Origin of the sequence: Acinetobacter sp. YH12201 (assembly GCF_013418145.1) — a bacterium.
Classification (GTDB): Bacteria; Pseudomonadota; Gammaproteobacteria; order Pseudomonadales; family Moraxellaceae; genus Acinetobacter.
The window spans coordinates 1-47286 of sequence record NZ_VPCP01000015.1; the positions used below are offsets into that span (position 1 = coordinate 1).

At 42.6% G+C, this 47286-nt stretch carries 42 protein-coding genes, 1 other RNA gene and 6 pseudogenes; 15 read left to right on the plus strand and 34 right to left on the minus strand.

Going from position 1 to position 47286, the window contains the following annotated elements:
• Window positions 1-124: 124 nt before the first annotated feature.
• A pseudogene (locus FTU91_RS04895) lies at window positions 125-478 on the plus strand (DUF2062 domain-containing protein); the annotation flags it as partial.
• 183 nt (window positions 479-661) lie between these two features.
• Here the strand turns inward: FTU91_RS04895 and apbC are convergent.
• On the minus strand, window positions 662-1939 hold the full coding sequence (apbC, locus tag FTU91_RS04900; RefSeq protein ID WP_180081218.1) for an iron-sulfur cluster carrier protein ApbC: 1278 nt from the start codon (window positions 1937-1939) through the stop codon (window positions 662-664).
• Window positions 1940-2310: 371 nt separating this feature from the next.
• Between apbC and FTU91_RS04905 the strand changes: the two genes are divergently transcribed.
• Window positions 2311-2610 carry a hypothetical protein gene (locus tag FTU91_RS04905; protein WP_180042440.1) on the plus strand — a complete coding sequence of 100 codons (300 nt, stop codon included), beginning with the start codon at window positions 2311-2313 and terminating at the stop codon, window positions 2608-2610.
• Between the two features lie 314 nt (window positions 2611-2924).
• On the opposite strand, the gene FTU91_RS04910 is transcribed toward FTU91_RS04905, so the two are convergent.
• The gene (locus FTU91_RS04910) at window positions 2925-3503 is read right to left on the minus strand and encodes a hypothetical protein (RefSeq protein ID WP_180081220.1); all 579 of its coding nucleotides are present in this window, start codon (window positions 3501-3503) and stop codon (window positions 2925-2927) included.
• 604 nt (window positions 3504-4107) lie between these two features.
• Window positions 4108-4590 (minus strand): VOC family protein, encoded by a 483-nt coding sequence (locus FTU91_RS04915; RefSeq protein ID WP_200223048.1) that lies wholly within the window; start codon window positions 4588-4590, stop codon window positions 4108-4110.
• A gap of 1537 nt (window positions 4591-6127) precedes the next feature.
• On the opposite strand from FTU91_RS04915, the gene hcaE reads away from it, so the two are divergent.
• The 4 genes and pseudogenes from hcaE to FTU91_RS16780 all read left to right on the plus strand — a co-directional run.
• A complete protein-coding gene (hcaE, locus tag FTU91_RS04920) occupies window positions 6128-7495 on the plus strand; it encodes a 3-phenylpropionate/cinnamic acid dioxygenase subunit alpha (RefSeq protein ID WP_166167679.1) in 1368 nt (455 codons plus the stop codon).
• Window positions 7492-8010, plus strand: coding sequence for a 3-phenylpropionate/cinnamic acid dioxygenase subunit beta (gene hcaF / locus FTU91_RS04925; RefSeq protein WP_180042443.1), 519 nt, complete (start codon window positions 7492-7494; stop codon window positions 8008-8010). The genes hcaE and hcaF overlap by 4 nt, the downstream gene beginning before the upstream one ends.
• 153 nt (window positions 8011-8163) lie before the next feature.
• The gene (locus FTU91_RS04930; RefSeq protein ID WP_180042444.1) at window positions 8164-9129 is read left to right on the plus strand and encodes a 3-carboxyethylcatechol 2,3-dioxygenase; all 966 of its coding nucleotides are present in this window, start codon (window positions 8164-8166) and stop codon (window positions 9127-9129) included.
• Window positions 9122-9362, plus strand: a pseudogene (locus FTU91_RS16780) (FAD-dependent oxidoreductase); the annotation flags it as partial. The gene FTU91_RS04930 and the pseudogene FTU91_RS16780, both read left to right, overlap by 8 nt.
• A gap of 506 nt (window positions 9363-9868) precedes the next feature.
• Here the strand turns inward: FTU91_RS16780 and FTU91_RS04940 are convergent.
• From FTU91_RS04940 to FTU91_RS04955, 4 genes are all read right to left on the minus strand, one after another.
• A complete protein-coding gene (locus tag FTU91_RS04940; RefSeq protein ID WP_180042446.1) occupies window positions 9869-11317 on the minus strand; it encodes an NAD-dependent succinate-semialdehyde dehydrogenase in 1449 nt (482 codons plus the stop codon).
• Window positions 11318-11336: 19 nt separating this feature from the next.
• The gene (gene gabT, locus FTU91_RS04945) at window positions 11337-12596 is read right to left on the minus strand and encodes a 4-aminobutyrate--2-oxoglutarate transaminase (protein WP_166167689.1); all 1260 of its coding nucleotides are present in this window, start codon (window positions 12594-12596) and stop codon (window positions 11337-11339) included.
• A 280-nt stretch (window positions 12597-12876) separates the two neighbouring features.
• Window positions 12877-14058 carry a hypothetical protein gene (locus FTU91_RS04950; RefSeq protein WP_180081222.1) on the minus strand — a complete coding sequence of 394 codons (1182 nt, stop codon included), beginning with the start codon at window positions 14056-14058 and terminating at the stop codon, window positions 12877-12879.
• Between the two features lie 145 nt (window positions 14059-14203).
• Window positions 14204-15487 carry a Glu/Leu/Phe/Val dehydrogenase gene (locus FTU91_RS04955; RefSeq protein ID WP_200223050.1) on the minus strand — a complete coding sequence of 428 codons (1284 nt, stop codon included), beginning with the start codon at window positions 15485-15487 and terminating at the stop codon, window positions 14204-14206.
• A 307-nt stretch (window positions 15488-15794) separates the two neighbouring features.
• On the opposite strand from FTU91_RS04955, the pseudogene FTU91_RS04960 reads away from it, so the two are divergent.
• Together FTU91_RS04960 and FTU91_RS04965 are read left to right on the plus strand one after the other, a co-directional pair.
• Window positions 15795-17298 (plus strand): annotated as a pseudogene (locus FTU91_RS04960) (PLP-dependent aminotransferase family protein).
• Window positions 17299-17715: 417 nt separating this feature from the next.
• Window positions 17716-19161, plus strand: coding sequence for an amino acid permease (locus tag FTU91_RS04965; protein WP_180081224.1), 1446 nt, complete (start codon window positions 17716-17718; stop codon window positions 19159-19161).
• 242 nt (window positions 19162-19403) lie between these two features.
• Here the strand turns inward: FTU91_RS04965 and FTU91_RS16550 are convergent.
• Window positions 19404-19493, minus strand: a pseudogene (locus tag FTU91_RS16550) (DUF4102 domain-containing protein); the annotation flags it as partial.
• 1023 nt (window positions 19494-20516) lie between these two features.
• Here FTU91_RS16550 and FTU91_RS04970 point away from each other — a divergent pair.
• A complete protein-coding gene (locus FTU91_RS04970; RefSeq protein WP_180081226.1) occupies window positions 20517-22553 on the plus strand; it encodes a hypothetical protein in 2037 nt (678 codons plus the stop codon).
• A 79-nt stretch (window positions 22554-22632) separates the two neighbouring features.
• The gene (locus FTU91_RS04975; RefSeq protein WP_180081228.1) at window positions 22633-23022 is read left to right on the plus strand and encodes a DNA-packaging protein; all 390 of its coding nucleotides are present in this window, start codon (window positions 22633-22635) and stop codon (window positions 23020-23022) included.
• A gap of 639 nt (window positions 23023-23661) precedes the next feature.
• Here FTU91_RS04975 and FTU91_RS16460 read toward each other — a convergent pair.
• The 16 genes and pseudogenes from FTU91_RS16460 to ssrA all read right to left on the minus strand — a co-directional run bounded on the left by FTU91_RS16460 (window position 23662) and on the right by ssrA (window position 34064).
• A complete protein-coding gene (locus tag FTU91_RS16460) occupies window positions 23662-23874 on the minus strand; it encodes a hypothetical protein (RefSeq protein WP_218944729.1) in 213 nt (70 codons plus the stop codon).
• 113 nt (window positions 23875-23987) lie between these two features.
• On the minus strand, window positions 23988-24620 hold the full coding sequence (locus FTU91_RS04980) for a surface-adhesin E family protein (protein ID WP_180081230.1): 633 nt from the start codon (window positions 24618-24620) through the stop codon (window positions 23988-23990).
• Window positions 24621-24732: 112 nt separating this feature from the next.
• A complete protein-coding gene (locus FTU91_RS04985) occupies window positions 24733-25353 on the minus strand; it encodes a hypothetical protein (RefSeq protein ID WP_180081232.1) in 621 nt (206 codons plus the stop codon).
• A gap of 57 nt (window positions 25354-25410) precedes the next feature.
• The gene (locus FTU91_RS04990; RefSeq protein WP_180081234.1) at window positions 25411-25890 is read right to left on the minus strand and encodes an ImmA/IrrE family metallo-endopeptidase; all 480 of its coding nucleotides are present in this window, start codon (window positions 25888-25890) and stop codon (window positions 25411-25413) included.
• 179 nt (window positions 25891-26069) lie between these two features.
• Window positions 26070-26396, minus strand: coding sequence for a single-stranded DNA-binding protein (gene ssb, locus FTU91_RS04995; protein ID WP_180081235.1), 327 nt, complete (start codon window positions 26394-26396; stop codon window positions 26070-26072).
• 253 nt (window positions 26397-26649) lie between these two features.
• Window positions 26650-29076 carry a DUF927 domain-containing protein gene (locus FTU91_RS05000; RefSeq protein ID WP_180081237.1) on the minus strand — a complete coding sequence of 809 codons (2427 nt, stop codon included), beginning with the start codon at window positions 29074-29076 and terminating at the stop codon, window positions 26650-26652.
• Entirely contained in the window at window positions 29069-29383 is a 315-nt protein-coding gene (locus FTU91_RS05005; protein WP_180081239.1) for a hypothetical protein, read from the minus strand. The genes FTU91_RS05000 and FTU91_RS05005 overlap by 8 nt, the downstream gene beginning before the upstream one ends.
• Complete coding sequence (locus FTU91_RS16555) at window positions 29376-29690, minus strand: hypothetical protein (protein WP_257221655.1); 315 nt, start codon at window positions 29688-29690, stop codon at window positions 29376-29378. Before FTU91_RS16555 ends, FTU91_RS05005 begins: the two co-directional genes overlap by 8 nt.
• Entirely contained in the window at window positions 29687-29929 is a 243-nt protein-coding gene (locus FTU91_RS05010) for a hypothetical protein (protein ID WP_120367651.1), read from the minus strand. Before FTU91_RS05010 ends, FTU91_RS16555 begins: the two co-directional genes overlap by 4 nt.
• A 9-nt stretch (window positions 29930-29938) precedes the next feature.
• Window positions 29939-30307: a hypothetical protein gene (locus FTU91_RS05015; RefSeq protein WP_180081241.1), complete on the minus strand. Its 369-nt coding sequence runs from the start codon at window positions 30305-30307 to the stop codon at window positions 29939-29941.
• A pseudogene (locus tag FTU91_RS05020) lies at window positions 30300-30805 on the minus strand (Bro-N domain-containing protein). The gene FTU91_RS05015 and the pseudogene FTU91_RS05020 overlap by 8 nt, the downstream one beginning before the upstream one ends.
• 2 nt (window positions 30806-30807) lie before the next feature.
• Entirely contained in the window at window positions 30808-31026 is a 219-nt protein-coding gene (locus tag FTU91_RS05025; protein ID WP_180081243.1) for a helix-turn-helix domain-containing protein, read from the minus strand.
• Between the two features lie 4 nt (window positions 31027-31030).
• Window positions 31031-31246 (minus strand): transcriptional regulator, encoded by a 216-nt coding sequence (locus tag FTU91_RS05030; protein WP_180081245.1) that lies wholly within the window; start codon window positions 31244-31246, stop codon window positions 31031-31033.
• Window positions 31247-31406: 160 nt separating this feature from the next.
• Complete coding sequence (locus FTU91_RS05035) at window positions 31407-32141, minus strand: hypothetical protein (protein ID WP_180081247.1); 735 nt, start codon at window positions 32139-32141, stop codon at window positions 31407-31409.
• A gap of 154 nt (window positions 32142-32295) precedes the next feature.
• The gene (locus FTU91_RS05040) at window positions 32296-33525 is read right to left on the minus strand and encodes a tyrosine-type recombinase/integrase (protein WP_180081256.1); all 1230 of its coding nucleotides are present in this window, start codon (window positions 33523-33525) and stop codon (window positions 32296-32298) included.
• Between the two features lie 179 nt (window positions 33526-33704).
• Window positions 33705-34064: a transfer-messenger RNA gene (gene ssrA / locus FTU91_RS05045) on the minus strand.
• Between the two features lie 131 nt (window positions 34065-34195).
• Between ssrA and glpK the strand changes: the two genes are divergently transcribed.
• Window positions 34196-35680, plus strand: a complete 1485-nt coding sequence (gene glpK / locus FTU91_RS05050) for a glycerol kinase GlpK (protein WP_180081258.1) — start codon at window positions 34196-34198, stop codon at window positions 35678-35680.
• A gap of 50 nt (window positions 35681-35730) precedes the next feature.
• On the opposite strand, the gene FTU91_RS05055 is transcribed toward glpK, so the two are convergent.
• The 3 genes from FTU91_RS05055 to FTU91_RS05065 all read right to left on the minus strand — a co-directional run bounded on the left by FTU91_RS05055 (window position 35731) and on the right by FTU91_RS05065 (window position 39175).
• Window positions 35731-37260 (minus strand): DHA2 family efflux MFS transporter permease subunit, encoded by a 1530-nt coding sequence (locus FTU91_RS05055; RefSeq protein WP_180081260.1) that lies wholly within the window; start codon window positions 37258-37260, stop codon window positions 35731-35733.
• A gap of 6 nt (window positions 37261-37266) precedes the next feature.
• Complete coding sequence (locus FTU91_RS05060; protein ID WP_180081262.1) at window positions 37267-38418, minus strand: HlyD family efflux transporter periplasmic adaptor subunit; 1152 nt, start codon at window positions 38416-38418, stop codon at window positions 37267-37269.
• Window positions 38419-38674: 256 nt separating this feature from the next.
• A complete protein-coding gene (locus tag FTU91_RS05065; protein WP_180042464.1) occupies window positions 38675-39175 on the minus strand; it encodes a thioesterase family protein in 501 nt (166 codons plus the stop codon).
• 102 nt (window positions 39176-39277) lie between these two features.
• Between FTU91_RS05065 and hemB the strand changes: the two genes are divergently transcribed.
• Entirely contained in the window at window positions 39278-40291 is a 1014-nt protein-coding gene (hemB, locus tag FTU91_RS05070; protein ID WP_166167738.1) for a porphobilinogen synthase, read from the plus strand.
• A gap of 18 nt (window positions 40292-40309) precedes the next feature.
• Entirely contained in the window at window positions 40310-41440 is a 1131-nt protein-coding gene (gene thiO, locus FTU91_RS05075) for a glycine oxidase ThiO (protein ID WP_180081264.1), read from the plus strand.
• On the opposite strand, the gene FTU91_RS05080 is transcribed toward thiO, so the two are convergent.
• The 5 genes from FTU91_RS05080 to FTU91_RS05095 all read right to left on the minus strand — a co-directional run bounded on the left by FTU91_RS05080 (window position 41426) and on the right by FTU91_RS05095 (window position 44494).
• On the minus strand, window positions 41426-42334 hold the full coding sequence (locus tag FTU91_RS05080; protein WP_180042479.1) for a TIGR01777 family oxidoreductase: 909 nt from the start codon (window positions 42332-42334) through the stop codon (window positions 41426-41428). The genes thiO and FTU91_RS05080 overlap by 15 nt on opposite strands.
• Before the next feature lie 71 nt (window positions 42335-42405).
• Window positions 42406-42852: an ABZJ_00895 family protein gene (locus tag FTU91_RS05085; RefSeq protein ID WP_180042480.1), complete on the minus strand. Its 447-nt coding sequence runs from the start codon at window positions 42850-42852 to the stop codon at window positions 42406-42408.
• A 117-nt stretch (window positions 42853-42969) separates the two neighbouring features.
• Complete coding sequence (locus FTU91_RS16560; protein ID WP_257221656.1) at window positions 42970-43101, minus strand: hypothetical protein; 132 nt, start codon at window positions 43099-43101, stop codon at window positions 42970-42972.
• A gap of 151 nt (window positions 43102-43252) precedes the next feature.
• Window positions 43253-43876, minus strand: a complete 624-nt coding sequence (locus FTU91_RS05090; protein WP_180081266.1) for a LysE family translocator — start codon at window positions 43874-43876, stop codon at window positions 43253-43255.
• A gap of 426 nt (window positions 43877-44302) precedes the next feature.
• The gene (locus tag FTU91_RS05095; RefSeq protein WP_180081268.1) at window positions 44303-44494 is read right to left on the minus strand and encodes an NF038215 family lipoprotein; all 192 of its coding nucleotides are present in this window, start codon (window positions 44492-44494) and stop codon (window positions 44303-44305) included.
• Window positions 44495-44767: 273 nt separating this feature from the next.
• On the opposite strand from FTU91_RS05095, the gene FTU91_RS05100 reads away from it, so the two are divergent.
• Together FTU91_RS05100 and FTU91_RS05105 are read left to right on the plus strand one after the other, a co-directional pair.
• Window positions 44768-45649: a 1-aminocyclopropane-1-carboxylate deaminase/D-cysteine desulfhydrase gene (locus FTU91_RS05100; RefSeq protein ID WP_180081270.1), complete on the plus strand. Its 882-nt coding sequence runs from the start codon at window positions 44768-44770 to the stop codon at window positions 45647-45649.
• Window positions 45650-45703: 54 nt separating this feature from the next.
• Entirely contained in the window at window positions 45704-46903 is a 1200-nt protein-coding gene (locus FTU91_RS05105) for an NAD(P)/FAD-dependent oxidoreductase (protein WP_180081272.1), read from the plus strand.
• A gap of 12 nt (window positions 46904-46915) precedes the next feature.
• On the opposite strand, the gene FTU91_RS16565 is transcribed toward FTU91_RS05105, so the two are convergent.
• Window positions 46916-47047 carry a hypothetical protein gene (locus FTU91_RS16565; protein WP_257221657.1) on the minus strand — a complete coding sequence of 44 codons (132 nt, stop codon included), beginning with the start codon at window positions 47045-47047 and terminating at the stop codon, window positions 46916-46918.
• 42 nt (window positions 47048-47089) lie between these two features.
• Window positions 47090-47286: pseudogene (locus FTU91_RS05110) on the minus strand (IS701 family transposase); the annotation flags it as partial.

Here is a 47286-nt window from a genome sequence, read left to right on the forward strand (position 1 = left end):
GTCATGAGAAAGCCCATATAAATGGGTAATGTACAAGTTGCTGTAGAAGCATGTTTAATTCGTCTGATCACAGATACTTTATAAAGTATTTTAATACTTTTTTGAATCCGTCAATGCGTAAGTCCTAGTATTGACGGTATTGCTATTTGAAGTCAATTTACCTGTGAGCTTATGTCTTGCCTGGCTGACCAATCCTTTTACCCTGGTTCCAATTCTGTATCTGGGGTTCTGGTTAGGCAGCAAAATTTTCCAGGTCAATATGATTGATCAGGATATGATGCTGGGGGGGTTGCATCAGATCAGCCACGCTATCACCCACTTTGGGCATGGACACATCGACTTGAGTCTGGCGAAAATTTTATTATTCGGGTTGGTACTAGAGGCTTTCATCTTTGCAATTATATTCTTCGTGATTACCCGATTATTGTGGCGATGGAATATTATTCAGCACCATAAACGGCGCCGATATTTTCAATAATCATTGCATCTTTTAACTATATTTCACTATTTAGCCTATTCATATTCGCTTTAACAATAAAATAAACTTCTGTCTAATTGTTGATCCCCCGATTTATTTCCTCCCATCAAGAGAAAATTAAAGGAATTAAAGCCCAAACAACATTGGGCTTTTCGAAAATATTGCTTTAATCAGACAGTAAATTTAAAAAATTCTATTGTGTGGTTTTTCTACTTTCGGCAATTGATCGGCAATTTTTTGCGCAATCGCCATATAACTTTCAGCTGCATCATCCCCCACGAGTACAGAAGGTTTACCAGCATCGGCATTTTCACGGATTTGCACATTGAGCGGTAAACGCCCGAGTAAAGGAATATGGTATTGTTCAGCCAATTTGTCACCTCCACCTGTACCAAAAATCTGTTCCTCATAACCACAATTAGAGCAGATATGGGTCGACATATTTTCCACTACACCAATTACCGGAATCTGGACCTTATTAAACAGTTCAATGCCTTTGGTTGCATCCAGTAAGGCAACATTTTGCGGGGTGGTGACAATCACTGCCCCGGTCACCGGAATACGCTGCGCCAAAGTTAATTGAATATCCCCTGTCCCTGGTGGCATATCAATCATCAATACATCCAGGTCTGGCCACAAAGTCTGATTAAATAATTGCATTAAAGCGCCAGTCGCTTTGGGACCACGCCAGGCAACCGGGGTATTGTTATCTCCGGTTAGATGTCCAATCGAGAGTACTGCCATACCGTAGGCATCCAGCGGAACAAAGTTTTCTGCTTCAATCATGGGCGTACGTCCGGCATTGCCCAGCATGGTTGGAATACTCGGCCCATAGATATCTGCATCCAGAACACCGACTTTTAAGCCAAGTTTCTGTAAAGCCAATGCAAGATTGACGGTGGTGGTCGATTTGCCCACTCCCCCTTTACCTGATGAAACCAGGATCACATTTTGAATGCGTGGATGCTTGGGCACATCTCTTTGCTGCGGTGCCGGTTTCTGGATTGGTGGGTTATTCGGATCTTCTGCAGCTTTGCTTTCAGCAGGAGCAGTTTGTCCGGCAGCATCTACCACAGGGGGAAGTTTTTGCGCTGAAGCTGCCGTTGAAGCCTGTGCATCACTTGCACAGCTATGCCCCTGTTTGCCATGCTCAGGATTAGAACAGCTTTCATCCTGTTTATGCTTTTGTTGAATAACATGCATATTCAGTTCCCGGATGCCGCATTTTTCCAGTGCATCGGCCAAATCATCATGAATTTGTTGTAAATGATCAGCTTCTTCAAGATAAGTATGAAGAGTGATTTGTAATACCTGACCTTCTACATTGACCTGAGTAATCCGGTCTTTCAGGGCATGCTTGGAATTGGGCAAGATATAGCCCTGTAACACATTCTGGATTTCTTCCTCCTTCACCTCTTGCGCGGGTGAAAACACAGATTTAAGCGAAGAAAGCCACGACATAAGTTTACTCCAAGTACGGACATACAGCTGAATAGTATAGTTTAGCTTTAAATGCCTCGAAGGTTAAGCATAGTTCTCTATAGCTTGATGAATGTATGAATAAATCCAAATAAATCGATAGCTTGGACTATTTCATATTGTATTTTTATTTATGTCTTCAAAACCCTTGTTTAAGTCGTTTACCTAGTAAGCATATAGGGCGGTAAAACAGCTTCAGGTCAGATTAATTTATCCAGCATCCAGCCTTATTTCTGTTAATAATTCTGCTACAGACATGCTGCTATTTTGTTCTTTATATTGATAAATTGTTTTGATTGTCATTTTATTTTGGGGATAACATGTTACTTAAATATATAATTCCAGTGATTTTTTTGTCAGTAGTGTCATTTAATCACGCAGCGAATGAGACATCATCCATCCACACGCCTTCTGGTCAGTCCATCAGTTTGGGAGATTCTTATTCCGACATGCAAAACCGTATGTCTTTATCCCCCAACTCCATGAGCACACATGAAATCAAAGAAGGAAAAAACCATTATCTAGCCATGGACTATACCTATACAGTTGAAAATATGCTTTACACCATTACCATCGTGAACGATCGGGTGAAAAAAATTGAATGGCTGAATACCGATCAGGATATTAATAAAGATCAAATTACAAAAGAATGATGCAAAATCATTCATAGAAATGGCGACACTGGATAGTCCTTAGCGGTAAAATAACTTTAAAAACAAGCAAATCCAAGTCGCATCATTTTTTAATTTGTACAGGTCTTGGTGGCTATATTCTTTAGCTCTTCCAATTGACTACAGGTATAGGTGTTAAGTTCATCACATCTAATCGCAGCGGCATGTTGCAGTCCTGAACGGGATTTAAATTGCAGCGGCATACTCAGCAAACCGCTGCAATACAAGATAAAGTGTTTATCTCCAAAGATAATCTGCGTTTAAAGAATCATGACCACGACAGCGCACGATGACCTTTATTTAACCGGAATCATCAAGTGCTGATAAGGCGTTCCGGGCCACATGACATAAGGTACGGCAGTATCTGGCTGGGCATTTTGGGGATACATGTTATAAAAACCAGATTCGGCACCGACAATCATGACGTGTGGGCCGGTCTTGATCCAATGGTTACCTTTGGTGGGTTTTTGGGCATATGGGTCGGTATTACTGGCATCGGTTCCACCCGCCAACATATACATAAAGCCGATTTTACCTACATTTGGCGGTTTGTGTCCCATCCAGGCTTCTGCCCATTTCAGCGCATCCTTGTCCATGCACATTGGATCTGGACCGGGGGTAGTCGGATTATCAGGCATACAGGTAAAACCATTATTGCCTTTGCGCAAAGTGCGCATCTTGCCATCTTTGCCTATAACCACAATGGTGGCTGCTGCACTGACTTTTTTCGGTGCTGCGCTCATGGCGCTGGCGATAGCCTTCTGGTCAGCTGCGGAGGTACTGCCCGGTTTGCCACCTGTGGTCTCCGCTGCAAGTATGGCCAGTGTGGATAGAACTATCCATCCGCTCATCATTAATATTTTAGCGATGTTCATGGTCTTTTTCTCCAAATAGGAGGTTATGTTTGGACCCCTCACTCAAGTTATAAGATCCAATATTCGCCTTATAACAAAAATAGCTAAAATGGAGAAAAGCATCATTATTGTTTTATGGATTATTTTTAACCACATTTAATTATTCCATCAATATGATGTACCGCAATGCACAGATTTCATAACAAATGAAATCACTAGGACACAATAATTTACCAATATAGAAACCATGCCACTCACGGTATCCTGAACATAAAACGATCTTATTTGGACTGTCCCCAATATTGTGGAAAAATATTGTCTATTCTCTTTTTGAATAGGGAAAGAACATGATAAGTGATCATCACTTCAGATGTAGTGACAGCTTAAATTTTTCATTAAAAACGCAGCTTCAGCTGCTTTAACCTGTGCTAAAAATTATAGAAGGCTTTAATTTTGCAGCTTCTAATCAGGCAACTGATAAAAATTCTCGAACAAGAGTTTTCTAATAAAAGTTTTTTAATATTTGATTTGGTTTTTTAAATATGGTTCTTTTCAACATGTTTTGAGTTGCCCCATCTAAGCAAGCGGCCACAACTTGAAGGAATTGCCAGCTCCTGCCCACATCTCAAGCACGAAATGCGGCTTCTATTACAGAAATGTCAATTTTTTTCATGGTCATCATGGCATCAAATGCACGTTTGGCAGCCGCACGGTCAGGACTGGTATAAGCTTTCGTTAGGACGATTGGGGTAATCTGCCAAGAGATTCCCCATTTATCTTTACACCAACCACATTCGCTTTCCTGACCACCATTTCCGACAATCGCATTCCAGTAGCGATCCGTTTCATCCTGATCCTCGGTCGCCACCTGAAATGAGAACGCTTCGTTGTGTTTAAATGCTGATCCGCCATTCAGTCCGATGCAGGCAACGCCTAGCACGGTAAACTCCACAGTTAAAATATCCCCTGCTTTCCCTGATGGATAATTTCCAGGTGCACAATGTACTGCACCGATCGATGAATCAGGAAAGGTCTCAGCATAAAATCTTGCAGCGCCTTCAGCGTCATTATCGTACCAAAGGCATATGCTATTCTTTGCAATATTCATCATTTCACCTCTTTATAGAGACTAGAGTTGATGTGATTCGTCATCACTGTCCAATATGTCCAATATCGGTCTAAATATGCTATTCAACACTTTTTCTATATTTAAGCAAAAAATGGAATAGGCCTATTTCATAATTGTATTTTTATTAATCTAAACGTATTTTTTAGTGAGCAAAACTACTAATTTTTCATAGGATTTAATGAATGATGATAAAAAATTATGAGATAGGTTTGTGGTATTCCTCTATCACTAAAATATTTTCATTTTGATAATTAACGATAATTCATGGGAGTCTGAGAGACGATCATTTTTAGGGGGATTACCGATAATTAAATGATTACTACTTTCATTAAATGCTGATTTAGAGTTAAACATAATTTTCACAATATTTTTGGCGTCTAAATCCCTATTTTTATTCATGAAAACCGTATTAGACTTAAGTAGCAAAAGATAGAGGATATTCGTCAGGAATTGATTAATGTGGGCTTTTTGATAGTTTTTTTTGATGCTGCCATGGTTAGAAAAATAGCTAAAGTTGCTGAATTTGAACGATGGTTGATGATTTAAAAATAAACGATTTATCAAAAGAAATAAAAAACGAGCCTCTGTACTCCTCCGGAGTTCCTTCATATTCACCTAAAGGATAAATTAGCTTTATATCCATGACTGAAGCACACGTTCATCCATACTCAAAGACACAATATAGCCCAGCAAAATGGTACATTCTCAGCTCACCCCGATCGAGATAATAAAGGTTAGACAGGATATTCTTGACCTTTTGTACAATATTGTGCCGAATGCCCTAAGCTTTTAGTAAAGTCAAAAACCGCGTTGTGCAGGGTCAAGTACCCATTTAAGGAAAATACATTTTCCTCAGCAAACTCCTCTTTAGGTTTGATACATTATGGCTTTTCACATCAATGCCTTATTCCTCATCTTTGATTTATTGACTAAGAGAAGTTCACCTCTTCAGCAACGCTCATAAAGTAATGGAGGCACCATAGTTTTATATAACCGACTCGCCGAGTAATAAAAAATCTTACACCTAACACCTAAAAAAATATGCCCACCTTAAATATAAGTATTTTAGTAGGAATTACTACTTTAATTATAATTGTAAATACAAAAATTAAAATAAAACAACACATCCAAAATATGAGTAATTTAGTAGGAATTATTCCTAAAAAACAATGAAAAAACATATCAATAAAAATAGATAATATTAAATTAAATGTTTGTAAATAAACAATAAAAAATTGAAAAACAATATTCTAGTTAAATAATATTAATTAAATTAAAAAAACACACTTTAAATACTATCAATTTAGTAGGAATTACTAAAAAAAAATACGTTCATTAAATTAAAAAACAGATTATAATCACGAGCAATTTAATAGGAATTATTACCACAATAATAATCCATTAAATATATTAATTAAAATAAATAAAATATTTCCTAAAATACACCCGAAAATTTCATCATCGTTGAAAAGTTAAGTCTATTACTTTGTGCCAAGATTGGTCGCAGGAGCTTTTCATGAGTGGAAAAATTGATGTGCGCGAAATCGACGCTTTAGTCGATGCACAAAATGGACGTATTACTCCATCTATTTATACAGATCCAGATTTATACGAATTAGAACTTGAACGCGTGTTTGGTCGTACATGGTTATTCCTTTGCCATGAAAGCCAGATTCCTAAAGCCGGTGACTTTTTTAACACCTACATGGGTGAAGATCCGATTATTGTGGCACGCCAAAAAGACGGTTCAGTTAAAGCATTCTTAAACCAATGTCGTCACCGTGCTATGCGCGTAAGCTTCGCAGACTGTGGTAATACCCGTGCGTTCACTTGCCCATACCACGGCTGGTCATACGGTATTGACGGTTCTTTAAAAGACATTCCGCTTGAAGAGCGTGCTTACCCACAAGGGGCTTGCAAAAAAGAATGGGGATTACTTGAAGTAACCCGTGTTAAATCCTACAAAGGCCTGGTATTTGGCTGCTGGGATGAAACAACGCCTGACCTAGAAGAATACATGGGCGATATGGCTTGGTATTTAGATGGTGTTCTAGATCGTCGCCCTGGTGGTACAGTGATTGTTGGTGGTGTACACAAGTGGGAAATCGAGTGTAACTGGAAATTTGCTGCTGAACAGTTCGCATCTGACCAATACCACGCATTGTTCTCTCATGCATCTGCAGTACAGGTGCTTGGTGCAAAACCGGACGATGATGCGTCTAAACACCTTGGTGCAGCACAAACGGCCCGTCCAGTGTGGGAAACAGCGAAAGACGCGATCCAATTCGGTTCACGTGGCCATGGTTCAGGCTTCTTCTTCACCGAAAAACCAGATGCAAACGTTTGGGTAGATGGTGAAGTAGCAAACTATTTCCGTGAAACTTATGAAGAAGTAAAAGAACGTTTAGGTGAAACCCGTGCACTGCGTCTAGCAGGTCACAACACCATGTTCCCGACACTGTCTTGGTTGAACGGTACTGCAACACTTCGTGTATGGCACCCACGTGGTCCAAACAAAACTGAAGTTTGGGCATTCTGTATCTGTGATGCTGATGCACCACAAGACGTGAAAGATGCATTTGAACGTTCTGCAACCCGTGCTTTCGGTCCTGCTGGTTTCCTTGAGCAAGATGACTCTGAAAACTGGGTAGAAATTCAAAAAGTATTACGTGGTTATAAAGCTCGTCAAAACAAACTGATCGTTGAGATGGGTAAAGGCAGCGAAAAAGTACGTGAAGATGGTGTCCCTGGTATCACCAGCTATATTTTCTCTGAAACAGCAGCACGTGGTTTTTATCGTCGTTGGGCAGACCTGCTGATTCATAAAGAATGGGAAGATGTTGAGAAAGCAACTGAAGCATATGAGAAGGAGCTTGTGAAATGAGTCAAATCAGTGTGGAACTTCATTACGAAATCAGTCAGTTCCTTTATCGTGAAGCAAAATTGCTGGATGACTGGAAATTCCGCGAATGGCTGGATGTTATGGCAGACGACGTTTCTTACGTCCTGCGTACGACGCCAAACGCGCAAACCCGTGACCGTCGTCGTTCAGTTGAGCCACCAACAACTTGGGTGTTCAACGACAACAAACATCTGTTGGAACGCCGTGTAGCACGTCTGGAAACAGGTATGGCTTGGGCGGAAGAGCCTCCATCACGTACCACTCACATGGTGAGCAACGTGATTGTCGAGCCAACTGAAGTTGCAGGCGAATACGACGTGTACGTGACTTACCTGTTATACCGTTCTCAAAAAGAGAAAGATATTACGATTTACTGTGGTAAACGTCACGACAAGATCCGTAAAGTTGAAGGTGGTTTAGGCTGGCAAATTTTTGACCGCAAAATCACCCTAGACCAAGTGACTTATACCTCACATAACCTGAGTGTGTTCTTCTGATGAATAAGATTTTTGTTTGTCAAGTTACAGTCTAGATATCCGTAGTTTACGTCAGCTGTATGCTAGATGCTTTGATGAATAAAAATCTAGTCTGATCAAAACGGACTTATCGGCAGCCTGTTCTTAGGCTGCCTTCCTTTTAAGGAGTCTCTTATGGCTATTAAACTTATTTGTGCATCTCATAGCCCTTTAATGGAATTTGCTTCACCTCAGGAAAAACGCAAAGAACAGGTTGTTCGTGATGCCTTTGCCAAACTGGCAGTTGAAGTAAAAGCTTATGACCCTACCCTGATCATTACTTTTGGTCCTGACCATTTTAATGGTTTTTTCTATGACCTGATGCCAAGCTTCTGTGTCGGTGTTCGTGCCAAGGCTGCAGGTGACTGGGACTATGGTAAAGATAATGACCACCTGAATGTACCTCAAGACAAGGCACTGGCTTTGGTTCGCAATGTACTGGATGAAGGTGTGGATGTTGCATATTCTTATCGCATGCAAGCCGACCATGGGGTAACCCAGCCTTTACATTTCCTCTGTGAAGGTCAGCTTGACCGTTATCCAACAATTCCGGTTTTTATTAATGGCGCTGCAGCACCCATGCCCACCACCAAGCGTACCATCGCTTTAGGCCGTGCTGTAGGTCAGTTTATCAAATCTTTAAACCTTGAAAATGAACGTGTACTTGTACTGGGTACGGGTGGCCTTTCACACGATCCACCGACTCCGCAAATGGGTTCTGTGCCACCAGAAGTGGAAGAGTTCCTGATTGCGGGCCGTAACCCGACACCTGAAGCACGTAATGCCCGTCAGGCGAATGTGATTTCTGTCGGTCAGCGTCTGGCTGCAGGCGACAAGAGCATTTCTGTGCCTCTAAACCCTGAGTGGGATCTGGCATTACTTGAAAAATTCAAAAATGCAGATTTCGCTGCACTGGAAGCCATGACTGAAGCTGAAATCCGCCGTGACGGTGGCCGTGGTGGTCAGGAAGTTCGTGCCTGGATGGCTGCATTTGCTGCCTTGAGCGAACTGGGCGAATACGACATGACGACACATTGCTATGAAGAAATCAGTGAGTGGATTGCGGGCTTCGGCATCGTATCTGCTGAGTTAAAAGCTTAATGACATGAGCAACATCGAAACCATCCGTGGCAATAGCGTAAATAAAATCAACGCTGAAGCGCATACGGTTGAATTTCAAAATGGTGACGGTGTTGCTTATCACAAGCTGTTGCTTGTAACGGCTGGTATAGGATGTCACTTGGTAAGCTAAGGATACGTTGAGTAAACATATTTATACTCTGCTTAATCTGGAAGAATCACCGGCACTGGTTCCCATAGTGCAGCCAGGCCGCCCAGACTTTTCAATTTGCCGAAAAAGTTGCCTGAAGGCGAAGGTATTGATTGGAATGTTGGGATTATAGATGCTACAAAAATTCTAATCTAAAGGTCTAAAACAGAAGAAAAACTATAGTGACCAGAAAAAAACGCATTTTCAAACAGCTAAAATTTTTAACAACTGTGCAACTCCCTTAAGAGATGTATTTGAAGTGGCCGTAAAGAATAATATTATTTCTAGAAATCCAATGAATAAAATCAAAAACCGTAAGGTTCAAGTTGAAATACCGGACCCCTTTACAAGAAAAGAAATGGAAACTCTTCTTTCATGGCTAGGATCAGAATAATTTTAGCCAATAAAGATATTTGGCAGAAAATCAATTCCAGTTATTGATATAGACAAATCATGTTGCTTAAAAATATTTTTTAACTGCTGTGTGAGTTAAGTTTAAACAGTTTTTATTGTATAAAAATCAGCCCTGAATGGGCAGGGCTGATTTTTAACTGGTTGATGTAGCATTTATTATGAAGATAAATCTACACACAGATATTTCATTTCGAGATATTCATCAATACCGAATTTAGAACCTTCACGTCCTAAACCAGATTGCTTCACACCACCAAATGGCGCAACTTCATTAGAAATGGCACCGGTATTAATTCCGACCATGCCATATTCCAATGCTTCACCGACACGCCATTGACGCGCTGTACTCTGTGTGAATACATAAGTAGCCAAGCCAAACTCGGTATCATTTGCCATCGCCACCGCTTCTTCTTCCGTGTGGAAGCGGAATAATGGAGCCAATGGACCAAAAGTTTCTTCTTTAGCCACTTTCATGTCCTGGGTTACTTCAGTCAGCACGGTAGGCTCAAAGAAAGTGCCGCCTAGACTTGAACGCTGGCCACCAATTTTAATCTGTGCACCTTTGCTCGCTGCATCTGTAATATGCGACTGCACCTTGGTAATTGCATCTTCATCAATTAACGGGCCTTGAGTGGAACCGTCTTGACGGCCATCACCCACTTTTAAATTGGCTACAGCGGCAGTCAATTTCTCAGCCAGCGCATCATAAATGCCATCTTGCACATAAATACGGTTGGCACAGACACAGGTTTGACCGCTATTACGGAACTTGCTGACCATAATGCCCTGAACCGCCTGCTCCAGATTGGCATCATCAAAAACCAGTACTGGCGCATTGCCACCCAGCTCAAGTGACAGTTTTTTGATGGTTGGCGCACATTGCTGCATCAAAATGCGGCCGACTTGAGTCGAACCGGTAAAGCTCAGCTTTTTCACTGTGTCGCTTTCGCACAAGGTTTTGCCCACTTCAATGGCATCGCCACTAATGTGCAGCAATACATCTTGTGGTAAACCTGCCTGTAAAGCTAGCACTTCCAGAGCATAGGCTGTTAATGGCGTTTGCTCAGCCGGTTTAACCAGCATAGAACAGCCGGCAGCAATTGCAGGCGCAGCCTTACGGGTAATCATGGCTGCAGGGAAATTCCACGGCGTAATTGCAGCGGTGACCCCAATTGCCTGTTTGATGACCAACAAGCGCTGATTCGGCAACGTTGGTGTCAGCACTTCACCGTCAATACGGCGCGCCTGTTCAGCAAACCAGCGGATAAAGGAGGCGGCATAAGCAATCTCACCGCGCGCTTCAGCTAAAGGTTTACCTTGTTCAGCAGTCAAAATCTGAGCCAATGACTCTTTATTTTCCTGCATCAAATCAAACCAGGCCCACAGCACATCAGCGCGTTGTAATGCTGTTTGTGCTTTCCATGCCTTCTGTGCCGTCTGTGAACGAGCAATTGCTTGTTCTACCGATGCACGGTCATGGGATTTCACCCATGCCAGCGTGTCATGTGTTGCCGCATCTTTTACTTCGATGTAATCGCCACTTAAGGGCTGATCCAAGCAAACATCCGGATGCTGTAATAAATATTTCAAATGATCTGGAAGCATTTCAATCCCTCATTCATTCTTATGCAGTTAAAGTTGCAAATCCCTGTTCTAAAATAGCCAGGCCTTCACGGAATTGCGCTGTTGGAATGGTTAAAGGATATAGGAAACGAATCACATTACCAGAACGACCGCAGGTTAAAATCAGCAGGCCATTTGCCATTGCATAGTTTTGCACCGCTTTGGCCTGTTCAGCCGTTTCCAATTCTACTGCAACCATTGAACCCAGCGCGCGAATATCAGTGACTACATTGCTGCTGGCTTTAATGTTATTTAATACCGAAACCAGTTCCGCACCCAAGACATTGGCACGATCACACAGACCTTCACCTTCAATCACATCAATAACTGCATGTGCTGCAGCAACGGCGATCGGACTACCCGCATAAGTACCGCCTAAGCCGCCAGGATTCGGTGCATCCATAACTTCAGTACGACCAACCACGCCAGAGATCGGGAAACCACCGCCCAGGCTTTTTGCCATCGTGATCAGGTCTGCTTTGGTTTCGTAGTGATTCATGGCAAACAGTTTACCGGTACGGGCAAAGCCTGTTTGTACTTCATCTGCAATCATCAAAATACCATGCTGATCACACAATGCACGTAAACGCTTTAAAAATTCTGCCGGTACAACATTAAAACCGCCTTCACCTTGCACAGGCTCAAGTACGATTGCCGCCACATCATGTGCAGCCACATCTTCAGCAAAAATGTCTTCAATGCTTTGGATGGCATCGTCCACAGTAATGCCTTTTGACTCTACCGGATAACGTGCATGGAAAACACCCGCCGGCATTACCCCAAAGTCACGTTTGTAAGGGGCAGTTTTACCCGTCATGGCCATGGTCATGAATGAACGACCATGGAAACCGTTACCAAAAGTTACAATGCCGTGACGGCCAGTATAGGCACGGGCAATTTTAACTGCATTTTCTACTGCTTCAGCACCAGTAGAAAAGAATGAGGTTTTTGCAGGGCCGTCAATTGGTGCACGCTCATTAATACGCTCAGCAAGAGAGACATAACTTTCGTAAGGTACAACCTGATAGGCTGTATGGGTAAATTTTGTTAATTGTTCAGTAACAGCAGCAATAATTTTAGGATGACGATGACCGGTATTCAGTACCGCAATACCACCTGCGAAATCGATATATTGATTGCCTTCAGCATCCCAAATTGTCGAGTTCTCTGCTTTCTCCGCGTACCATTGACACATGACACCAACACCACGAGGCGTCGCTTGCTGTTTACGTGCATTCAGTGCAGAGTGTTTACTGTCCATTTTGTATCCTCATTCTTGATTCATACAGTGTAAAATTTTGGCATCCATATCATGTGATTGATGATATGCAAATGACTGGTTGATCTTCCTCATTTTGCGCTTTTATCGGCCTGACACGAGAGCCACTTTGAATCAGATAGACAGGGCCAATTCACCCTGTCCCGAAGATTTAAAAAATCAAAAAACAGAATAATTAAATACAAATCATAAACTTGAAATTACACCATAAAAAAATAGCACCTTTTTATAAGGTGCCATTTTGATAACTGAGAGCAAAAATTTAGAAATTGTACATAAACAGTAAATTCAGCAGTCGGCTATGGCCTGCTGCATCTCCTTGCGCCAAAGAACCGGCATCACCGCCAATGAATACATCATTTTTACCGATGATATATTCGGCTGCCAGCGAAAACTGCTTAACATCCAGCTGAGCACCCAAAATATTGCGTGTAGATGTGGCGAAACCGGACTTGTCTTTATCAAAGACGGTATAGCTGACATAAGGCGTCAGATCGTAATCCTTATAAAAATCAGTCATTTGATAATCCAGATTCGCCACATAATAATTGGCTTTATTGGCCACATGATACTTCGATTCAAAAGAACCTACCGTCGCATAATTTGGATTATCTACAGCCTGGGTATCTGCGCGATTCTGTCCGGCAGTCAGGGTCAGGTTTGCATTCTGGTAGTTTAAGCGACCAAACACATTCCATGCATTGCGATGCCCAGTTTGACCATTGCGGTTATTTTCCAAATCTGAATACCAATACGAGCCGCCAACATTCAGTTTAACCGGGCTGTCCTGTAGTGGAATCTGCTGATTGATACGTGCAACCCACATGTTTTTTTCTTCAATGTCATCGGTGCTGGCATCTTCCGGCTTGACATAATTGGCCGCATAACGCGCAGCATCGTCACCAGTGCCGGCAAAACTTCCCCCATCACGCACAAAATAAGCCACATTGACTTTGGTATTTGTACCTAGCTGCTGCTGCCAGTTAATACCCAGATTATGCACATCTTCCAGTCCGGCATTGTCCATTGAACTGCCGTACCAGCTGCTGCTCCAGAAGCGGCCAATACCAAAAGGCATATCTTGCAGACCCAAGGTGATGCGGCTGTCATCATTCAGCTTATAGCCCAAGTTGGCATTCACCAAAGTTGAAAAATCACATAGGGTATCATTTTGATAGCAACGGTATTCCACATCGCCGAACAATGACTTGGCATCATATTTCAGGCTGAGTTTCGCCGCATTAAACTTTACTTTATGGTCACTGTCCGAATAATCCTTATCCTGATAATTCGCTCGTAGCCACCCCGATACGGTCAGTTTGCCTAAATCGGTATCGGCATCTCCCCAAGAAAGCGAATCTGCCTGCACGGTGGCAGACATCGTAACGGCACTGGCGACAAGCGCACAGAACGAAAATGGTTTTACTAAAAAACGTTGCGACATTATAGAAGCCCCAAAAAAGAAATAATAATTTTCAAAACCAGGTCGCTGGCAAAAGCAAAGTTTCTGACCAAATGGAATCAGCAAAGGCGTTAAATATCCAAACTTATGCCGGGTCAAATATTGCATCCTGCAAGAGACCCTACCCTTAACCTGGATAGATGCCGCGCTCTTGGCGAGCCATCAGAATTCGTTCACATGCCAAAATATAAGCTGTGGTACGTAAAGAACATCCGGCCTGCATGGCTTTGAGCCAAACGTCATGCACAGCATTTTTCATGATCACATCCATGCGCTGATTGATTTCTTCTTCTGTCCAGAAATAGCTGGCAAGGTCTTGTACCCATTCGAAATAGCTGACAGTCACGCCACCAGCATTGCAGATCACGTCCGGTACAACAGTGATTTGACGCTGACTCAGGATTTCATCCGCTTCAGTGAGGGTCGGACCATTGGCCCCTTCCAAAATGATCTTGGCTTGAATAGTTTGGGCAACATGCACATCAATCACCCCTTCCAGCGCCGCAGGAATAAACACTTCTGCGGGAATTTGCCAGAATTTTGCCATCGCGATTTCGTCGCTTGCAGCAAACCCCTGAATCTTGTGATAGGTGTTTGAATATTCCATTAACTTGGGAATATCAATCCCTTGTTCCTGATATAGGGTTGCGGAGTGATCCTGTACGCAAATCACTTTGCTGCCATTTTCATGAAACAGCAAGGCGGCTTCGCTGCCGACATTACCAAACCCCTGCACACACACCCGGGCATCCTTTAAATCCAGGTCAATTTGCTGCGCCACTTCACGCCCGCTAATATACACGCCACGTCCTGTGGCTTTACTGCGGCCTAAAGAACCGCCAAGATGCACGGGTTTCCCGGTCACCACACCGGTAATGGTAGAACCGGCATTCATGGAAAAGGTGTCCATCATCCAGGCCATAATTTGCGGATTGGTCCCCACATCCGGTGCCGGAATATCCTTTTGCGGCCCAATAACCAAATTGATTTCTGCGGTATAACGCCGTGTCAATCGTTCTAGTTCACGCTTGGATAACTGGCTTGGATCAACCCGTACACCGCCTTTGGCCCCCCCAAAAGGTAAATTCAGTGCCGCACACTTAATCGTCATCCATGCCGACAGTGCCATCACCTCATCTAAATTGACATCAGGATGGAAGCGCACACCGCCCTTGCCCGGACCGCGGGTCAAATTATGCTGAACTCGATAACCTTCAAAATGCTGAACGCTGCCATCATCCATAATCACCGGAATATCCACAATCAGGCTTCGCTTCGGACGTCGCAACATATCCAGTCTTTCGCTGAGTTCACCCAGATAAGGAGCCACTTTATCCAGCTGTTTCAGATAATTGTTCCAGGCCGTCGTACCGTGCTCGGTATAGGTGAGCCCCTTCATCATTGTGTTCATTGCATGATCCTGTTTTTTGTATGCAGACGCATTTCCTTGCGACCGCAAAAAGTATAAATTTATCTCTGCTTGTCGGCATTTATTGATTCAGCTCTGTAGCCAGCGTGATCTGAGCTAAAACATTCAGCTTGGATTTTTCGCTTTGGCTTTAACCAAGATATGTGTATATTGCCTGCCGTTTACAGGCCCGTATTTACATGCACTGTGCAACAACGGGATACTTTACAATTACTGCCTGACCAGATTATTTTGCACATACCGATATCGCTCTCACGAGAGCCACTTTGAATTTGTAGGAGAGAGCCAATTGCGTAGCTTGCTTGGAGACTATTTGCTGCAGCGATTACAGCAAGATATCGATGGAACATTGCAGCTACGATTATTTCGCTGCTTACGTAATGCCATAATTGACGGCGTATTGGCACCCAAGACTCGTCTGCCGGCATCCCGCGATCTGGGCCAAAGAGATCAAGGTTTCCCGTAATACGGTATTAAGTGCGTATGAACAATTACAGGCACAAGGGTATGTCGATGCCCGCACAGGACAAGGCACCTGGGTCACAGATAAACTGCCCGAATCCTTTTTAATCAAGGCGGAAAATAGCAACGCCCCTATTCAAGAAAAAAAATCTCAGCAAAGTTACAGCTTGTCTCAGCGTGGTTCTTACTTAATCGGCTATTCAGCAGCCTCGCCTTATCAATGGGGTGCTTTTGTTCCCGGTGCACCGGATGTGACAGAGTTTCCGCATCACATTTTTAGCAAAATTCAGACCCGTTTGAGCCGTGAACCGGAAATTACCCGCTTGATTTACAGCAATGCTGGCGGCTGTCTGGAACTGCGCCAAGAACTTGCGGAATATCTGAAAATTGCACGTTCGGTGCAATGCGATGCCGATCAAATCATTATTACCGAAGGCACGCATCAGGCGATTGATTTAGTCTCGCGTACCTTGAGCGACATTGGCGATGAAGTCTGGATCGAAGATCCAGCCTACTGGGGCGCCCGCAACATTTTGCGCATTAACGGGGTCAATCTGCGTTCACTGCCGGTCGATCAGGAAGGCATTATTCCTGATCTTGATCCGAAAGTACCCCCCAAGCTGATCTTTGTTACACCCTCCCACCAGTATCCGCTAGGTTCACATCTAAGCCTGGAACGACGCAAACAGCTGATTGCAATTGCCCGGCAGCATAAAAGCTGGATTGTGGAAGATGATTATGACAGTGAATTCAGGTTTTCAGGCCAGCCCTATCCGTCTTTACAAGGATTGGAACCTGATTCCCCGGTCATTTATATGGGCACATTCAGCAAAACCATTTATCCTGCACTGCGTATCGGCTATCTGGTGGTTCCGAAGAAACTGTTTTCCCCGCTGCGCATTGTGGCCGCAGAACTCTATCGCGGTGGACATTTAATTGATCAGAAGGCACTGGCAGAATTTATCCGTGAAGGCCATTATGAGGCGCATATCCGACGCATGCGCTTACTCTACAGTAAACGCCATGCATTTCTGATTGATTTAATTCACCGTCATTTAGGTGAAGATTTTCTGCACGAATACAACACGGCAGCAGGCCTACACCTGATTTTAAAACTGCCAAGCAGCAGTGATGATGTCCTGATTGCATCGAATGCACTTGATCAAGGTATTAAGGTCAGAGCCCTATCGCAATACTATACCAAGCACTATTCTACCCGGCAGAAAGGATTACTGCTCGGTTTCGCCTGCGTGAGGGAACAAGAAATATTGGTGGCTTTCGGCGTACTGTTGAAATGCTTGCGCGACAATGGAATTCATACTTTAAACTAGTAAAATTCCGATTCTAATTAAAATTTTATTTTTAAAATCAATATATTATAGGCCAGTTTTTAAACAAGGAGTAAAACCTTTTATGGCCACTTCATTTTATTTAGTCTTTATTTTTCTGTAAACATTTCTTTCTGTAATTTTCACCTTTTTAAAGCAATTGGCTCCCTTCAATAGCTAAAAAATGGCTCTCGTCACCTGACAACAAAAAAGAGAAATTAGCAGCATACATAAACAGCATGTAACAGTTTTGTAATCAAAGTGTGATTTTTCATGTGTTTATAGAAACATCAGCTTTATTAAGTTTAACTTAAAATTAATGAAGTGATTGCGAATTCGGTTACAGTTTCAAAGGATAGATAGTGTACACAAGGTAGAGAGCTCTATTGCTGTTACACTATGGATATTAAGGGAAATTATATGGCAGAACATCAACATGTCTCCACGCCCGATTCATCACACGGCTTAAAAAGTGGACTTAAGTCACGTCATCTTACAATGATCTCGATTGCCGGGGTAATTGGTGGCTCACTGTTCATTGGCTCTGGTAATGTAATCTACTCGGCAGGTCCCGCTGCAATTTTGGCCTATGCTTTTGGTGGGTTGCTCATTCTATTAATCATGCGCATGCTGGGTGAGATGGCCGTTCTCAACCCGGATAGCGGTTCATTCTCAACCTATGCTGATCGTGCAATTGGCCGCTGGGCAGGTTTTACCATTGGCTGGCTGTATTGGTGTTCTTGGGCCTTACTGATGGGCTGGGAAGCGTATGTCGCAGGTAAAATTCTCAACAGCTGGTTTCCGTTTATCCCCATCTGGGGCTATATGCTCCTAGTGATTGTGTCATTGGTTGTAGTTAACTTACAAAATGTCAAAAACTATGGTGAATTTGAGTTTTGGTTTGCACTGATCAAAGTGATTGCAATTGTTATTTTCTTAGTCATTGGTAGCTTGGCCGTCATGCACTTATGGCCATGGAGCCAAGCAGGTGCGACAGGTATTACCCATTTAACCGCTGAAGGTTTCATGCCCAATGGTTTCTCTGCGGTAATCACGGCATTACTCGGAGTTATGTTTGCCTACATTGGCGCTGAAATTGTGACGGTGGCTGCCGCAGAATCACAAAACCCTGCACGTGAAATCCGTAAAGCATCGAACTCAGTGGTATGGCGTATCATGTTGTTCTATGTTGGTTCAATGCTTATTACCGTCTGCCTCATTCCACATAACAATCCACTACTCAAAGACCCAACTTGGGGAACCTATAGTGTGACCTTAACTGCACTTGGTATTCCAGAAGCAAAACACATTGTCAATTTTGTGGTTCTGACTTCAGTGTGTAGCTGTTTTAACTCTGCACTCTATACCTGTTCACGCATGCTGTTTTCATTGTCAAAACGTTGCGATGCACCGAAAAGTTTTGGTTTAATCAACCGTAATGGTAGTCCTTGGATGGGTGTTCTGGTGTCATCATCATTCGCTTTATTGGCAACCTACCTGACGGCCACTGAAAGTATGAATGTCTACGACATCTTTATGTTAGCGACAGGTACAGCGGCACTCTATGTCTATCTCACCATTGCTTTTTCTCAATTACGTATGCGTAAGAAATTAGAAGCGGAAGGACAAGTGATTGACTTTAAAATGTGGTTATTCCCCTGGCTGACTTATCTGGCAATTTTCTTTATTATTTGTGCCCTGATTACCATGCTGGTTGAAGGAACATATTTCAAAGAAGTGACTTATACCAGCTTGCTTGCACTCTTTATTGTGGGATTAGGCATCTGTGCACAAAAATTCAATTGGGGTAAAGATTCACAAAAAAAAATTTCGCAAAATAGAATAAACCTGAGCGACAATATTTAACGCTCAAGCTGATAAAATAAATCTTGGGGACAGAATCAGACCCAGCTGGTAGGTGAATCGTTAATCTAAACTTTCACCTACCAATAACAATAAAAGATCTTTTATCATTCAAAAACTGCTCTTCTTTTTATCGGATATAAATAGTAGCAACGTTCTCAATAGTCGGGCATCATCTGCCTAAAATGCCTTAAATAATCTCCCATTTTATAGATCTTTTTTTCTTGGATAACATGGCGAACAAAATCAAGTTCCCGATAGTCCTTATCTTCAGATTTTAGATTTTCTAATACTGGATCTGATAAAGGGCGCTTTTTAATATCTGAACGCTTTATTGTGTATCACAATGGTTTCAATTACTTATCAATAATACACGATATGATCAAACTCATATACTCGGTTAAGCTCAGTTATATACAGGCATAAAAAAAGCCTAAACCATTGAGATTTAAGCTTCATTTACTTATATATCGTCATTCAACAACATACAAATTTAAGAGGTGGCGTCAATTGAACAAATTTTCTAAATAACTGTTTTATATAATTTAATATTTATACAAAAATCGCAGTGTACACCACAGTGTACAAATTATATGTTGCTGGCCTATTTTCTTCGGGTTTAGTTGCTATATCGGGAGTCAAATTCATATAAAAACAACTCCCCTCGCGCGCGCGTTTTCTTGATTATTGTCTGACGGTATAGCGGTTTGCTGTGTTTTTTCGCTGCTCAATTTTGAGCATCGCTTTTATGGAGTGGTCATCTTGACCATACCCATACTGGTGACTGTACGAAATTTCGTAGTTCATTAACCAACGCAATTTTTCGCTGGTCTACTACGGAAAACTTCAGTTTTAAAAATGCAAAACCTTATAAAACCTTATATTCAAAATACTGCACCTGTTAACAATTGTTGACATTCAAAACGCTGCACCTGTTATCAATTGTTATGGTCAGAACGGGGTACATCCTAAGAAATCCTAAGGTCAGAACCTTATAAAACCTAACCTTTGAACCTGATAAAACCTGAAATCAGAACTTCAGAAAACTTCAGTTTTATTATCAATTGTTATGGTCTGAACCTAGTGCCGGATCGACATCATTTGCACCGATTTTTATGCTCATTTTTAAGAAAATATTGCCATTAAAATTATTAAAAACACCCTGCTTTTTGCACGTAAAAACTTACATAAATCATTGAAAATTAGAGTTAATTTACTTGTTTTGCATGGTAAAATAATAACCAATTTAGAAGTGTTTTTTTAATGATTTTTCCACCTAGTTAGGGTGAAGATTTGGGATTTTGCTAAGCGTTATTAGGCCATCTCCATAGCCCTATAGATACAGTAAGAGGTTATATATGGCTACAAAAACCCTGCAACAAATAGCAAGCGCAAAAGCGGCAGGCTATAAAGATTATGAGATCTGGAATGAATTAAGGAAAACCCCAGATTTTAATGAAAGCACAAAACGAGCAAGAGCTGCCGGATATACACAAGAGCAGATTGCGAAAGACCTTGGATTAAATGTCCGCTTCGTGGATTCAAAGCCAAAACCTAGACCAAGACCACAGCAGCCAGCACCAAAGCCTGAAAAGCCGAGCTTCCTTGCGGATGTTGGTGCCGGGATGGATGATGTGTTTAGTGGTGTTAAACAAGGTGTGCTTTACGCTAAAGATGCCGTGACTGGTGGTGATGATTACGATAAATTCACCAAGGCTAAGGCTGAGGAAAAAGCCCTTTACGAGAAAACACGTAAAGCCAGTGGTGCAGGAATGAACGTAGGTCGATTCGTTGGCCAGACCGTTGCCACATTGCCAGCAGCTGGGCTATCTAAGAGTTATGGGGCTGCTAAGTTGGTATCTCTTCCTGGTATTGGAATAACAGTCCAAAATGCCGCCGTTGGTGGTGCGATTGGTGGTGTTGGCTTTGCAGAGAACGCAGAGCAGCGAAAGCAGAATATTAAAAGCGGTGCAATCGGTGGTGCTGCTGGGGGTATTGTTGCTAAGAAGGTCGGGGATACCGTAACTAAGGCGATTAATGTAAAGCAAAACCGTTTGGTTCCTGGAGCGCAAGAGATTGATGATCTAGGAAAGCAATTTGGTGTTAAGACCACGGTGGGGGATGTTAGTCGAAACCCTATAGCGCAACGTGCAGAAGTACAGATGGAGCGAGTTCCATTGGTGGGTACTACGAAGTTCCGACAAACCCAGCAAGCCCAAGTAAAAGATGCAGCTAGTAAGGTTTTGGATACGCTAAAAACTAAATTGGATGATGTTGACTACAAGTCCATTCCAAAGATTCAGTCAGCAGCAAATGCCGGGGATAAAAATGCAATACGCATCATGGGAATTGTGAACGGCGCAGGTGATGACACTGGTAAGGTTTTACAGGCTGCGGCAGAGATTAAAAACTGGCGTGGTAATCGTGTCTCATCACAAATGTATGACCGGGTACAAAAATTGGCTGGTCCTGGTGCTGTTACGCCAAATAAAACAGTTCAATCCATTGATGACATCATTGCCAGTGATTCTAAGGTCACACCAAATGCAGAGCTACAAAAAGAGCTTCTTGCTATACGTAAAAACCTCGTTGATATGAATATCAAAAAGGATTTCAAGGAAATGCGAGCGGTGCAGTCTCGTTTGGGCGAACTGGTCGATAAGTGGGGCAGACAAGGTGAAAATACATCTGCTTTTACCAAGGTTAGAACAGCCATTGATAATGACCTTCTGGACTTTGCGCAAAGCTCAGGAAATACTAGGTTATTCGGTGAGTTAAAGCGTGCCAATGCCTTGTATGCACAGCTGCAGAGTGGAAAGGATAAGGCTTTTGCAAATGCAACACGAAGCGCAGAGCCTGACCAGATTTTTAATAACTTTATGAAGGCAGGCAAAGGCGATAAAGCTGCAAACTTCTATAAAAACCTAGACCCTAAAGGACAGGCGGCATTGCGTTACCAGATGGCTGAAAACGCTTTTGAAAAAGCATGGGACCCAAACAAGGAGATATTCAGCCCTGCCAAGTTTGCTCAAGAGTTTGAGCGAAATAGCGCACCTTATAGCAACGTATTCAAAGGTGGTGATAAGGCTCAGATGGATGGATTCATCAAGTTGATGCGCCACGTTGAACGAGCAGGCCAATACATTGAGAACCAGCCAAACGGACAACGCGCCGTAGATTGGATGATTGTCGGTGGAACGGCGCTTAACCCAGCTTTGGCTGCGAAAGTAGGTGGCTTATCTGCCATGGCTAAAGTATTGCTCACTACCGAAGCAGGGAAGCGGATTTTACTCGCTGCTAAGGATTTACCACCTGGATCGGCAGGACTTACAAACCTGTTCAACTCTGCTCAAAAGTTGGCGGTGGTCGGTGCGGCTAATCAGGCCTCTCGATAATTATTGGCGATGGGAGGTTTAGGCGAGTGCTTGGCCTCTCATGTTGAAAATATTCAGCTTTGAGTCAGGGGTGGAAATTATGAAAAAAGAGTTGGGCAGACCCACGAATTTAACAGATGAAGTTATTGATAAGGCCAAAGAATACTTAATCAGAGGCTTTGAGGACGTTGGTAATACCGTTCCAAGCGTTGCAGGACTCGGCTGTTATCTTGGTGCATCACGTTCTAGTCTGTATGAATGGGCAGGAAAGGATAAAGATTTCTCGGACACGTTAGACGCTATCAAGATGAAGCAGGAGATGATGTTGATTGACGGCGGCTTAGGTAGTTCAATGAACAGCACCATTGTTAAGCTGATGCTAGCCAATCATGGGTATTCTGATAAGCAGAAGATGGATATTAGTGCCAATGTGCAGCCGGCATTTAAAATCATATTTGAAGATGATGAGCCAAACGAATTACCTAACTGAGTTTTATATCGATGATGACGCAATTTTGCGCCGTCATCGGTGACTGACTATCTTTATTTGAACTAGCTAGTTCCTAAAAATTTAGGAGCTAGGTATCGGAAATATTTCGGATACCCTCCTGGAAGCATGAAAACCCACTACACAAAAAGTGTAGTTCTCCTTAATTTGAGGATAAGTAATTCGCACGATCCAACCACCAATGGTGGATGGGCCCACTTCAGCGAAAAACTTCGTTCTACCTCACTGGGGTAAAAGTCTTAACTACGAAACTTTCGTAGACCCACACAGTGTGAATATGCTTTTCAGAAATTACCGAAACCCAGATTTTGGGTATCGGTAAAACTTCAATGTCCTCAAATTGAGGATATTCCCAACTCCACGCATTGCATAAAGTTGGACTGAGTGACTTTGAGTAACTCAGTTCCCAAAAATTTGGGATTTGAAATCCTGAATTAACTTGGTCGATTTTGGTTTTATCTGCTTCCACAAAAAAATGGAGCAGGTTTCTAGGTGAAAAACACTTGGTCACTTTTGAAATGCGAGCAAGTTTGCTCATATCCCCCATTGGGGTAGATGCTTCCCCAAAGTTGGGGAGGGTGTCCAGATTTGGACAGGGGTATATCCAAAATTGGAGACACTCTACCGATACAGGAATTCCTGTACTGATACCGATAGCGGAAATCCGCTACCGACCACCAAAAATGGTGACTGCGTAAAATTGCGCTCTTGAAAATTAGTGGAGCGTAAATGATATTCGCGTGCAGTCACATGCAAATGAGCTTGCTCAAAATTGAGCAGGGGTATTGTTTTACGACTTTCTCGTAAAATAGATACCCCCAAATTTGGTGACATCTAGCCAGCGCAAAATTGCGTTCGTTCACACGGCATAAAATTGCGCTCAGTTTTGAGTACATCTTGTCAGCGATAAAAAAGCACCTTATGGTGCTTTATTGGATTAATTGGTTTTATTGATTGCCATGTGGTCCGTTTGGGAAAAGCTCTTTCTCTTCCTCTGGGGTGAGCCTTCTCAAGGGACCTTGTTCTCTTTCCAGATCCAATAAAGAAACTGTTTCTAACTGTCGTTTCGTGAACTTAAAACCCTTGCCTTTAGTGCTGCAAGCTACAGACCAAATAGCTTCGGCAATTGTATCGGGGAAAATTATAGAGAATTCATTCTCAGGTCTTGTTATAGACTTTATGACCTCACCATTTTCATCGTATTTGGCGTATGCGAGGGTTTTTGATTTTTTACTACTACAAGAATATCTCTCAAGAGATTTTGAGCTTGTGTAGATTTCATCATTGGCTTTGCTTTTGTCGGATCTACTCCATACATCAACTGTATTACTTTTAGGATCGTACTTGTAGAAATCTTTATCTATCCAAAAACTCTCGACATTACTAGATGTCACATAAGTCCAGTTGGCGCCAAAACTAAAACTAGATGCAACTAACCCGCACACTAATAATATTTTTTTCATAATTACCCCTCTTATTAAATAACCAAATTTATAGCACATAAGTTTGATTTTGGATGGCTTAGTGGGCCAGTTGCTGCCCCAATACTGATAAGTAATTTTTGTATAAAAATCACTCATTCCGTATGTTGCTGAATATTTTTATTCTTGTTTACGCACAAAAATTAAGTTGTTTACGAATAAAATCCCGTTTGTTTACGCACAAAAAAGCCCCCGGTTAAGGAGGCTCTTCTTACTTTGTTGGAAATTTCTCTTTTATCCATGTAAGGAGTCCTGCAATTAAATCGCTAGCTGGAGTGACAACTGAGGACGAATTAGATGGGGAGTTCTCATCTCTATTAGGGGGATTAAAAGAATGTTTAATCAAATTCAGCATGATTGTTAAGGCAACTGCAAAAATAATTGTAATTAAGGTGAGGATAATTCCTGTAGACAACACCCTATTATTCAAAGGTTTTTCTTGGATATCTTGCTGTAGTTGTAATTTTTTGACTTCATTTGGTTTAATTATTTTTTTCTCTATTAACGTTAACTTTTTTTCGTCTAATTTTATTTGTTCTTTCTGTATGTTAATCGCATCTTCAGCTAATTTAAATTGAGCATTAACAAAATACCAAGATTTGTATAGCCCAACTGAAAGAAATGCACAGCTAAATATTACCCCCACTCCAAATATGATGTTTTTAAACCATCGTAACTGTTTTCTCTCTGCAGCTTCGAGGTCAATGTAAGTATTCGATACTATGTTTTCAGATGATGAAAGCATGTCCTGTTCATCTGCATTCGGAGTTGAGTTCCTCTCTGGAGAGAGAGGGCTTTGCTCTTGGTGATTTGCTGAAACTTGTTCTGGCATAATTATCTCAAAAATAAAAAGCCCTTTAAAAAAAGGGCTTAAAAAATAAAAAAGAAATTAACGTAGAAAACCTAAACCTTGTAATCGAATACGCATAGCTATCTGAGAAACATTAAATTTATCAGAAAGACCCTCGATCGTTCTAATATTTTCTTCCGTAATAGCATGCTCTAATGCAAATTTAGGCATTAACAATTGGGCAGCAAAAGTATTAGCCTGACTTTCCAAATAAGACTGAGCATTACCAGTGAATATATGCTTGCCATCACGGAGTTGATGTTTATCTGGGGTTACATGACCTAAGACATGATGGCCGATTTCATGTGCAGCAGTAAATCTACGTCTAACCACACTATCTTTTAAACTAACGTAGACGATTTTTTTGCCATCTTCTAAACATGCCATTCCATGAATATCATCCGACTCAGATGAATCCAAAGCTCTAACTTCAATATCAAGTTTCGAAAGAATATCATCTAAATCAACTGGAAGATGTCCGTTCCAATGGTTCTTTAAGACTGTATCAGCGTAAGACATAGTGTTTTACTCCAATCAGTTTGCTTACGAATAAAGTGAAAGTATTTTAAGTAATAATTCTAAGACTTCAATGGCAATAAAGATTATGTAACACCTATAAAATGCAATATATAGTGATATTGTGCAATAAAAAAATATCCATATATCGATAAATGCCCCATTAAAGGGGCATACAAGCATCAAAGCAATTGCAGTACATCGGCTTTAATCTCTGTCACTTCCTTTTCATTGCCACTTTGGTCTTTCCATTTCCTTGTTCGCAAGCTGCCCTCCACATACACCTTGCCACCTTTTTTGAGGTACTTCTGGGCAATCTCTCCCAGCTTATTGCTAGCGGTGATTCTATGCCATTCTGTGAGCTGTTTACGCTCGCCAGTAGTCTTATCTTTCCATTGTTCAGTAGTGGCCACACTGAATGCGGTAATGCTTCCGCCGTTGGGGAAAGTCTTAGTCTCAGGGTTACGACCTAATACACCCATCACTGTGGCCTTGTTTACGTTTGGCATTGGTTTAAATCTCTCTAATTTTCTCAGAATGTCCATTTTGTAGGGGCAACATGGGCAACATGGGCAACATGCTTGCTATCAAAGCGTTTCAGGCTGTTGCCTCTTTTTTTCCACTTGGGCAACATGGGCAACATTTGAGGTAAATCTTAATTTGTTGCCTTTGTTGCCTTTTGCGTTTCTCTATGGGCAACATGCTCAAAGCCTTTATTTATAAGGTTGTTGCCCTTGTTGCCTTTGTTGCCCTGTGTTTTTACTATTCCCAGCTAAAAATAGCCTCTTTAACTGCATAAACTCGAATCGATTTGCTTCGACTGGGTAGGCGAACTGTCTTTGTATTCTTCCCTGTATCATGTTCTAGCAGTTCTTGAATAAGTAAAGCCTTTGCAACTTTTCGGCTATCAAGACTTTTGCACACTTCATTTTTGAATTGCTCAGGTAGAACAAGAAATAATTTTTCGCCATTTTCTATCTTCCAGTACCCAACTCGATTAATAATCTTTTCGATATATTCGGGGTCTGGGGTGATTGATTCAAAACGGCTGGATTCATTCGCCTCAAAAAAGGCTTTAACCTGCAAGATATATTCTCGATTTTCATAATCTCCAACATACTCAAAGTCATTCACCCATTCATTAAAAACGGCCTTCACTGCATTAAATGCCGTACCTGATTTCCATCCTGTAATCCCTGCTTGAGTGGCAATCTCCCCTGCTGCTGCAATTAAGGCAAAGGCATTTGCCACTCGTACAATATGGCCTTGACTGTGACTTGCTACCAACTCAAGGTTGTATTGCTCCAATAGTTGCTTGGCTTGATTTGTGGTGCTTTCCTTGTCACTGGTTAGGTATTTAAGCCACTCCATACCAGCAACGCCGTAGGATTGATTAGAACGCTCCACTAACAGCCTAGATTGCTTCGCAGCACTTTCGGCAAAGTCAACCTGATCAAATAGCCCATGTTCGGAATGACTTATATCAATATCAATCAGGCGGATTTCCTGACCCAGCTTGGTCTTTTGTCCGCTTTCCTGCATGATTTCTTTTAAACTTTTTTCACCAGTAGATAGAAAAATAACTTTCCAATCATAAGACGGTTTAGCGGTTATCTGCTTTGTCATGCGTCCTTTGCCTTTACCATTTGCCAGCATATAAACGATATTGCCCAGCTCTTTAGGGTTAGTAACTTCCCCTATCTCGTCCAATGCTAAAAAACCGTCATTGTGCATATAAGCTGTATGTTCTAAAGCATTGCCTGTGGATTTCCATGTTTTATGATATTTGCTAGGTTTTCCCCATACGCTGCACCCAACATACAAGGCCGTTGTTTTACCTTTTGAGGATTGCCCTTTGAAGTGAACGCCTGCACCATTCTGCTGCTCCAATGGGGCAAGTAATTGACCAGCAAAAGCGGAACTCAGTGCGACTACTAATTTGCTATGGGTGGCAATAGGGATAGAAATGTTATTTTGCCACTGTTCCAAAGTGCCGTTGCTTTGATAATTACTATCGACCCCTTGTGCAGTTTGATAAACAATTGAATCACCATTTTCATGCTGTCCGATCTGCTTGTTGGGCAATACGAATATATTGTCATGCCACCCCACGCGGTCAACACATAACGCCCTAGCATCAGTCGGGTAACTCATTAAATAGCTTTGCAGTAAATTTCTCGCCCTTCCATCAGGTGCAATAATTACCCCTTGATAAGCTAAGGCTTTGCGTAGCTCTACACCGTCCGACTGGAATAGCTCCATAGATAAGGCTTGAGTATGTTTAACTCCATCAGCGTCATACCATTCTAACAAGCGACCCCATGCGTTATTAGTCGTGTCCCTTGTTTGTGCCAGCACATTAATAGGACTTGATATATAACGCCTCAATTCATCCTCTTTGGTTTGTTCAATGTAATACAAGCCATTTTCAAGGAGATGAAATACACCGTCACCATATTTAAACGGCTTGGCTAAATGCCCTTTAGGTAAACTGGTCTTTTCGGGTAAAGCCTCTATAGCCTCATCAAGAAACGCCAGTATTTCGGCTGTGCAATCCTCTTTATTGAACTGATAGAAGAACTCACTCACACCAATTTTTAAATACTGGTTAAGCAATCTTACAGCCGTGTTTTGTTCCAATGCTTTGAATGGCTCAAGGTGCATTTGCTCAGGTGTGACAGGTAAATAAAGCTGCTTATAGCCTGCCTGTGATAGCTGGTTAATAACGAACTGTATTTGTTCAAAATCAAACGGCTTTAATGCTGTTAGGTGTTTACTGCATAGGTTCGGCAATATAACCAATACAACGGCGTAGCCAGTCTGTGCAACTTTAAAGAATGCCTCTAGGCTGTAAGTGATAATGACAGGCTTGGCATGGTCAAAATCGCCATACCTTGCAAAACCTTTAGCCAGTCCTCTATCTGTATTTTCCCCATCAATTGTGAGGTCTACCATCTCGCCATCTATCAAGACTGCACTTTGAATATGCTCAAGCTGCCCATTGTAGATAGGCATAATCAAGGGTTTGGCTTCACTGCCATCATCAACATAGATCGGCTGCTCAGGACTGCCAAAACGCTGTATTAATGGATGTGATGAATAAGCATCATTAAACGATACAAGCTGCACACATTCGTTTAAAATGGCATCGGGTGCTATTAGTTCTTTGGGGTGGTCATAATCAAGCATTGTGGCTACCCCCTTTCATTTTCTCCCATTCAGTCTTATATGCTTCTGCCTCTTTAGCATGGTTGCGGTGGCGGTCTTCTGCTAAATATTCATACATATCTAAATGAGTGACCAACTCAGAAAAATGATACTGACTGACTTCTTTTCCACTCTCTGCCAGCTTGTTTAACTTCATTACTTCTTTTCTGATATGGCTGATTGCTGTACACATCCAATTCATATCTGATTCGGATAATGAAGCTAGGTCATGCATGTCGCCTGCATCGTATTTTTTAGGTGTATTTGTAGAATTGATTTGATTAGGCATGAGAATGCGCTCCTAGATTTGATTTAGAAGCTCTGCCAATTACGACCAAGTAATTATGGTGGCAAAGCTGAAAGGGGTTGGTCGACCAGTAATCTAGGTAACTGGCACACTCGAAAGTGTCCCCCTCCAGCTCCGCCATAACATGCGAACGCATAGAGAAAATACACATACAAAAAAAGTCCATTAAGCGGACTGTATGCGCTAGATATTCATAGCCGACCAAAGCTAACTTTGAGATTTTGCTCAAAGCCCGATTAATATAACCATACTTGGGCATGTTAGCAATATCGAATAATTTGTTTTTCATGCTTCTGCCCCTCTCAAGTAAGCATCAATAAGCTGCTGTAAGCTCTCCCCATGCAGCACCACAACGCCAGTAGCTTGAGGGTTTTGCATAAGTTGCTTCATACCGTCATCAATGGCTTGAACTCCACCGCCTACGGTGATTAGTTCGATAAAACTACAAGCCTCATTGTTTACGATTAAATCCGCCTCAATATCTGCCTCGGTGTTAGTGCGATATGAAGCCAGTACAATGTCTTTCATGCTTTCACCTCACTGCACACGGTTAATATGGATATCTGAATTAATCAAAACGCCGTCATTTGATAATCCGACTTGCTGGCGGTTATCCATCATTTGTAATAAATGCTGTTCTGCTTCTTCAAAGCTAATGCCGAAATGCTTTGCAATGTCCTCTAGGCTGTACATAGGTTCGCCGTCATCCGTGTAACCGCTTGGCGGTGGCAGTAGGTTTAATTCCTTAGCCTTTTGGTGCATTTCCGCTTTGATATGCTCAGGCGTGTAGTGCATCGTTAAAATGAGTGCCTGCTCAGTGATGGGGTGGTGTTCTCCGTACTGGGCCAGCATTGCTTTGTAGTGGTCAAAGGCTTTGAAAAATTCAGGGGCTACATGCTCAGTCATTGTGTATACCCTCAAAAGTTAGCTGTAAATTATTTTTGCATGTAGTGATTCTTAGATTTAAATCACGCATTGAATAACGATGGTTCACCAATCCAGTGCCATGAAATGAGCCTTTCGCTTTTTGGGTCTTTGCCTGCATACATAAGCGGTTTAATTCTTCATAAGCGGTCTGTCTTGCTGAATAGCTCCCAGTCTTGCGTATGGTCGGCAATACCTCAGCAAATACCCAATTTTGGAAGTTCAACGCTTCGGGTTTGGTTGATCTGAATACAATGCGGTAAAGGTTTTCTTCACTGATAAAGGTAATAAACTGATTTCCGCTTATAGTGGGGTACACAAACTATGTGTACCCTTTGGATTTAAATTAAATCGGCTTGGGTTTGCTCTTTGCATTCCTAACGCATTGCATACGTCAGCAAGACAAAACAAAGGCTGTCCGCTTGCATCAAGGGCAACCCTTACGCCGTGTTCATTAAAATTGAAAATAGATGGTTTCATGGTTAAACCCCTTTGAGTTCATAACGTGCATGAGTACCAGTACCCGAACTATTACGCTCGTTATAGGTCACAATGTCATAACCTGAATTGCGTAAACGCTTGATGATTGCACTCAGGCGGTAACACTTAAAAAGGCGGATTGCATCAACCTGGGTAATGCTTCTGCCTTGTTTGAGGTGGTCTAAAACTTGCTTTAATTGGGTGTTATAAGTGCTTTCCATTCTATTAAGCCTCCATTGCTGCAAGGCTTTGCTTTTGCTTGTTGTGCCACTCTACAAGCTCGGAATAGTCAAAATATACTGGGGCCTGTTTGCTATCCCCTGTTTTGATTGGTCGCGGAAATGCTGCATCAGTACGCACGATATGGCGTAATGATTCACGGCTTACATCAAGAATTTGGCAAGCTGTTTTGAATTGAACACGGATTGGATTAATGGTCATTTATGCACCTACATGGCTAAATATTGTTAGGGCATAAAAACAAATAAATATTGGGGTCAGGAAGCATCAAAGGGGTAATGGCAATATATAAAAACTGCCATTACCCTAAAATAAGACTATGATTTTTATTGTTTTATTAGGGTAATACCTTTGGTTCTATTTAGGGGTTGGTTTTTCTATTTCCTCCATTTTTAGCAATGGGGTGACGGCAGATTTTATCGATTGCAGTTTGAATATAGTCGCTATCCATATCAGGATGATGTTCTTGAATCCATGCTTTCACATGCTTTTGTTGGGGTATTGGTTGCGGTTGTTTGCTATCAGGGTCAAAATCTTTCCACCAATGATTTACAACCGCCTTTACAGCTTCGAGTGCTGGCGTTGTATATGTAGGTTCAGGCAATAAAATTACATCATTCTGATTTGTCGTTTCTTGATGATATGGTTGAACCTGATTGACTTGAATCTCTGCTTGCTGTGTTAGTTCAAGGTAGTCATTCTTTTTCAGCCATGCTTTTAACTCTTCTCTGTGTATTTTTGTTTTAGGGTAAGACATGGTGTCGATGTCATCTATCCCAACTCTTGATTGTTCGATAGATTCGATATAATTACCGTAATCATTTTCACGCTCTAAAACTATTAAGGGTGATTTCAATTCTTGAGTAGCAACCGCCTCAACTAATGCCCTCATCATCATTAAGCAATCCATCCAATTGATAGGCTTCTTATGTTTTAGTTGAAAAACTATATTGTTGTTATAGCCAAACTCATAATCAAATGGATTAATAGCACACGTTAAAAGGCTTGCCTCTGCTATAGATAGTATTTTTATATCTTTCCAATGCGTAAGGTTTGGGCTGCCAGCCTTTTGATATAATTCTCGGATTGTAGCCATTCTTATTTCGCCTCCCAAGCATCCCCAAAAAGCTGCTAAGTCAATCGGATTGGGTGTCCGACTTTCGCCCCGTCAGGCTAGACTTAGCAAACTGAATATAATCTATATTTACCTATATTTGTGCATTTATTGGCTAGTAGCGCGACATACTTTGTCACTTAGCCTTTTTAAACTGGATGATGCTCTGATCTGCAATTTCTTCTAAATGGTTCGCGTACCATTGCATCATATTGGCCCTGTCCTGTAGGTACTGGGCCTTGTTATACACCCCTGCTACACCGTCCTTTACGTGTGCCAGTGCTGCCTCAATATGACGTTCATCAAAACCACGATTGTTTAGTAAGGTGCTGGCAATATGCCTAAATCCATGCGGTGTCTGTCTGCCCTCATACCCCATACGGCGCAAGGCCATAATGAAAACCGTGTCTGACTTTGGCTTGCTCTTGTCCGATCTGCTCGGAAATAAATAATCTGAATTGGTTTGGTAGGTCTGCAACTCTTTTAATATTGCTAATGCTTGAGTAGATAAAGGAACGATATGCTCACGGCGTTTCTTCATACGCTCGGCTGGTATATTCCACACCCCTTGATCTAGGTCGAACTCCTGCCACCTGGCTTCTCTTAGCTCGGTAGGTCGGCAGAACAACATAGCTAAAAGCTGCAATCCCATCCGAACGTCCATGGTTGGATAATTATTGATTGCTCTAAGTAGTGCTGGTAGTTCCTGTTCACTCACATGGGACATATTTTGCTTAATACCTTGCTGTAGGTATTTTTGGATGCCTTCAACTGGGTTGTAATCAATACGGCCTGTCACCTTTGCAAAATCGTATATATCGCGACACATGGCACGAACTCGATTTACTTGTTCATAGATGCCCTGCTTTTGTTGAATCCCTTTTAAATGATTCATCCATTCAATCGGTTTGATTGTGGTGTACAAGCGTTTGCCGAAAATTGGGAATATGTGTTTTTCTAATGCACTCTTATTTCGGGTCATGGTGTCCTGTACCCAAGTATTCGCTTTTGTGTCCAGCCATTCACGTGCCAACACTTCAAAGGTAGCGTTATTCTGCTCAAGCTCTTTGCGCTTGCGTTCTTGTTTGGTAATGATTGGATTATCGCCGTGTGAAATGTCTTGAACTATCTCAGATGCTTTTTTCCTTGCACCTTTACCCGATAATTCGGGGTAAGTGCCAATGCCTAGCCACGACCATTTACCATCAGCTTTTTTATATCTGAATAACCATGCTTTTTTACCATCAGGCTTTACACGAAAATATAAGCCATCGCCGTCCAGCTCCCGATATTCTTTTGATTCAGGCTCAAGGTTAGCCAGTACGGTATCTGATAAAGGTCTACGTTTAATTTCTGTTCTTTTCATAGCTTGTACACCAACGGATTCAATAAATCTTGCAATGTACAAGACAGTGTACACGGCGTATGTACACTGTAGCTAGTTATATTTAGTTATGTTTAGGCAAGAAAAAAGGCTCAATCCCTTTAGAATCAAGCCTTTTCGTTTTAAAACTTGGCATATTTTGCCATGTTTTGTTAGGTATTTGGTGGAGGTGGCGGGAGTTGAACCCGCGTCCGCCAGCACTACGCTCGAGAATACTACATGCTTAGATATCGTCTATTGTTTTAACTCTTTGTGACCCGACGAACAGGGTACAAATCGCGATCCTCTAAGTTTAGTACAAAGCCCCGAGGCTTGGCTTTATACGGACTTGTGTGCGTGCGCTTCAGTCGGACTCTCTAACCACAAGTATTCGGAGAGGCGGACAAGCTGCCCTTAGGCAGCTAGAGCGTATGATTCGTCGTTTGCGACTATTAAAATGCAAATTTGATTTACGAGAGAAAATGCGCTCTCGACATGCATCTATGAGTTTCATCACCAGCGTCGAAGCCAGAAACACCCCCAAAGTAGACCGCAATCATAACATAAATGTTCAAACCCGCAGTGCGTTTTTTAAACATTTACACAAACAGATGCGATTAATTTAATAATTGCGTTAATATTTTATTTTTCAAGTCCTATAAAAGAAAAAATTATGAGCTATTTACTTGCACTCGATCAGGGAACCACCTCTAGCCGTGCGATCATCTTTAATGAACAGGGAAAAGTTCAAGCAACAGCTCAGCGTGAAATACATATCTCTACCCCACATTCAGGCTGGGTAGAACAGGATGCACAGGAAATCTGGACCACACAAATTGCAGTTGTGCAGCAGGCCCTCGCCTCGGCCCGTATTCTGGCAAAAGATATCAAAGCCATTGGACTGACCAATCAGCGTGAAACCACCGTGGTTTGGGATAAGCGCACGGGCAAACCGCTTGCCCCTGCAATTGTCTGGCAAGACCGCCGTGCAACTGAATGGTGTAATCAGCTCCTGCAAAAAAATTTACAGAATAAAATCCAGCAGAAAACCGGTTTATTGATTGACCCTTATTTCAGTGCCGGAAAACTGGTCTGGTTGCTGGAAAATATCGAAGGTCTGCGTGATCTAGCACAACAGGGACATGTGGCTTTTGGAACAGTCGATAGCTGGCTGATGTGGAATTTAACCCAAGGTGCAGAACATGTCATTGAAGCCAGCAATGCCTCCCGTACTATGCTGATGAATCTGCAAACTCAGGCCTGGGATGAAGAATTGCTACAGCTGTTTAATATCCCGCGTTCAGTTCTGCCGCAAATTATTGCTTCGGATAGCTATATGGCAGACACGGCTACAGGTTTATTGGGCGCAAATATCCCAATTATGGGAATTTTGGGCGATCAGCAATCGGCCCTGTTTGGCCAGTCCTGCTTTGAAGTGGGTAGTGCAAAAAATACCTATGGCACGGGTTGCTTCATGCTGTTCAATACGGGGCATCAGGTGCAATTTAGCCACAACAAGCTCTTGAGCACCTTAGCTTGGCAATGTCATGAAAAAACCACTTATGCACTGGAAGGCAGTGTATTTATGGCGGGTGCCATTGTGCAATGGTTACGTGATGGTTTAGGAATTATTCAAAACAGTCGTGAAGTCGAACAGCTGGCTTGTCAGGTAAAAGATACCGACGGCGTAGTTTTGGTGCCGGCTTTTACCGGACTCGGTGCTCCGCATTGGGACAGTGATGCCCGAGCCCTGCTCTGCGGCATGTCCCGTGGGACCAATAAAGCCCATATTGCCCGTGCAGCTTTGGAATCGATAGCCTTTCAGGTCTCCGATGTCCTGATGGCCATGCAATCCGATATTACCCATCCCTTAAAAGAACTGCGCGTCGATGGCGGTGCAAGTAGCAATGACATGCTGATGCAGTTTCAGGCAGATATGTTAAATGTGCCGGTATTGCGTCCTAAAATGCTGGAATCTACCGCTTGGGGTGCAGCAGCCATGGCCGGATTAAAAGCTGGCGTATTTTCCAGCATGTCAGATATTTCTGCATCATGGCAACTGGAGTGGGCTTTTGAACCCAATATGAATCAAGACCAGCGCCAATTTCATCTAAACAAATGGCAAACTGCATTAAAGCGGGCTAAATCAGATATTTAATATCTTCATATCCAAGATAATAAAAAACCGCTTCGAAAAGCGGTTTTTTATTAATGTGCATGTCCACCACCGGTGACACCGTTTTTGGGTTTTGGACATAGCCAGATAATCAGTGCGGCAAAAATAAACACCAGCGCCAGAATTAAAAACACATGGTTAGCAGATAAGGTAGACGCTTCTTTATCGACCAGACTCGAGATATAGCCCAAACTGCTTTCTGGACTCATTCCTCTTTGGGTCAGGATATTTTGCACTTCATCCATATGCAGGCTTCCTGCCATCTCGCTACGTGCCACTTTGCCATGATCATCCCAAATGGTAACGGCAATCGACGCTCCAATTGCCCCGGCCATGGTTCTGAGGAAGTTCATCAAACCGGCAGCAGAAGCCATTTCTTGCGGCAATACTGAAGCCAGAGCCATATTGGAGAGTGGAATAAAGAAAAACGGTACGGCAAAACCTTGCAAGATTTGCGGCAATGCCAAGGCCATAAAGTCGGCTTCAGTAGTCCAGAAGGCCCGCATCAGGGTCACCCCGCCCAGCAGACATAAACCAAAACTGGCCAAAGCCCGCTGATCATATTTGGTCGCCAGTTTGGCCACAATGGGCGACATCAGCAAACTGCCAAAACCCATGGTGGCAGTCAAATAACCTGCCCAAGTGGCAGTATAGCCAAGATTCACCTGTAACCATTGTGGAATCATGACAATACTGCCAAAAAAGGCCCCAAAACCAAAGGCTAAAGCCAAAACGGAAATGGTAAATCCACGATATTTAAAGATCTGGATATTCACCACCGGGTGGCGTTCAGTGAGTTCCCAAATGGTAAAAACGATGAGCCCGATCAAGGCAATCATGGCCAAAATAACAATAAAGGGATGATTAAACCAGTCATACTCATGGCCTAAATCCAGCATCAGCTGCAATGCCCCAATCCATAAAATTAGCAGCAATAATCCGCCCATATCAATTTTGAGTGTATTGGTTGCTGTTTCAGCAGATTTCAGCAAACGCATGGCGGCGAGTGCACAACCAATCCCGACGGGGATATTGATAAAGAAAATCCAGTGCCAGGACCAGTTATCACTAATGGTACCCCCCAGAATTGGTCCTAAAATAGGTCCCACAACCGTGGTCATGGCCCACATGCCCATCGCCTGCGACTGTTTCTCCGGTGGGAAAATACGCATCAGCAGGGTTTGACTAAGCGGCATAATCGGCCCGCCAAACAGGCCTTGTCCAATTCGGCAAAATACCAGCATTTCCAGACTGGTGGATAAACCACAAAGCACCGAAAACAGGGTAAAGCCGAACAGGCTGATGACAAAGATCCGGACTGTGCCAAAGCGTCCCGCCAACCAGCCGGTTAAAGGCACACAAATAGCTTCGGCAACGGCATAGGAGGTAATCACCCAAGTCCCTTGCGATGCAGAAACAGCAAGACTGCCGGTAATATGCGGAACCGAGACATTGGCAATGGTCATGTCCAGCACGACCATAAAATTGGCAAAGGCCAGTACAAATGCCGCCAGAAGCAGGCGGCCGCCAGTCAGGTTCGGTATAGGAGCGTAGTTATTCATAAATGACTACTTCGAAGACAAATCGATCTTCGCCTCCATAGACAGCCCCACCCGTAACGGATGTTCAGCCAGTTCTTTGGGATCAAGCTTGATGCGAACCGGCAAGCGCTGAACTACCTTAATCCAGTTACCTGTCGCATTTTGTGCCGGAATCAATGCAAAGGCGGAACCGGTTCCGCCAGAGAAGCCTTGTACTGTGCCGTGATACTCGACTGAATCTCCATACAGGTCAGAGGTTAAGACCGCTTTTTGACCGGGACGGACTTTTTCCAGCTGACTTTCTTTAAAATTGGCATCGACATACAGTTGTGAGGTCGGCACCACCATCATCAAGACAGTACCCGGTGCCACACGCTGACCAACCTGAATATTACGGCGTGTCACCACCCCATCAAAAGGAGCCTTGATTTCAGTACGCTCCAGATCTAACACAGCCTGCTTTAATTTGGCCTGTGCCACCAAAACATCAGGCGTGCTATTTTCATTGGCGCCGCGAATCAGTGCTTCATTGGCCGCTAGGTTGCTTTGTGCCGCTTTTTGGCTGGATTTAGCTTGTGCCAAACCGGCTTGTGCCGATTCATAAACCGCTTTGGCGGTATTCAGTGCGCTTTGTGCCGTACTGAGTTCTTCTTTAGAAATGGCGCCAGAGGCACTGAGTTTTTCACGACGGCTTAAGTCATCTTGTGCCTTATCCATTTTAGCTTTGGCCTCGGCCACTTTGGCTTCAGCACTATGAATGGCATCATCACTGACAAAAATTTGTGAATTCAGTGAGCTGCTATTGGCTTGCGTCTGTTTATATTGACGCTGTGCCTTGATCAGTTCTGCTTTGGCTGCAGCCAGCGCAATTTCTGCATCGCGCTGATCAACACGTACCAACAGATCACCTTTTTTGACCGTTTGAGTATCACTGACCAATACCTGTTCGACTTGTCCGGTGACCATAGAAGTGATTGAGGCCGTTTCTGCACCTACATAGGCATTATCGGTATCGACAGAATGATTGAAAAATAATGTCCAGATGGCATATAAAATCACAGCAAGGATTAAAATCAGTGCCACAAATCCCAAAGCCTTTTTTCGTTTTGCTTTGAGTTGCTGGTCAGTTACCTGTTCAGACTGTTGAGCATCTGGCGGCGTAATTTGAACATCTGTCATGCATGTTTCCTAAATCCAACAGCCCCCATCAGCAAGCAGCCCTGATCTGCTACCTTAACAAGAGGCATCTAGATCGTAGCAAGCTCATTTTGATGGGACGTTATTCTTGTAAAAATTTTTGATGCATTTTAAGAGTAAAAAATCATATTTTGAGAATAAAAATGTAACTCACCAGTTTCCAAAACAAATTCAGCACCGGATTTTCATCCAATGCCACATATTGACCTGACTTCTGCTTAGCTGGCTTCAAACAAGTTTAATAAGCATAAGAAGCGATGGCGGTTGCAATCGCTTTGTCTTCATCATTGACTAAGGTCATGCGCATGGTGCAACCTTTCCGACCTAAACGCAAAGTCTCGGCACGTGCAGTAAAAGAATTGCCGCGACCCGGTGCAAGATAATCGACCCGCATATCAACTGTTGCCAAACGGGATACCTTCTTAATGGTCTCGGGCAAATCATCAGGAGTGGCTTTCTTATACAGCTCCCCCATGGCCACAATCCCGCCAATACTGTCTAAAATGGTCGCCGCAACACCGCCATGCAAAATCTGAAATGCCACATTGCCAATCATATACGGCTGCATGTCGATATGGGCTTCAATCTGCCCATCCACTACCCGCATGTTCATGCCATTGTGCTGAAAGAAAGGAGATTTATTAAAAGCCTTGCATAACTGGTTCAGCAATACATCAATATCAACTTTCGAGCCGAAATGTATATGACCGGTCCAACTTTTTTCTGTTTCGTTTACCATTCGCTCGAATTTCCTGATTGAATAAAAATCTGTTAAACATCACCCAAAAACATATTCTAGGGCTACAATAGCCAAAGTTTAATACTGATCATTGAGATTGTTATGACCTATACGTTCAATCGTCCAGCATTTCCCGCTACCCGCATGCGCCGCATCCGTAAAAATGACCAATTACGTGCCATGGTACGTGAAACCCAGCTGACGACCGATCATCTCATTTACCCAGTATTCGTCCTTCCGGGGCAGAACCAAACCCAAGACATTCCAAGTATGCCGAATGTACAGCGTCTGTCTGCCGATCTACTGTTAAAAAAATCCGAACGTCTACTGGAATTGGGCGTTTCTAAATTAGCGCTCTTCCCTGTTACTCCACAAGAAGACAAAAGTCTGTCCGCCGAAGCTGCATGGCGTGAAGATGGTCTGGTCCAAAATACCGTTCGCCTGCTAAAAAAAGAATTGCCAGAAATGGTGCTGATCACGGATGGCGCTTTAGACCCGTATACTACGCATGGTCAGGACGGCATCATTGATGACACAGGCTATGTGCTAAATGATGAAACGGTAGAATGTCTGATTAAACAAGCCTTAAGTCATGCTGAAGCCGGTGCAGATGTGGTTGCGCCGAGTGACATGATGGATGGCCGGATTGGTGCTATTCGTAATGCACTGGAAGCCAATGGTCATATCTATACCAATATCATGGCTTATTCCGCCAAATATGCCTCCAGTTTTTACGGTCCTTTCCGTGATGCAGTCGGCTCATCGACAAACCTGAAAGGTGGCAACAAGTACAATTACCAGATGGACATCGGTAACCGTGCCGAAGCCCTGCATGAAATTGCCCTGGATATTCAGGAAGGTGCAGACATGGTGATTGTTAAACCGGGTATGCCTTATCTGGATATCGTCCGTGAAGTGAAAGATACCTTTGGCGTGCCGACTTTCGTTTATCAGGTCAGCGGTGAATACGCCATGCTGGCCGGTGCCATTCAAAATGGCTGGCTGTCCGACAGCGTGATTATTGAATCACTGATGAGTTGCCGCCGTGCCGGTGCTGATGGCATCTGGACCTACTTTGCCGAAGAAGCGGCTCTTAAACTGAAAGACATGAAATAAGGATTTGTGGTCTAAGCGATGAAAATTGCCATTATTGGAGCAGGCATTAGCGGTCTGCTGTCTGCTCTAGAGCTGGTGGAACAGGGATGTTCCGTGATGATTTTCGATCAGCAGCAGGCAGGAAAAGCTGCCTCCTGGGCGGGTGGTGGGATTCTCTCCCCGATGTATCCGTGGCGCTATCCGCAAGCCGTAAATCAGCTGGCGCAATATGGCAAGTCATTATATTTAGACTGGAACAAAAAGTTAAAGCCTGTTTCAGGCATTGATTTTGAAATTCATGAAAGCGGTATGCTGATTTTTGATGAAGCTGATTTTGAAAGCGGTCTGAATTATGCCGAGCAGTTTCAGGAACCAATGCAGCAATGTGAATATTTACAACAGGAACAGATTGAACAGCTAAATCCTTTTATTGACGCCAAATTTCAACACGCCATTTATTTCCCCCAGATTGCCAATGTCAGAAACCCGCGCTTACTGCAATCCATGGTGGCCTATTTAAAGCAGCATCCACAAGTCGAATTTATTGAACACTGCCCGATTGAGCAGTTCAATATCGCCAATGGCCAAGTCCAGTCCGTAGCTGCTAAAAATGGCAAAACGTATGATGCAGATCAGTTTGTGATCACCACCGGCGCATGGTCGCAGCGCTGGTCTGAACAACTGGATCTTGAGATTCCAGTTCGTCCGGTTCAGGGACAGATGGTGCTGTTTAAAACCCCGGCAAACTGGTTGCCGACCATGTGCATGAATGATGTGATGTATTTAATTCCACGTCTGGACGGTCATGTGGTCTGTGGTTCCAGCATGGCGGATTGCGGTTTTGACACCACCCCAACAGTAGCAACCAAGCAGAAAATTTTAGAAGCCTGTTTCGAGATGGTGCCCGAACTGGCAGCGTTCCCTATCGAAAAACAGTGGGCCGGTTTAAGACCCGGCTCCCCAACGGGTATTCCTTACGTCGGCAAAATACCCGAGATGGAGAATTTGTGGGCCAACTTTGGACATTTCCGTAACGGCTTATGTATGGGGCCCGCCTCTGCACAATTGCTCAGACAGCTGATGCTGGAACAAACTCCTCTCGTAAACCCAGCAGCTTATAGCCCTACGCGTCTCAAATCTGAAGCAGAGTCAGAGTTAATGGTTCACTAATATCTCTTCTAAAGCGCTATTCAAGGTCGGATATTTAAACTCAAAACCGGCCTCTTGCAGGGCTATGGACGCGACATATTGACCATTTAATACCAGTTGTGACTGCTCACCCAGCATCCATCGCAACACGAAAGCCGGTAAAAAGAACACAGGTTTACGTTTTAAAACTTGTGCCGCTGTTTTAACAAACTGCGCTTGCGAGACTTTTTCAGGTGACACGAGATTAAATATTTGTGCTTCAGTTTCATTGAGCATTAAAAATTCGATGGCACGCAGCACATCTTGCACATGCACCCAGACTACAGGTTGCCGCCCATGTCCAATCTGCCCCACCAGATTCAGTTTAATGGGGAATAACATACTTGGCAGAATTCCGCCATTTTTCCCAAACACAATACCGAGACGAATAATCTTGGTTCTTTGCTGCGTAAAACTGAAGGCTGCCTGTTCCCATAACTGACACAATTCCGACATAAAAATAGACTGTGGTGCAGACTGTTCTGTACATGTTTCTAACCATTGTTCAGTCGGATCGATCCCGTAATATCCGACTGCAGAACCGGAAATAATCCGCTTTGGAAAAATCTGTCTTTTTTCCAGGTATCGATAGAGCTGCTGCGTGGTTTCTACCCGGCTCTTCATCAATTGTTGTTTTCTTTTCGCTGTCCAGCGTCCCTGTCCAATACTTTCACCAGCCAGGTTGATGACATAATCAATGCGGTCGGTTTTTAGTTCATCTAAATGCTGAATCCAGGTCAGATCGGGATGATTTGAGCGTTTATTTTTCTGGCGGGTCAGCCCCACCACGGCATAATCACGAGCCAGCAAATAAGGCAACAGTTGCGAGCCGATAAAACCACTGCCGCCGGTAATCAAGACACATGCTTTTTGCATTTTAGACGTACTCATGTTTTTCTTATCTATAGATCAAGACGGTATAAAACTCAAGCCTATATCAGGGTCGTTTAGCCAAACATTTTTTGCGCCATGCGCTGCGCCTGTTTACCATAAAACCAATAGGTCAAAAGATAAAGTGGAATGGCAACGAGCAAGACCATAATCAGTACCATACTCATAAATTGCGGATTTTTGAGATATAAAAGAAAATTCTGCCAAACTTCGGGATCATTCTTGGCAAAAAGGACAATACCGAGCAATAAAAAGGCCAGGTTATAGCCCCAGAAAATCAGGCTAAATCCCAAAGTAATTTTTTTTTGTTCTTGAGCGGTTGGTGCTCGTCGTTGTTGTTTTAAAAACTTATACAGCACTAAAATCATGGCTGTTAAATAAGGCACGATGGTCAGAATTCCGCCCATGCCGGTTGGCAGTAAAGCAGCCAATACACCACAGATACAGGTAAAAATAAAACAGAAGAGAAAAAACCATAAAAAATATCGGGTTAATGACACAATGAGCCTGCATAAGCAACTTTTAGATGATCAGTATAAAAAAAAATGAGTTTTTTTTCATTTTATTGTCAACCAATCTGTAAAGCTCTGCGTTATATAAGGTATGAAGTTCATGAACCGTTAATTTGTACCGGCATCCACAATATTTTCGGTGAACTTTTCTAAAGCAATAAACTTGGTTTCAAGTTTTAGTGAGGAACAGCAGCCCAAGCTAAAACTTGCAACAGATTTTTTGACCGACGATTTCATCATCACTCGAATCGTCGGTCTTTTATTTTCTACATTCTATTTTAATCTTAACGTTCAGTCTGGGAATAGATTTATACACTTCTTGCATAAATCACTCTTTTTATAAAATAACAAATGAGTAAACCATTCAAAATTGATTTTCCCATGCCGTGATTTATTTCATGCCAAAGATTAACTTCAATCCCAACAGCGTCATAATGCCACCTGCAGCACGGTCAAAAGCGGCTTTAAATTTCAAATAGACACGACGTGGCTTTTCCGCTGACAAGGCCACTGCAACCAGTGAGCACCACCCTGCATCAATAAAAAAGCATAAAATGGGTAACACAAAATAATAATAAGTCGGAATTTCTTTGGGCAAAAGTGCAGTAAAAATACTGGCCAGCACAATTGCAATTTTCGGATTGGAAAGCTGAGTAATCAGGCCTGTAGTAAATGCACGGCGTAAGGACATTTGGGCTTGCGAACTATGCTCAGATGCAATCGGCTCTTTGGCATGTTTAATAATTTTAAAAGCCAGCCAGAGTAGATATATGCCACCGCAGATTTTTAAAGCCAGATAGGCAGATGGTACCGCCAATAAAAAGGCCTGTAATCCGAGTACGGCCAACAAGCCAAAAATGGCAGCGCCTGTGCCTGTACCTAAAGCGGTAAACACACCATGCCGACGTGAAATCGCAATTGAATTTTTAGCGACATAAATCGAAGTCGGTCCAGGACTCATTGCACCTAACATTAAAGCAAATGCAATTGAGCCCAAAATCCAAAATGATTCCACAAGTCCACCTACTGAAATTAATTCCGCGGCAATTTTACAATTTAAAAGGCTGAATATCTGCCTGAATTTCACCTCTTTTTCAGAATTTCACCGCATCATTCACCAAGAATTAAATCAATCACCTAATAAATCCCTAAGGAGGCACATCAAATCCCTCATTTATTAGAAAATGGATGAAATGAACAGAAGTATGGCTGCTGCGTAGCGATAGATATGGAAGAATATAAAATAAAGGTTTATATGGTAAAGATCGTTACAGTTACAATGAAATTAGCTGCATACATATATTTTTATGACAGTACTCAAATAGAAAAAAATCAGCACATCATTTCAGTAATAATTTTTTAGATACCTATAAATTCAGACCTGCCAATTGGCAGGTCAAGCTTGATTTAGCGCGAGATTAAATATCGGTTTCCGCTCAGTTTACTCTTGAGCCATTGGCTGGATTTCACGTGCGCCAAGCGGAGCAAGCCGATAATCTTGATCATGCACCGGCACACCGCCAATAATCATGCTACGAACTTCGGTTTTTGGCTTATTATAATCATCTTTCTCATCACATGCTGTCAGCAATAGCAGCACGCAAACAGATAAACCCACGGATAGCGTCTTCATCACATATCCTCTTTTTCATCATTGTTATATCTTTTAGATTAACACTAATGAGTATTTTTCAATCATTATTTTTATCATTTTAATTCAATTATTTAAGATATATTTACAAATAAGGCTTCTATGAATATGAGCAAGAACAAAAATCTTCAATAACTATTGTCAGGTCAGTCCTTATATAAAAATATCACTTTGATAATCCTGATGAAAATCAGCGTGCCATAGATCCTGCTATTTTACGTACAATACAGTCTCATATTTATGGACCATAATGAAATGTTTGACCATATTGCTCAGTCAGTGACTTATCAGCACATTCAGCTGAATGCCCCCGTTACAGTGACTGTGAAGCGTTTGGATCAGATTCATCCTCAAATTTCGGGCAACAAGTTTTTTAAACTGAAATACAATTTTCTGGAAGCAGAGCAGCAACGCTTAAAAAAAGTCCTGACTTTTGGCGGTGCCTACTCCAATCATATTGCTGCCACCGCTTATGCAGCACATCTGTTTGGCTTTGCCAGTGTAGGCATTATTCGCGGTGAAGAACTCAAAGATAAAGCGCTCAATCCTACCCTTGCCACAGCGCAACAATCTGGTATGCAACTGCATTTTGTCTCCCGCCAACAATATCGTGAAAAAACCAGTTCTGATTTTCTTGCACAATTACAACAGAGCTATCCAGAGCATTACATCATTCCCGAAGGTGGAACCAATTCTCTTGCCATTCAGGGCTGCAAGGAAATTTTAACAACCGGAGACCGCCACAATTATGATGTGATCTGCTGTGCCGTTGGAACAGGTGGAACAATTACAGGATTAATTGAAGCCAGTGCTGCTCATCAAACTGTGCTGGGTTTTTCGGCCTTAAAAGGCGATTTTTTAAAGTCGGATGTCGAGCAATGGACAACAAAGAAAAACTGGAAAATCACCGATGCCTATTGCTGTGGTGGTTATGCCAAGACCAGTTCTGAGCTATTACAGTTTATGCAGTGCTTTGAAGCAGAACACCACATTCCTTTAGAGCAGGTTTATACTGTGAAGATGATGTACGGACTGATGGATTTAATTGCCCAAAACCATTTTCCGGCAGGCAGCCGTATTCTGGTAATTCATACAGGCGGTCTGCAAGGTCGGCATATAGATGCAGATCTATCCTGAAATTGAGCGCAAAATTGTCTATAATGCCCTGTTTTTATCTCCCGCGGGTTGCTCATGTCTACAAATCAGTATGATGTCATTGTTTTAGGTGCAGGTGCATCCGGTCTGATGTTGGCATATATGGCAGCCCAGCGCGGCCGTAAAGTTGTCGTGCTGGAAAAAGCCAACAAGGTAGGTAAAAAAATTCTGATGTCCGGTGGCGGTAAATGCAATTTTACCAATCTGTATGTCGAGCCTGAAAACTATATTTCACATAATCCGCACTTCGTAATCTCAGCCTTAAGCCGCTATACCAACTGGGACTTTATAGGTCTGGTGTGTGAACACGGTATTGAATATGAAGAGCGCAAACATGGTCAGTTATTTACCTTAAACGGTGCCAAAGAAATTTTGGCCATGCTGCTGACTGAATGTGACAAAACCGGTCTGGTCGACATTAAAACCAGCTGTGAAGTCAAAGCAGTGACGGCAGTGAATGAGCAAGGTTTCCAAGTTGCGACTACTTCAGGTTATTTTCAGGCTAAATCTGTGGTTGTGGCAACGGGTGGTTTGTCTGTTCCTACACTTGGTGGCTCGGGTATTGGTTATGAGATTGCCAAACAGTTTGGCCATCATGTGCATCCGACCCGTGCAGGCTTGGTGCCCTTTACTTTTTCCGACCAGTTTAAAGAAGTGACTACCCGTTTAAGCGGTAATGCCGTCGATGCTACCCTATCCAATGATTTAAACAGTTTTACTGAAGCCTTGCTGTTTACCCATCGTGGATTAAGTGGTCCAAGCTCCTTACAGCTTTCTAACTACTGGAATGTCGGTCAAAGCTTTAAGATCAATTTTCTGCCTTACCTGGACTTGGTAGAATTTTTTAAAGCTAAAAAATCCAGCCAGCCTAAAGTGCTGCTACGTACCCTGTTGAATGAGCATTTGCCAAAAAATGTGGTGCTGGAACTGCAAAATCTCATATGGGCAGAACTTGCCGATACAGCGATCGGTAATTTGAGCGACGATAAACTGGAACAGATCGCCAAACATCTGCAGCATTTTGAAGTGAAACCGTCTGGAACTGAAGGCTACCGGACTGCGGAAGTAACTTTGGGTGGTGTCGATACTACTGAAGTATCATCAAAGACCATGGAAAGTAGGAAACAGAAAGGCTTGTACTTTGTCGGTGAAGTTCTGGATGTCTCGGGTCATTTAGGTGGTTTTAATTTTCAATGGGCATGGGCGTCTGCCCATGCCGCATCACAATACGTTTAACACGAAGATATCTTATTCCAGATAATCCGTGCGTAATAAATAAACCTGTTGATTCTGCTGTATACGCGCAATGGCAAGATCCATTTTTGCAATTGTTTCAGTTACATCAGCAGGTTTATTTCCCAGTATTATTTGAGTCGCCAATTTATTTATGACTTTAACTAATAACATAGGACTTACGCACTATTATTTATAGATTCTCTGTGGTAGCAGATGATTTTTATCGAGAATAAAGTCATCAATAAAGTCTTTGATGATTGGTCTAAATAATTTCTTCTGCCAACGATATACATTTTCAAAGATCCGCTCAAACTGGTTCTTTTGTATCTCGACGTAGGCCATCAAGGCTGCAAAAATATGATTCAAAATCAGTTTAGATCGTC

What these genes read in the sequence shown, in the direction of transcription:
- FTU91_RS05000 (WP_180081237.1), bottom strand. Translation starts at nt 29,076, where the DNA reads ATGCTTGATTATGACCACCCCAAAGAACTAATAGCACCCGATGCCATT.
- FTU91_RS04915 (WP_200223048.1), bottom strand. Translation starts at nt 4,590, where the DNA reads ATGAATATTGCAAAGAATAGCATATGCCTTTGGTACGATAATGACGCT.
- FTU91_RS04975 (WP_180081228.1), top strand. Translation starts at nt 22,633, where the DNA reads ATGAAAAAAGAGTTGGGCAGACCCACGAATTTAACAGATGAAGTTATT.
- FTU91_RS04910 (WP_180081220.1), bottom strand. Translation starts at nt 3,503, where the DNA reads ATGAACATCGCTAAAATATTAATGATGAGCGGATGGATAGTTCTATCC.
- FTU91_RS16555 (WP_257221655.1), bottom strand. Translation starts at nt 29,690, where the DNA reads ATGAAAAACAAATTATTCGATATTGCTAACATGCCCAAGTATGGTTAT.
- apbC (WP_180081218.1), bottom strand. Translation starts at nt 1,939, where the DNA reads ATGTCGTGGCTTTCTTCGCTTAAATCTGTGTTTTCACCCGCGCAAGAG.
- FTU91_RS04980 (WP_180081230.1), bottom strand. Translation starts at nt 24,620, where the DNA reads ATGAGTGATTTTTATACAAAAATTACTTATCAGTATTGGGGCAGCAAC.
- FTU91_RS04940 (WP_180042446.1), bottom strand. Translation starts at nt 11,317, where the DNA reads ATGCTTCCAGATCATTTGAAATATTTATTACAGCATCCGGATGTTTGC.
- FTU91_RS05010 (WP_120367651.1), bottom strand. Translation starts at nt 29,929, where the DNA reads ATGAAAGACATTGTACTGGCTTCATATCGCACTAACACCGAGGCAGAT.
- FTU91_RS04985 (WP_180081232.1), bottom strand. Translation starts at nt 25,353, where the DNA reads ATGCCAGAACAAGTTTCAGCAAATCACCAAGAGCAAAGCCCTCTCTCT.
- FTU91_RS05035 (WP_180081247.1), bottom strand. Translation starts at nt 32,141, where the DNA reads ATGGCTACAATCCGAGAATTATATCAAAAGGCTGGCAGCCCAAACCTT.
- FTU91_RS05055 (WP_180081260.1), bottom strand. Translation starts at nt 37,260, where the DNA reads ATGAATAACTACGCTCCTATACCGAACCTGACTGGCGGCCGCCTGCTT.
- FTU91_RS05095 (WP_180081268.1), bottom strand. Translation starts at nt 44,494, where the DNA reads ATGAAGACGCTATCCGTGGGTTTATCTGTTTGCGTGCTGCTATTGCTG.
- FTU91_RS04990 (WP_180081234.1), bottom strand. Translation starts at nt 25,890, where the DNA reads ATGTCTTACGCTGATACAGTCTTAAAGAACCATTGGAACGGACATCTT.
- FTU91_RS05105 (WP_180081272.1), top strand. Translation starts at nt 45,704, where the DNA reads ATGTCTACAAATCAGTATGATGTCATTGTTTTAGGTGCAGGTGCATCC.
- FTU91_RS05065 (WP_180042464.1), bottom strand. Translation starts at nt 39,175, where the DNA reads ATGGTAAACGAAACAGAAAAAAGTTGGACCGGTCATATACATTTCGGC.
- FTU91_RS04955 (WP_200223050.1), bottom strand. Translation starts at nt 15,487, where the DNA reads ATGAACACAATGATGAAGGGGCTCACCTATACCGAGCACGGTACGACG.
- FTU91_RS05025 (WP_180081243.1), bottom strand. Translation starts at nt 31,026, where the DNA reads ATGGAAAGCACTTATAACACCCAATTAAAGCAAGTTTTAGACCACCTC.
- hemB (WP_166167738.1), top strand. Translation starts at nt 39,278, where the DNA reads ATGACCTATACGTTCAATCGTCCAGCATTTCCCGCTACCCGCATGCGC.
- glpK (WP_180081258.1), top strand. Translation starts at nt 34,196, where the DNA reads ATGAGCTATTTACTTGCACTCGATCAGGGAACCACCTCTAGCCGTGCG.
- FTU91_RS04970 (WP_180081226.1), top strand. Translation starts at nt 20,517, where the DNA reads ATGGCTACAAAAACCCTGCAACAAATAGCAAGCGCAAAAGCGGCAGGC.
- FTU91_RS05005 (WP_180081239.1), bottom strand. Translation starts at nt 29,383, where the DNA reads ATGCCTAATCAAATCAATTCTACAAATACACCTAAAAAATACGATGCA.
- thiO (WP_180081264.1), top strand. Translation starts at nt 40,310, where the DNA reads ATGAAAATTGCCATTATTGGAGCAGGCATTAGCGGTCTGCTGTCTGCT.
- FTU91_RS04965 (WP_180081224.1), top strand. Translation starts at nt 17,716, where the DNA reads ATGGCAGAACATCAACATGTCTCCACGCCCGATTCATCACACGGCTTA.
- FTU91_RS16560 (WP_257221656.1), bottom strand. Translation starts at nt 43,101, where the DNA reads ATGATGAAATCGTCGGTCAAAAAATCTGTTGCAAGTTTTAGCTTGGGC.
- gabT (WP_166167689.1), bottom strand. Translation starts at nt 12,596, where the DNA reads ATGGACAGTAAACACTCTGCACTGAATGCACGTAAACAGCAAGCGACG.
- FTU91_RS05080 (WP_180042479.1), bottom strand. Translation starts at nt 42,334, where the DNA reads ATGCAAAAAGCATGTGTCTTGATTACCGGCGGCAGTGGTTTTATCGGC.
- FTU91_RS05060 (WP_180081262.1), bottom strand. Translation starts at nt 38,418, where the DNA reads ATGACAGATGTTCAAATTACGCCGCCAGATGCTCAACAGTCTGAACAG.
- hcaE (WP_166167679.1), top strand. Translation starts at nt 6,128, where the DNA reads ATGAGTGGAAAAATTGATGTGCGCGAAATCGACGCTTTAGTCGATGCA.
- FTU91_RS05040 (WP_180081256.1), bottom strand. Translation starts at nt 33,525, where the DNA reads ATGAAAAGAACAGAAATTAAACGTAGACCTTTATCAGATACCGTACTG.
- hcaF (WP_180042443.1), top strand. Translation starts at nt 7,492, where the DNA reads ATGAGTCAAATCAGTGTGGAACTTCATTACGAAATCAGTCAGTTCCTT.
- FTU91_RS04950 (WP_180081222.1), bottom strand. Translation starts at nt 14,058, where the DNA reads ATGTCGCAACGTTTTTTAGTAAAACCATTTTCGTTCTGTGCGCTTGTC.
- FTU91_RS05030 (WP_180081245.1), bottom strand. Translation starts at nt 31,246, where the DNA reads ATGACCATTAATCCAATCCGTGTTCAATTCAAAACAGCTTGCCAAATT.
- ssb (WP_180081235.1), bottom strand. Translation starts at nt 26,396, where the DNA reads ATGCCAAACGTAAACAAGGCCACAGTGATGGGTGTATTAGGTCGTAAC.
- FTU91_RS04930 (WP_180042444.1), top strand. Translation starts at nt 8,164, where the DNA reads ATGGCTATTAAACTTATTTGTGCATCTCATAGCCCTTTAATGGAATTT.
- FTU91_RS05015 (WP_180081241.1), bottom strand. Translation starts at nt 30,307, where the DNA reads ATGACTGAGCATGTAGCCCCTGAATTTTTCAAAGCCTTTGACCACTAC.
- FTU91_RS16460 (WP_218944729.1), bottom strand. Translation starts at nt 23,874, where the DNA reads ATGTCACCAAATTTGGGGGTATCTATTTTACGAGAAAGTCGTAAAACA.
- FTU91_RS05100 (WP_180081270.1), top strand. Translation starts at nt 44,768, where the DNA reads ATGTTTGACCATATTGCTCAGTCAGTGACTTATCAGCACATTCAGCTG.